52 protein-coding genes (2 of these 52 running past the window's edge) are annotated in these 57,256 nt (G+C 69.0%); 18 read left to right on the plus strand and 34 right to left on the minus strand.

Features of this window, described 5'->3' with window-relative positions; translation table 11 throughout:
- Positions 1-1,055, minus strand: partial view of a glycosyltransferase gene (locus A5659_RS14935; protein ID WP_067182171.1) — the 5' portion only. Its footprint begins 112 nt before the window's first position; only the first 1,055 of its 1,167 coding nucleotides appear in the window; its start codon is at positions 1,053-1,055; its stop codon lies beyond the left edge, outside the window.
- A 50-nt stretch (positions 1,056-1,105) separates the two neighbouring features.
- Between A5659_RS14935 and A5659_RS14940 the strand changes: the two genes are divergently transcribed.
- Entirely contained in the window at positions 1,106-1,537 is a 432-nt protein-coding gene (locus A5659_RS14940; RefSeq protein WP_066860787.1) for a limonene-1,2-epoxide hydrolase, read from the plus strand.
- Positions 1,538-1,553: 16 nt separating this feature from the next.
- Here the strand turns inward: A5659_RS14940 and A5659_RS14945 are convergent, their stop codons facing one another.
- The 4 genes from A5659_RS14945 to pgsA form a co-directional block, all read right to left on the minus strand.
- Positions 1,554-2,363 carry a hypothetical protein gene (locus A5659_RS14945; protein ID WP_066860790.1) on the minus strand — a complete coding sequence of 270 codons (810 nt, stop codon included), beginning with the start codon at positions 2,361-2,363 and terminating at the stop codon, positions 1,554-1,556.
- A 10-nt stretch (positions 2,364-2,373) separates the two neighbouring features.
- Positions 2,374-3,192, minus strand: a complete 819-nt coding sequence (gene pspA, locus A5659_RS14950; protein ID WP_066860793.1) for a phage shock protein PspA — start codon at positions 3,190-3,192, stop codon at positions 2,374-2,376.
- Between the two features lie 124 nt (positions 3,193-3,316).
- Positions 3,317-3,643, minus strand: coding sequence for a transcriptional regulator ClgR (gene clgR, locus A5659_RS14955; RefSeq protein WP_066860796.1), 327 nt, complete (start codon positions 3,641-3,643; stop codon positions 3,317-3,319).
- 108 nt (positions 3,644-3,751) lie between these two features.
- Positions 3,752-4,360, minus strand: a complete 609-nt coding sequence (pgsA, locus tag A5659_RS14960; RefSeq protein ID WP_066860946.1) for a CDP-diacylglycerol--glycerol-3-phosphate 3-phosphatidyltransferase — start codon at positions 4,358-4,360, stop codon at positions 3,752-3,754.
- Between the two features lie 38 nt (positions 4,361-4,398).
- Between pgsA and A5659_RS14965 the strand changes: the two genes are divergently transcribed.
- Positions 4,399-4,932, plus strand: a complete 534-nt coding sequence (locus A5659_RS14965; protein WP_067182100.1) for an amino-acid N-acetyltransferase — start codon at positions 4,399-4,401, stop codon at positions 4,930-4,932.
- Between the two features lie 51 nt (positions 4,933-4,983).
- Here A5659_RS14965 and A5659_RS14970 read toward each other — a convergent pair whose 3' ends face one another.
- Positions 4,984-7,668, minus strand: coding sequence for a DNA translocase FtsK (locus A5659_RS14970; RefSeq protein ID WP_156749228.1), 2,685 nt, complete (start codon positions 7,666-7,668; stop codon positions 4,984-4,986).
- 2 nt (positions 7,669-7,670) lie between these two features.
- Here A5659_RS14970 and A5659_RS14975 point away from each other — a divergent pair, with 2 nt between their 5' ends.
- The 3 genes from A5659_RS14975 to A5659_RS14985 are packed head-to-tail and all read left to right on the plus strand — an operon-like array spanning position 7,671 to position 9,693.
- Positions 7,671-7,985: a putative quinol monooxygenase gene (locus A5659_RS14975; RefSeq protein WP_066860802.1), complete on the plus strand. Its 315-nt coding sequence runs from the start codon at positions 7,671-7,673 to the stop codon at positions 7,983-7,985.
- Positions 7,985-8,815 carry a mycofactocin-coupled SDR family oxidoreductase gene (locus A5659_RS14980; protein ID WP_066879642.1) on the plus strand — a complete coding sequence of 277 codons (831 nt, stop codon included), beginning with the start codon at positions 7,985-7,987 and terminating at the stop codon, positions 8,813-8,815. The genes A5659_RS14975 and A5659_RS14980 overlap by 1 nt, the downstream gene beginning before the upstream one ends.
- A 5-nt stretch (positions 8,816-8,820) precedes the next feature.
- Positions 8,821-9,693 (plus strand): SAM-dependent methyltransferase, encoded by an 873-nt coding sequence (locus A5659_RS14985; protein WP_082976065.1) that lies wholly within the window; start codon positions 8,821-8,823, stop codon positions 9,691-9,693.
- A gap of 90 nt (positions 9,694-9,783) precedes the next feature.
- On the opposite strand, the gene A5659_RS14990 is transcribed toward A5659_RS14985, so the two are convergent.
- The 9 genes from A5659_RS14990 to A5659_RS15030 all read right to left on the minus strand — a co-directional run bounded on the left by A5659_RS14990 (position 9,784) and on the right by A5659_RS15030 (position 19,113).
- Positions 9,784-11,460, minus strand: coding sequence for a ribonuclease J (locus A5659_RS14990; protein ID WP_067023051.1), 1,677 nt, complete (start codon positions 11,458-11,460; stop codon positions 9,784-9,786).
- 19 nt (positions 11,461-11,479) lie between these two features.
- Positions 11,480-12,382 (minus strand): 4-hydroxy-tetrahydrodipicolinate synthase, encoded by a 903-nt coding sequence (dapA, locus tag A5659_RS14995; protein WP_066879648.1) that lies wholly within the window; start codon positions 12,380-12,382, stop codon positions 11,480-11,482.
- A gap of 70 nt (positions 12,383-12,452) precedes the next feature.
- Positions 12,453-13,205 carry an FAD-dependent thymidylate synthase gene (gene thyX / locus A5659_RS15000; RefSeq protein ID WP_066860954.1) on the minus strand — a complete coding sequence of 251 codons (753 nt, stop codon included), beginning with the start codon at positions 13,203-13,205 and terminating at the stop codon, positions 12,453-12,455.
- Positions 13,206-13,210: 5 nt separating this feature from the next.
- Complete coding sequence (locus A5659_RS15005) at positions 13,211-14,302, minus strand: restriction endonuclease subunit S (RefSeq protein ID WP_067182104.1); 1,092 nt, start codon at positions 14,300-14,302, stop codon at positions 13,211-13,213.
- A complete protein-coding gene (locus tag A5659_RS15010) occupies positions 14,299-15,705 on the minus strand; it encodes a type I restriction-modification system subunit M (RefSeq protein ID WP_067182107.1) in 1,407 nt (468 codons plus the stop codon). Before A5659_RS15010 ends, A5659_RS15005 begins: the two co-directional genes overlap by 4 nt.
- On the minus strand, positions 15,705-16,928 hold the full coding sequence (locus A5659_RS15015) for a winged helix-turn-helix domain-containing protein (RefSeq protein ID WP_066879654.1): 1,224 nt from the start codon (positions 16,926-16,928) through the stop codon (positions 15,705-15,707). Before A5659_RS15015 ends, A5659_RS15010 begins: the two co-directional genes overlap by 1 nt.
- Before the next feature lie 55 nt (positions 16,929-16,983).
- Positions 16,984-17,718 (minus strand): cell division protein DivIVA, encoded by a 735-nt coding sequence (locus A5659_RS15020; RefSeq protein WP_066860823.1) that lies wholly within the window; start codon positions 17,716-17,718, stop codon positions 16,984-16,986.
- A gap of 74 nt (positions 17,719-17,792) precedes the next feature.
- Positions 17,793-18,305 carry a dihydrofolate reductase gene (locus A5659_RS15025; RefSeq protein WP_067182111.1) on the minus strand — a complete coding sequence of 171 codons (513 nt, stop codon included), beginning with the start codon at positions 18,303-18,305 and terminating at the stop codon, positions 17,793-17,795.
- Between the two features lie 7 nt (positions 18,306-18,312).
- Complete coding sequence (locus tag A5659_RS15030) at positions 18,313-19,113, minus strand: thymidylate synthase (protein WP_066860829.1); 801 nt, start codon at positions 19,111-19,113, stop codon at positions 18,313-18,315.
- Positions 19,114-19,155: 42 nt separating this feature from the next.
- Between A5659_RS15030 and A5659_RS15035 the strand changes: the two genes are divergently transcribed.
- Positions 19,156-19,905 carry a dienelactone hydrolase family protein gene (locus A5659_RS15035; protein ID WP_066860832.1) on the plus strand — a complete coding sequence of 250 codons (750 nt, stop codon included), beginning with the start codon at positions 19,156-19,158 and terminating at the stop codon, positions 19,903-19,905.
- On the opposite strand, the gene A5659_RS15040 is transcribed toward A5659_RS15035, so the two are convergent.
- From A5659_RS15040 to A5659_RS15055, 4 genes are all read right to left on the minus strand, one after another.
- On the minus strand, positions 19,894-21,111 hold the full coding sequence (locus tag A5659_RS15040; RefSeq protein WP_067182114.1) for a glycosyltransferase: 1,218 nt from the start codon (positions 21,109-21,111) through the stop codon (positions 19,894-19,896). The genes A5659_RS15035 and A5659_RS15040 overlap by 12 nt on opposite strands.
- 158 nt (positions 21,112-21,269) lie before the next feature.
- Complete coding sequence (locus A5659_RS15045; RefSeq protein ID WP_067182118.1) at positions 21,270-22,373, minus strand: acyl-CoA dehydrogenase family protein; 1,104 nt, start codon at positions 22,371-22,373, stop codon at positions 21,270-21,272.
- Positions 22,370-23,569, minus strand: a complete 1,200-nt coding sequence (locus tag A5659_RS15050; protein WP_067023027.1) for an acyl-CoA dehydrogenase family protein — start codon at positions 23,567-23,569, stop codon at positions 22,370-22,372. The genes A5659_RS15045 and A5659_RS15050 overlap by 4 nt, the downstream gene beginning before the upstream one ends.
- Positions 23,566-24,348: an SDR family oxidoreductase gene (locus A5659_RS15055; protein ID WP_067182121.1), complete on the minus strand. Its 783-nt coding sequence runs from the start codon at positions 24,346-24,348 to the stop codon at positions 23,566-23,568. The genes A5659_RS15050 and A5659_RS15055 overlap by 4 nt, the downstream gene beginning before the upstream one ends.
- Before the next feature lie 131 nt (positions 24,349-24,479).
- On the opposite strand from A5659_RS15055, the gene A5659_RS15060 reads away from it, so the two are divergent.
- The gene (locus A5659_RS15060) at positions 24,480-24,809 is read left to right on the plus strand and encodes a PE-PGRS family protein (protein WP_066860851.1); all 330 of its coding nucleotides are present in this window, start codon (positions 24,480-24,482) and stop codon (positions 24,807-24,809) included.
- Positions 24,810-24,821: 12 nt separating this feature from the next.
- Here A5659_RS15060 and A5659_RS15065 read toward each other — a convergent pair whose 3' ends face one another.
- Together A5659_RS15065 and A5659_RS15070 are read right to left on the minus strand one after the other, a co-directional pair.
- The gene (locus A5659_RS15065; RefSeq protein ID WP_067182124.1) at positions 24,822-28,067 is read right to left on the minus strand and encodes a carboxyl transferase domain-containing protein; all 3,246 of its coding nucleotides are present in this window, start codon (positions 28,065-28,067) and stop codon (positions 24,822-24,824) included.
- Positions 28,064-29,596 (minus strand): class I adenylate-forming enzyme family protein, encoded by a 1,533-nt coding sequence (locus A5659_RS15070; RefSeq protein ID WP_197498019.1) that lies wholly within the window; start codon positions 29,594-29,596, stop codon positions 28,064-28,066. Before A5659_RS15070 ends, A5659_RS15065 begins: the two co-directional genes overlap by 4 nt.
- Before the next feature lie 39 nt (positions 29,597-29,635).
- On the opposite strand from A5659_RS15070, the gene A5659_RS15075 reads away from it, so the two are divergent.
- The 8 genes from A5659_RS15075 to A5659_RS15110 all read left to right on the plus strand — a co-directional run bounded on the left by A5659_RS15075 (position 29,636) and on the right by A5659_RS15110 (position 42,331).
- Entirely contained in the window at positions 29,636-30,469 is an 834-nt protein-coding gene (locus A5659_RS15075) for a thioesterase family protein (protein WP_197498020.1), read from the plus strand.
- 253 nt (positions 30,470-30,722) lie between these two features.
- Positions 30,723-35,036: an AAA family ATPase gene (locus tag A5659_RS15080; RefSeq protein ID WP_197498021.1), complete on the plus strand. Its 4,314-nt coding sequence runs from the start codon at positions 30,723-30,725 to the stop codon at positions 35,034-35,036.
- A gap of 100 nt (positions 35,037-35,136) precedes the next feature.
- The gene (locus A5659_RS15085) at positions 35,137-35,901 is read left to right on the plus strand and encodes a hypothetical protein (RefSeq protein ID WP_067182135.1); all 765 of its coding nucleotides are present in this window, start codon (positions 35,137-35,139) and stop codon (positions 35,899-35,901) included.
- Positions 35,870-37,066, plus strand: a complete 1,197-nt coding sequence (locus tag A5659_RS15090; protein WP_066860863.1) for a polyprenyl synthetase family protein — start codon at positions 35,870-35,872, stop codon at positions 37,064-37,066. The genes A5659_RS15085 and A5659_RS15090 overlap by 32 nt, the downstream gene beginning before the upstream one ends.
- A complete protein-coding gene (locus tag A5659_RS15095) occupies positions 37,063-37,521 on the plus strand; it encodes a hypothetical protein (RefSeq protein WP_066860866.1) in 459 nt (152 codons plus the stop codon). Before A5659_RS15090 ends, A5659_RS15095 begins: the two co-directional genes overlap by 4 nt.
- Before the next feature lie 271 nt (positions 37,522-37,792).
- The gene (locus tag A5659_RS15100; RefSeq protein WP_066860872.1) at positions 37,793-38,815 is read left to right on the plus strand and encodes a hypothetical protein; all 1,023 of its coding nucleotides are present in this window, start codon (positions 37,793-37,795) and stop codon (positions 38,813-38,815) included.
- Positions 38,808-39,212 carry an SCP-2 sterol transfer family protein gene (locus A5659_RS15105; RefSeq protein ID WP_066879688.1) on the plus strand — a complete coding sequence of 135 codons (405 nt, stop codon included), beginning with the start codon at positions 38,808-38,810 and terminating at the stop codon, positions 39,210-39,212. The genes A5659_RS15100 and A5659_RS15105 overlap by 8 nt, the downstream gene beginning before the upstream one ends.
- A complete protein-coding gene (locus A5659_RS15110; protein ID WP_067182139.1) occupies positions 39,209-42,331 on the plus strand; it encodes an NAD(P)-binding protein in 3,123 nt (1,040 codons plus the stop codon). The genes A5659_RS15105 and A5659_RS15110 overlap by 4 nt, the downstream gene beginning before the upstream one ends.
- A 17-nt stretch (positions 42,332-42,348) precedes the next feature.
- Here A5659_RS15110 and A5659_RS15115 read toward each other — a convergent pair whose 3' ends face one another.
- The 4 genes from A5659_RS15115 to A5659_RS15130 all read right to left on the minus strand — a co-directional run bounded on the left by A5659_RS15115 (position 42,349) and on the right by A5659_RS15130 (position 44,685).
- A complete protein-coding gene (locus tag A5659_RS15115) occupies positions 42,349-42,750 on the minus strand; it encodes a flavodoxin family protein (protein ID WP_066860964.1) in 402 nt (133 codons plus the stop codon).
- Positions 42,751-42,812: 62 nt separating this feature from the next.
- Complete coding sequence (locus tag A5659_RS15120) at positions 42,813-43,268, minus strand: hypothetical protein (RefSeq protein ID WP_066860881.1); 456 nt, start codon at positions 43,266-43,268, stop codon at positions 42,813-42,815.
- 24 nt (positions 43,269-43,292) lie between these two features.
- A complete protein-coding gene (dapB, locus tag A5659_RS15125) occupies positions 43,293-44,030 on the minus strand; it encodes a 4-hydroxy-tetrahydrodipicolinate reductase (protein WP_067182176.1) in 738 nt (245 codons plus the stop codon).
- Positions 44,031-44,115: 85 nt separating this feature from the next.
- Positions 44,116-44,685, minus strand: a complete 570-nt coding sequence (locus tag A5659_RS15130; RefSeq protein WP_066860970.1) for a hypothetical protein — start codon at positions 44,683-44,685, stop codon at positions 44,116-44,118.
- Between the two features lie 150 nt (positions 44,686-44,835).
- On the opposite strand from A5659_RS15130, the gene A5659_RS15135 reads away from it, so the two are divergent.
- Positions 44,836-46,194: an HNH endonuclease signature motif containing protein gene (locus A5659_RS15135; protein WP_067182143.1), complete on the plus strand. Its 1,359-nt coding sequence runs from the start codon at positions 44,836-44,838 to the stop codon at positions 46,192-46,194.
- Positions 46,195-46,199: 5 nt separating this feature from the next.
- On the opposite strand, the gene A5659_RS15140 is transcribed toward A5659_RS15135, so the two are convergent.
- Positions 46,200-47,282, minus strand: coding sequence for a dihydrodipicolinate reductase (locus A5659_RS15140; RefSeq protein WP_066860887.1), 1,083 nt, complete (start codon positions 47,280-47,282; stop codon positions 46,200-46,202).
- Positions 47,279-48,286 carry a Rieske 2Fe-2S domain-containing protein gene (locus tag A5659_RS15145; protein WP_066860890.1) on the minus strand — a complete coding sequence of 336 codons (1,008 nt, stop codon included), beginning with the start codon at positions 48,284-48,286 and terminating at the stop codon, positions 47,279-47,281. The genes A5659_RS15140 and A5659_RS15145 overlap by 4 nt, the downstream gene beginning before the upstream one ends.
- Before the next feature lie 121 nt (positions 48,287-48,407).
- Between A5659_RS15145 and A5659_RS15150 the strand changes: the two genes are divergently transcribed.
- Positions 48,408-49,058: a TetR/AcrR family transcriptional regulator gene (locus tag A5659_RS15150; protein WP_067182146.1), complete on the plus strand. Its 651-nt coding sequence runs from the start codon at positions 48,408-48,410 to the stop codon at positions 49,056-49,058.
- Between the two features lie 12 nt (positions 49,059-49,070).
- Here A5659_RS15150 and A5659_RS15155 read toward each other — a convergent pair whose 3' ends face one another.
- The 5 genes from A5659_RS15155 to A5659_RS15175 all read right to left on the minus strand — a co-directional run bounded on the left by A5659_RS15155 (position 49,071) and on the right by A5659_RS15175 (position 54,922).
- Positions 49,071-50,159, minus strand: coding sequence for a PDR/VanB family oxidoreductase (locus A5659_RS15155; RefSeq protein WP_067025543.1), 1,089 nt, complete (start codon positions 50,157-50,159; stop codon positions 49,071-49,073).
- A gap of 11 nt (positions 50,160-50,170) precedes the next feature.
- Positions 50,171-51,928, minus strand: a complete 1,758-nt coding sequence (locus tag A5659_RS15160) for an SDR family oxidoreductase (RefSeq protein WP_067025546.1) — start codon at positions 51,926-51,928, stop codon at positions 50,171-50,173.
- Entirely contained in the window at positions 51,928-52,839 is a 912-nt protein-coding gene (locus tag A5659_RS15165) for a metal-dependent hydrolase (RefSeq protein WP_231997840.1), read from the minus strand. The genes A5659_RS15160 and A5659_RS15165 overlap by 1 nt, the downstream gene beginning before the upstream one ends.
- A gap of 133 nt (positions 52,840-52,972) precedes the next feature.
- Positions 52,973-54,436 (minus strand): NAD(P)/FAD-dependent oxidoreductase, encoded by a 1,464-nt coding sequence (locus A5659_RS15170; RefSeq protein WP_067182150.1) that lies wholly within the window; start codon positions 54,434-54,436, stop codon positions 52,973-52,975.
- A gap of 24 nt (positions 54,437-54,460) precedes the next feature.
- Positions 54,461-54,922, minus strand: a complete 462-nt coding sequence (locus A5659_RS15175) for an SRPBCC family protein (RefSeq protein ID WP_066860903.1) — start codon at positions 54,920-54,922, stop codon at positions 54,461-54,463.
- Between the two features lie 90 nt (positions 54,923-55,012).
- On the opposite strand from A5659_RS15175, the gene ald reads away from it, so the two are divergent.
- Complete coding sequence (ald, locus tag A5659_RS15180) at positions 55,013-56,128, plus strand: alanine dehydrogenase (protein ID WP_067182154.1); 1,116 nt, start codon at positions 55,013-55,015, stop codon at positions 56,126-56,128.
- Here ald and A5659_RS15185 read toward each other — a convergent pair.
- Both A5659_RS15185 and A5659_RS15190 read right to left on the minus strand, forming a co-directional pair.
- Positions 56,125-57,150 (minus strand): nitronate monooxygenase, encoded by a 1,026-nt coding sequence (locus A5659_RS15185; protein ID WP_066860909.1) that lies wholly within the window; start codon positions 57,148-57,150, stop codon positions 56,125-56,127. The genes ald and A5659_RS15185 overlap by 4 nt on opposite strands.
- Positions 57,151-57,210: 60 nt before the next feature.
- Positions 57,211-57,256 carry the 3' end of a pitrilysin family protein gene (locus A5659_RS15190; RefSeq protein WP_067182183.1) on the minus strand. The gene runs 1,337 nt beyond the window's last position, so the window shows 46 of its 1,383 coding nt (coding positions 1,338-1,383); its start codon lies off the right edge, out of view; its stop codon occupies positions 57,211-57,213.

Below are 57,256 nucleotides of genomic sequence, written 5' to 3' on the forward strand. Positions count from 1 at the left end.
TCGTTGACCGCGGCCACCAACGCGTCGGCGGTCAGCGGGCGGATCAGCCACGCGCTCCCCTGGCGCAGCACCCGGTTGGCGATCTCCCACTGGTCGCCGCCGCCGGGCACCACCACCAGCGGCACGCCGGCCAGCAGCGTCTTGGCCACCATGCCGTGGCCGCCGCCGCAGATCACCAGGTCGGCGTGCGCGAGCAGCTCGTCCTGACGCCCCAGCCCGGCCGCCGCCCACGGCGGCACCGCGAGCTCCGGTCCGTCCAGCCGCGACACCAGCAGGCGCGAGCCCGCCGGCATCGTCTCCCCCGGCGTCAAGCACTCCAACGCGACTTCGGCCAGGCCTTCCGTCCCGATCAGTGCGGTCGACGGCGCGATGACCACCACCGGCCCGGAGCCGGCCGGAACCTCGAGGACGCGGTCGGTCGGTTCGAAGTGCAACGGCCCGACCAGGACGGCCTCGGCCGGCCAGTCCGGGCGGGGGACCTCCAGCGCGGGCAGCGTCGCGATCAGCCGCCGCAGCGGCCCGGGATCGCGGGCCGGCAGGCCGATCTCGACGCGGGAAGCCGACCGTTGCCGCAGCCCGGCCCGCCAGGACCGCGCCGTCAGCGCGCGCATGGTGGCGTCGCGCAGCCGGCCCCGGATGCCGGTGCCCGGCGCCAGCCCACTGCCTATCGGCGGCAGACCTTTCGACGGCAGGTACAGCGGGTGCGGGTTGAGCTCGATCCACGGGATGCCCAGCAGTTCGGCGGCCACGCCGCCGCCGGCGGTGATGACGTCGGACACCACCAGGTCGGGCGCGAGTTCGCGCAGCGCGGGCACGTTGAGTACCGCCATCCGCGCGGCGCGCCGGTGAATCCTGGCGCCGGCGTCGACGTCGTCGTCGGTGGCGGCCAGCCCGTCCAGCGCGACGGCGTCGATGCCGGCGCCGCGGGCGGCGTCGAGCCATTCGGCGCCGGTGAAGATCGTGGGTTCGTCACCGGCTTCGGCGAAGCGTTGGCACAGCGCAATCGCCGGGAACGAATGCCCGGGATCCGGCCCGGCGACCACGGCGACGCGCATCGTGCTCACCCTGCCATAGCGCCCCGCGGCCACGCGCCTACGCTGACAAGATGACCGAGCTGACTGGGACAACCGTTGCGAACACCCGTACGGTCGAAGGCTTCCTGAACGCGCTGCAGGAGGCGGATTACGACGCCGCGGGCGCCGCGCTGGCCGACGACCTCGTCTACGAGAACGTCGGCCTGCCCACCATCCATGGCCGGGCCAGGGCCATCAAACTGTTTCGCCAGATGGAGGGCCGCGCGGCCTTCGAGGTGAAGATCCACCGCATCGCGGCCGACGGCGGCGCGGTGCTGACCGAACGCACCGACGCGCTGATCTTCGGCCCGCTGCGTCTGCAGTTCTGGGTGTGCGGCGTGTTCGAGGTCCAGAACGGGCGAATCACGTTGTGGCGGGATTACTTTGACTTCTTCGACATGCTCAAGGCCACCGCGCGCGGCCTGGCGGCGCTGTTGGTGCCGTCGCTGAAAGCGACGTTCTGACAACGCTTCTCGGCGACTAGCCGGTTCCCCGCAGCCCGCCGAGTTCGTCGAAGGCCTGCGCCCAACCGAGCAGCCGGTCCGTCGCCCCGGCCAGCTCCGCGCGGTAGTGCTGCGACGCGGCCGATCCGTCGCCGTTCGCCGAGGACACCAATTGCGCTGCCGCGGTGACCATTTCGTTGTATTGGCGAACGCCCGCAGACAGCTGGGCGGTGAACGCGTTGATGGTGGGCACCAGATACGTCCGCGATTCCGCGCTGGCTTCGGCCGCCCGCTCCATCGACACCACCTGCGCGGCGGTGGACGCCATGGCGGCCGAGGTTCTGGTGGCGGCGGCGGTCAGGTCGCGGATCTCGGCGGCCGGCAACATCGCGCCCCGCTCGATCACCGCCACCAGGGAGGAAAATCCACGCTCGGAGGCGCCCAGCGCGTACATCGCCGGGCGCGCCGCCGAACCCGGCGGCGGCAGCCGGCGCACGGTGGTGGCGCGCGGCACCGGCAGCGGCTCGGAGCGTAGCCAGCGATAGCGAAGCAGCAGCAGTGTCGCCGGGATAGCCATGAAAACCGCGACGCCGCCGGTGATTTCGAGCAGCAGCGCGAACCAGCCCCAGGCCGCCAGCAGCATCGTCACCGCCGCCCAGAACACACAGCCCGCGCTGAAGATCAGGCCCCAGCGCAGCGCGCGACGACGGCGCCGCAACTGGCGTGCGCGCGGGTCCGCGGCCGCGCTGAGCTTGCGGGCCACCAGGTCGGACAGGTCGGCGGCGGTGGCCAGTCCGCGGTGCAGGAACGCGCGCCACGGACCGGGCCGCGACGCCTTCACCGCCATGACGCTTCGGCTACTGGCCAAGTGGCTTCTCGGTCACCGAGCCGCCGGCGCTCTCCGCGGGCGCGGGCGTCGTCCCCGCGGCCGGCGTCCCGCCGGTCGGCAGGGCCTCCCCGCGCATCGAGGCGCGAATCTGCTCGAGCCGGGAATGGCCGGCCATCTGCACCCCGGCCTGCTCGACCTCGAGCATCCGGCCCTGCACCGACCCCTGCGCGAGCTCGGCGGCCCCGATCGCGTTGGCGTACCGTCGCTCGATCTTGTCGCGCACCTCGTCGAGGCTGGGCACGTTGCCGGGGGCGGCGAGATCGCTCATCGACTGCAGCGAGGCGCTCACCTGCTCCTGCATCTTGGCCTGCTCGAGCTGGCTGAGCAGCTTGGTGCGCTCGGCGATCTTCTGCTGCAGCACCATGGCGTTCTGCTCGACGGCCTTCTTGGCCTGCGCGGCCGCGCCCAGCGCCTGGTCGTGCAGCGTCTTGAGGTCTTCGACGCTCTGCTCGGCGGTTACCAGCTGGGCGGCGAACGCCTCGGCGGCGTTGTTGTACTCGGTCGCCTTGGCGGCGTCCCCGGCCGCGGTGGCCTGGTCGGCCAGCGTCAACGCCTGACGCACGTTGACCTGCAGCTTCTCCACGTCCGCCAGCTGACGGTTGAGCCGCATCTCCAGCTGCCGCTGGTTGCCGATGACCTGCGCGGCCTGCTGGGTCAGCGCCTGGTGCGTGCGTTGCGCTTCCTCGATGGCCTGCTGGATCTGCACTTTGGGGTCGGCGTGCTCGTCGATCTTGGCGTTGAACAGCGCCGTGAGGTACTTCCACGCCTTGACGAACGGATTGGCCATGAGTTAGCTCCGCCTTCGCTTCTTGAGGATCCCCGGGTGGGCCTGAGGGGCTCTGCGCCTGTCGCTCAATTTAGTGGGTCGGCGCCGATCGCCCCACCCCTTACGCGGGATCGGTGCCCGGCGCTCAGGCCAACGCCAACGAGGCCACCGGTGGGATGACGACCTTGATGCTGGTGCCGCTCGCCCCGTCCGCGGGCGCACCGACGGCCGTGCGCTCCTCGCTGGCCATCCGCTCGCCGGCGTGGATGAGAACCGACGACAACGGTACGTCCAGCGCGTCGCAGATCGCGTTCAGCAGCTCGCTGGAGGGCTCCTTGCGGCCGCGCTCCACCTCGGACAGGTAGCCGAGGCTCACCCGCGCCGAATCGGAGACCTCGCGCAACGTGCGGCCCTGTGTCGTGCGGGCCTCGCGCAGCACGTCGCCGATGACCTCGCGCACTAATGGCGCCATCCCGCCCTCCTTCGTCCGGTCGGCCCTGCGCGGCACGCACTGCTGCGGCAGGTGCTCACTAGGTGAACGCCGAGAGCGGTGGTCTGGTTCCCGGTCGGGGCCGGAGAATCAACCGGGCGTGCGGCGGACTTCCCGCACCGTCGACACGACGTAGTCGATGCCGGTGATCACCGTCAGCACGATCGCCGCGCCCATCACCACCGCCGCGACCACCCGGAACGGCCCCGGGGTTCCCGTCCAGGGCAGCACGAACAAGCCGATGGCCAGCACCTGCACGACGGTCTTGAGTTTGCCGCCCCAGCTGGCCGGGATGACGCCGCGGCGAATCACGGCCAGCCGCAGCACGGTCACCCCGAATTCGCGCGTCAGGATCAGCACCGTGACCCACCACGGCAGCTCCCCGAGCATCGAGAGCCCGATCAGCGCCGAGCCCACCAGCGTCTTGTCGGCGATCGGATCGACGAACGCGCCGAATTCGGTCGCCATGCCGTAGTTGCGGGCCAGCAGGCCGTCCAGCCGATCGGTGATGCAGGCGATCGCGAAGATGACGAAAGCGATTACGCGGAAGCCGCTTTCGCGGCCGTCGCCGGCGAACAGGGCGAGCAGGAAGACCGGCACCAGCACCAGCCGCAACAGGGTCAGCGTATTGGCGAGATTGGCGATGTTTGCGCGGCCCGGCGGTCCGGTTAACGGACCCGTCTGCGGCTGCCCCGACACGGCAACAGAATAACGGTTGACCAGCACAGCCGTCCGAGATGTCGATACTGTTAGCCGTGAGCAGAAGTCCAGAGCGTTATCGGCCGCGGGTTCGGCGCGCGCGAACATCCGATGTTCCGGCCATCAAGCACCTGGTCGACACCTACGCCGGAAAGATCCTGCTCGAGAAGAATTTGGTGACGCTGTACGAGGCCGTGCAGGAGTTCTGGGTGGCCGAGCACGAGGGCCGGGTGGTCGGTTGCGGCGCCCTGCACGTGATGTGGTCCGACCTCGGCGAGATCCGCACCGTCGCGGTGGATCCGGCGATGACCGGCCACGGCATCGGCCACGCGATCGTCGACCGGCTGCTCGAGGTCGCTCGCGAGCTGGCCCTGAAGCGGCTGTTCGTGTTGACGTTCGAAACCGAGTTCTTCGCCCGGCACGGGTTCACCGAGATCGAGGGCACGCCCGTGACCGCCGAGGTGTTCGAGGAGATGTGCCGGTCGTATGACATCGGTGTCGCCGAGTTCCTGGACCTCAGCTACGTCAAGCCCAACATCCTCGGCAACTCCCGGATGCTGCTGGTGCTCTAGCTCGATGGCGGCGACCCGCATCGCCCGGCTGCGCCGCCCTCGCGATCGCCGCTACTCGTCTTCGTCGGATCCGTTGGCATCGCTGCCGCCGCGGATCAGCGCCAGCGTTCCGGCCAGTTCGTCGGGCTTGATCAGCACCTCACGCGCCTTGGAGCCCTCCGACGGCCCGACGATCCCGCGGGTCTCCATCAGGTCCATCAGCCGGCCGGCCTTGGCGAAGCCGACGCGCAGCTTGCGCTGCAGCATCGACGTCGAACCGAACTGGCTGGATACCACCAGCTCGACTGCCTGCAGGAACACGTCCATGTCGTCGCCGATGTCGGGGTCGACGTCGGTGCGTTCGCCGGTGGGCTTGGCGGCGGTGACGCCCTCGGTGTACTCCGGTTCGGCCTGGTCCTTGCAGGCGGTGACGACGGCGTGGATCTCCTCGTCGGTGATGTATGCGCCCTGCAGCCGGATCGGCTTGCCCGCGCCCATCGGCAGGAACAGGCCGTCGCCCATGCCGATCAGCTTTTCCGCGCCGGCCTGGTCCAGGATGACGCGGCTGTCGGTCAGCGACGACGTGGCGAACGCCAGCCGCGACGGCACGTTGGTCTTGATCAGCCCGGTGACCACGTCCACCGACGGCCGCTGGGTGGCCAGCACCAGGTGAATGCCGGCGGCGCGGGCCTTCTGGGTGATCCGCACGATGGCGTCCTCGACGTCGCGGGGGGCGGTCATCATCAGGTCGGCCAGCTCGTCGACGATCGCCACCACATACGGGTAGGGCCGGTACTCGCGCTGACTGCCCAGCGGCGCGGTGATGGCGCCCGAGCGCACCTTCTCGTTGAAGTCGTCGATGTGGCGCACCCGGGAGGCCTGCATGTCCTGGTAGCGCTGCTCCATCTCCTCGACCAGCCACGCCAGCGCGGCCGCCGCCTTCTTGGGCTGGGTGATGATCGGGGTGATCAGGTGCGGAATGCCTTCGTAAGGCGTGAGTTCCACCATCTTCGGGTCGATCAGGATCATCCTGACCTCCTCGGGGGTGGCCCGGGCCAGCAGCGAGATCAGCATCGAGTTGACGAAGCTGGACTTACCGGATCCCGTGGAACCGGCGACCAGCAGGTGCGGCATCTTGGCCAGGTTGGCCGAGATGAAGTCGCCCTCGATGTCCTTGCCCAGCCCGATCACCAGCGGGTGGTGGTCGCGCCGGGTCGACGGCGCGGTGAGCACGTCGGCCAGCCGCACCATCTCTCGGTCGGTGTTGGGCACCTCGATGCCGACCGCGGACTTGCCCGGGATCGGGGCCAGCATGCGCACGCTCTCGGTGGCCACCGCATAGGCGATGTTCTTCTGCAGCGCGGTGATCTTCTCGACCTTCACGCCCGGCCCCAGCTCGACCTCGTAGCGGGTGACGGTCGGCCCGCGGGTGCAGCCGGTGACGGCGGCGTCCACCTTGAACTGGGTCAGCACCTCGGTGATGGCGTCGGCCATGACGTTGTTGGCGGCGCTGCGCTTCTTGGGTGGGTCCCCGGCGACCAGCAGGTTCAGCGAGGGCAGCGTGTAGGGGCCCTCGACGACCCGGTCCAGCTCGACGGTGTCGTGCTTGTCCGCCGACCGCCCGCGCTTGCGGCCCCGCGACGTGGGCTGGACGGCGGGCTCGGGCACGGTGGGAATGTCGTCCTGCAGCGCGGCCTGGGCATCGTCGTCGGGTGACCAGGCCGGCGGCGGCGCCTCGTCGGGGACGGCAGGCGCCTCGTCGTGGTAGTCGTCGCGGTCCGCCGCGGCAGCGTCCTCAAAGTCGTCGAACTCGTCGGCGTAGTCGTACGGCTCGTCGTCGTAGCCCTCGTCGACGAACCGGGTGTGGAACAGGTTGCGCATCACCACGGGCACCTCGCGGATCGTGGTGCCGGTCAGCAGCAGCAGGCCGAACATGAAGCCGATGAACAGCAGCGGCGCCGCGATCCACGGGGTGAGCCCGTCCGAGAGCGGCCCGCCGATGGCGAAGCCGATGAAACCGGCCGCGCGGCGGCGCGCTTCGGGGTCGCCCGGCGAACCGGACCACAGGTGGCGCAACCCGAGCACCGACAGGGCGATCAGGCTGGCGCCCAGGATCAGCCGGGGCCGCACGTCGGGGTTCGGCTCGGTGCGCATCAGCGTCACCGCCACCGCGGCGGTGACGACCGGCAGCGCGAGCACACCCGCGCCGATGAAGGTCCGCAGCGCCGTGTCGACCCACGTCCCGACCGGCCCGGCGGCGTGGAACCACGAACTGGCGGCGACCACCACCGAAAAGCCCAGCAGCAGCAGCGCGATGCCGTCGCGGCGATGCCCCGGGTCGATGTCGTGGGCGCGCCCGATCGACCGGGCCGCGCCGCCCGTTCCCCGCGCGGCCATCATCCAGATGGCGCGCATGGCGCGACCGCAGGTCAGCCCGGCGGAAACCAGCGGGGCCTGGTTACGCCGCCTGGCGGGCTTGCCGGACTTCTTGCGGGGCGCCGCCGGGCGCGCTCCCCGGGACCGGCTGGGCCGCGATGTGGCCTTTGACCTGCTCGTTCGGCTTCCGGAGCGGGCGGCGGTCTTACTGGGCATGCCGGCAAGCGTAGTCGCAACGGCATCATCTACACCACCCGCCACACTGGTAACGGCCCGGCTTGTCCGGCATGGCCCGAATCGGCCCTCACATCGCGTGAGTAGGGTGACATCCGGTTGCGAGAAGTCGTGCTCGTCACCCACCCGGAGCGCCCAGGAGGCCATCAATGCCCGTCGTCGTCGTCGCCACCTTGACCGTCAAACCCGAGTCGGTCGACACCGTTCGCGACATCCTCAAAACCGCGGCCGTGGAGGTGCACGAGGAGCCGGGCTGCCAGCTGTATGCCGTGCACGAATCGGGCGAGACCTTCGTCTTCGTCGAGCAGTGGGCCGACGCCGAGGCGCTCAAGGCGCACAGCACCGCACCGGCGGTCACCAAGATGTTCACCGCGGCCGGCGAGCACCTGGACGGGGCGCCCGACATCAAGATGCTGCAACCGGTCCCGGCGGGCGATCCGGCCAAAGGACAGTTGCGGCCCTGATGGCCAGGTCGTCGGAAGGGCCCCTGACGGGCAAGGTCGCCTTCATCACCGGCGCGGCGCGCGGGCAGGGCCGCGCGCACGCGGTGCGGCTGGCCGCCGACGGCGCGGACATCATCGCCGTCGACCTGTGCGACCAGATCGCCAGCGTGCCCTACGCCCTGGCCACGCCCGAAGACCTGGCGGCCACCGTGAAGCTGGTGGAAGACACCGGCTCCCGGATCGTGGCCTCTCGTGGCGACGTCCGCGACCGCGAATCGCTGTCGGCGGCACTGCAGGCCGGCCTGGACGAGTTCGGCCGGCTGGACATCGTGGTGGCCAACGCCGGCATCGCCCCCATGCAGTCCGGCGACGACGGCTGGCACGACGTCATCAACGTCAACCTGACCGGCGTCTACCACACCATCAAGGTCGCGATACCCACGATGGTCAAGCAGGGCACCGGCGGGTCGATCGTGCTGATCAGCTCGAGCGCGGGGCTGGCCGGGGTCGGCAGCCCCGACGCCGGTTCCGTCGGCTATGCCGCCGCCAAGCACGGGGTGGTCGGGCTGATGCGGGTCTATGCGAATCTGCTTGCTGGACAGATGATTCGGGTCAACTCGATCCATCCGTCCGGGGTCGAGACGCCGATGATCAACAACGAGTTCACCCGCGAGTGGCTGGCGAAGATGGCCGCCGCGACCGACACGCCGGGCGCCATGGGCAACGCCATGCCGGTGGAGGTGCTCGACGTCGAGGACGTCGCCAACGCGGTGGCGTGGCTGGTGTCCGACCAAGCTCGCTACATCACCGGCGTGACCCTGCCCGTCGACGCGGGATTCCTGAACAAGTAGCCGCCATGGCCCGAAACCTGGTTGCGCAGACGGCATTTGGTCCGATGGTGCTGGCCGCCGTCGAGCAGAACGAGGCGCCCGGCCGCCGCCTGGTCGACGACGACTTCGCGGAGCTGTTCTTGCCCGCCCCGCTGCGGTGGCTGGTCGGAGCCACCCGGTTCGCCCCGGTGCGCCGGGCGCTGATCCGCGGCTCGGAGTTCACCGGTCCGGGCTTGTGGGCAAACCTGGCCTGCCGCAAGCGTTTTATCGCCGACAAGCTCAAGGAGTCGCTCGACGACATCAACGCCGTCGTCATCCTCGGCGCGGGCCTGGACACCCGCGCCTACCTGCTGACGCGGCGGGTCCGCATCCCGGTGTTCGAGGTCGATCTGCCGGTGAACGTCGCGCGCAAGTTCAAGACGGTCCGCCGGGTGCTCGGCGAGCTGCCGCTGTCGGTTCGGTTGGTGGCGTTGAACCTCGAGCATGACGACCTGCTCACCGCGCTGGCCGAGCACGGTTATCGCACCGACTACCGGGTGTTCTTCATCTGCGAGGGCGTCACCCAGTACCTCACCGAGGCGACCGTGCGGCGCACCCTGGACGGGCTGCGCGCGACCGCGCCCGGCAGCCGGTTGGTGTTCACCTATGTGCGTAGGGATTTCATCGACGGCACCAACCGGTATGGCACCCGCACCCTGTACCGCACCGTGCGCCAGCGGCGGCAACTGTGGCATTTCGGTCTGCAGCCCGATGAGGTGGCCGCGTTCCTCGGCGAATACGGCTGGCGGCTGGTGGAGCAGGCCGGTCCCGACGAGCTCGTGCAGCGCTACGTCGAGCCCACCGGCCGCAAACTCAAGGCCTCGCAACTGGAGTGGTCGGCCTACGCCGAGAAGATCTGAGTGCAGCGATCCTCCGCGACACTTAAACATCTGCGACGACACGCCGGTCATCACCGCAATGAGTTAAGTTTCGCGGCCCAGACGCCGAGTTCAGACCTCGATGACGGTCGGCACGATCATCGGCTGACGGCGGTAGGTCTCGCCCACCCACTTGCCGACGGTGCGCCGCACGCCCTGAGCGATGCGGCCCGGATCGGTGATGTTCTCGGCCGCAAGCGCTTCCAGTTCGGCCTCGACCCGGCGCACGGCGGGCTCGAGCGCCTTGGGGTCCTCGGAGAATCCGCGCGATTGCAGGTGCGGCGGGGCGACCGGGCGACCGGTGCCGCGGGTGACGATGACGGTCACCGCCACGAAGCCCGACGACAGGATAAGCCGCTCGCCCAGGGTGATGTCGCCGACGTCGCCGTTGATCAGGCCGTCGACGAACATCTTGCCCACCGGCACCGCGCCGGCGATGGAGGCCGTGCCCGCCACCAGGTCGACGCTCACGCCGTTCTCGGCCAGCAGAATCGACTCCTCCGGCACGCCGGTGCGGGCCGCGAGTTTGGAGTTGGCGCGCAGCATGCGCCAGGTTCCGTGCACGGGCATGACGTGGCGCGGCCGAATCCCGTTGTACAGGAACAACAATTCCCCGGCGTAGGCGTGCCCCGAAACATGCACGCGCGCTTGGGCATTGGTCACGACGCGAGCACCGATCTTGGCCAGCTCGTCGATGACGCCGTAGACCGCCTCCTCGTTGCCCGGGATCAGCGACGACGCCAGCACCACCAGGTCACCGGCGGTCAGGGTGATGCTGCGGTGCTCGCCGCGCGACATCCGCGACAACGCCGACATCGGTTCGCCCTGCGTGCCGGTGGTGATCAGCACCACCTTCTCTGGCGGCATCATCTCGGCGGCGCCGATGTCGATCACGTCCGAATCGGCCACCCGCAGGAACCCGAGTTCGCGGGCGATGCCCATGTTGCGCACCATGGACCGGCCGACGAACGAGACCCGCCGGCCCAATGCGACTGCGGCGTCGATGATTTGCTGCACGCGGTCGACGTTGGAGGCAAAGCATGCCACGATGACGCGGCCTTCGGCGCCGCGGATCAGCCGGTGCAGCGTCGGGCCCACTTCGCTTTCCGACGGGCCGACGCCCGGGTGCTCGGCATTGGTGGAATCGCACAGGAACAGGTCCACCCCGGCGTCACCGAGCCGGGACATGCCGGGCAGGTCGGTGGGGCGGCCGTCCAGGGGAAGCTGGTCGAGCTTGATGTCACCGGTGTGGAGGACGGTTCCGGCACCGGTGTGTACGGCGATCGCCAGCGCGTCGGGGATGGAGTGGTTGACGGCGAAGTACTGGCATTTGAACACGCCGTGACTGCTCTTCTGGCCCTCGCCCACCTCGACGAACACCGGCTTGAGGCGGTGCTCGCGGCATTTCGCCGCGACCAGCGCCAGCGTGAACTTCGAACCGACGACCGGGATGTCGGGGCGCAGCTTGAGCAGGAAGGGAATGCCGCCGATGTGGTCCTCGTGGGCGTGGGTGAGCACCAGCGCCTCGATGTCGTCGAGCCGGTCTTCGATGTGGCGCAGATCCGGCAGGATCAGATCGACCCCGGGCTCGTCGTGGGTGGGGAACATCACCCCGCAGTCGATGATCAGCAGCCGGCCCAGGTGCTCGAAAACCGTCATGTTGCGGCCGATTTCGCTGATGCCGCCAAGAGCGGTGACCCGCAACCCTCCCGTGGCCAAGGGGCCTGGCGGGGCGAGGTCTACATCCACTTCTCGGAAACTCCTCGGGTCACCGCAGCACTGACGCCGCACGCATATCGGCGGCCAACGCCTCGAGTTGTTCTGGCGTGGCGGGCATTTGGGGCAACCGCGGATCGCCGACGTCGATGCCCTGCAGGCGCAGGCCGGCCTTGGACATGGTCACCCCGCCCAGCCGGGCCATCGCGTCGCACAGCGGGGCGACGGTGGCGTTGATCTTGCGGGCGGTGGCGATGTCCCCGGAGCTGAAGGCGGACAACATCTCCCGCAGCTGCCCCGCGGCCACGTGCGAGATCACGCTGATGAAGCCGGTCGCACCCATGGCCAGCCACGGCAGGTTCAGCGCGTCGTCGCCGGAGTAGTAGGCCAGTCCGGTCTCGGCGATGATCTGGCCCCCGCTGTGCAGGTCGGCCTTCGCGTCCTTGATCCCGACGATGTTCGGGTGGGCGGCCAGCGCGCGGATGGTGTCGGGCTGGATCGGTATCACCGAGCGCGGCGGGATGTCGTAGAGCAGCACCGGCAGGTCGGTCGCGTCGGCGACGGTGGTGAAGTGGGCGATCAACCCGCTCTGCGGCGGCTTGGAGTAGTACGGCGTGACCACCAGCAGCCCGTGGGCGCCCTCGGCCGCGCAGGCCTTGGCCAGCCGGACGCTGTGGGCGGTGTCGTAGGTGCCGGCGCCGGCGATGACGCGGGCCCGGTCGCCGACGGCGTCCAGCACGACGCGCAGCAGCTCTCGCTTCTCGTCGTCGGTGGTGGTCGGGGACTCGCCGGTGGTGCCGGAGATCACCAGGCCGTCGCAGCCCGCGTCGATCAGGTGATTGGCCAGCTGGGCGGCCGCGGCGGTGTCGACGGAGCCGTCGGGCCGAAACGGTGTGACCATCGCGGTCAGCACGGTTCCCAGCCGCGCTGGGGCGTCGAATCCGGCGGTGCTCACGGTGTTCAGGTTACCTGGCCCCAGCAAGGTATTTAGCACCCGCGTAGACGCGCCGTCGCGCGACTTCGCGTCAGGCTTCGGTCGCCAGCGGGCTGGTCGCGACCTCCGTGCCGTCGGCCAGGGTGGAGATCTCGAAGTCGGCGAACACCGCGGGCGCCACACCCGAGAGCTGGCGCAGGCATTCGATGGCCAGCCGGCGGATTTCCACGTCGGCGTGCTCGCTGGCGCGCATCGCGATGAAGTGGCGCCACGCCCGGTAGTTGCCGGTCACCACGATGCGGGTCTCGGTTGCGTTGGGCAGCACGGCGCGGGCGGCCTGGCGGGCCTGCTTGCGACGCAAGACGGCGCTGGGTTGATCGGCGAACTTGGCTTCCAGTTTGGTCAGCAGCTCGGTGTAGGTGGCACGGCTGGCGTCGGCGGCCGCGGCCAGGATCTGCTGCAGTTCCGGGTCGTCCTGCAGTCCCGGGGGCACGACCACGTGCGAGTCCTTCTCGGGGACGTAGCGCTGCGACAGCTGCGAATACGAGAAGTGCCGATGCCGGATCAGCTCGTGGGTGCACGATCGGGAGATGCCGGTGATGTAGAACGACACGCTCGCGTGCTCGAGCACCGAAAAGTGCCCGACGTCGATGATGTGTTTGATGTAGCCGGCGTTGGTCGCGGTCTTGGGGTTGGGCTTCGACCAGCTCTGGTAGCAGGCCCGGCCGGCGAACTCGACCAGCGCCGGACCGCCGTCGGCGTCGGTGTCCCATGGCACGTCCGGGGGCGCCAAGAAGTCGGTCTTGGCGATCAGTTGCACGCGCAGCGGCGCGATCTCGGCCACGGCGCTCACCTTAGCCGGGCGACGATGCGCGCCACGGAGTGGCGCGAGGAGACCCGCACCTTCCCGCAGACCAGCAACGGCAGCAGCGCATCGCGCAAGGCCGACAACCGCGCGCTCTCGGCGCGCCCGGCGTGACACAGCGCACCCAGATCGCTGATCGTCCGCAACGCCGCCGGGCTCAGCAGGCGCACGTCGGGGACCGACACGTCCAGCAGGTCGCCGGGCCGGATCCGCTGATGGCTGCCCGAGGTCCCCGCGGCCCGCCGCTGCAGCCGCAGTGAGACGTCCGGCTGCCGCAGCGCCGACCACAGCGCCGAGGAATCGCAGCCCTGTGGGCGCAGCACGACGAACTCGGTGCTGGCCACCGCCATGTGCGACGGCAGGCTCGGCACGTTCCAGATCCGCGGGATCCTCGGGTTCAGCTTGGCGAACAACACACACGGCTCCGTCAGGAGCAGCTTGGCGCTGCGCACCGCCGCGGCGTCGACCAGGCGGGGTCTCGCGCCGTCGTCGAACGCCGGAAGGCTGAAGTGGGCGAGGCGCTCGTCGAATTCGCTGACGTGGCAGATCACCGTCGACCGGCTCGCCGAACTGGACAGCCGCACCCGACCCGGCGCCGCTTCGGCGAGGGCGATCATCAGGCGTTCGGCCGCCCCGGTCACCCGGTCGTTGGCGGCGATCTTGTCGTCGAGGGCGCCCAGCACCTCCGCGATCCGACGCCGTTCGCCCGCGGCGACCGTCGGCACCGACACGTCGTTCAGGATCCTCTGGTTGAGCAGGGCCTGCCCCGACCCGGATCGGTGGTCGGCCAGCCGGCAGGTGTGCAGGGCGTAGTACCAATACCGGGTCTCTCGGGGGTCCTTGGCGCGGCACACCAGCGCGTTCTCGGTGACCCAGACATCGGAGTCGCAGTAGCGCAGGCTGCCGCAGTACGACCCGACGCGGCCCAGCACGATCACGGGCCCGCTGGCGTTGTGCTCGGCGGCGTAACCGATCGCGCCGTTGGCCCCATAGATGGGGACCCCTCCGCCGGACGCCCGCCGGGGCGCGCTGCTTCCGCTGCGAAAATCGAGGTGATCGCCCAGGACGGTGTTCACCGCAGCCGCTCCACCTGACGGCGCACCGCTTGGTCCGCGCGCGCCGATTCGTCCAGCGCGGCCAGCAGCTCGCCGGTCAATCGCGCGATCTTGTCGGCGGCCGGCTCGCCGTCATCCGGCACGGCCGGCGCATCCACATAGCGCCCGGGGGTCAGCAGGTAGCCCGCCGCCCTGATGTCGTCCACCGGCACGGACCGACAGAATCCCGGAACATCCTCATACGCAAGGCCTTTGGCGAGGGCCGACGCCGCGCCGGACCACCCGTGGTAGGCATCGGCGATCCGGACGATCTCGTCGCGGGTCAGTGCGCGCTCGGCGCGATCCACCAGCTGGCCCATGCCCCGCGCGTCGACGAACAGCACCTGCCCGGATCGGTGCGCCTTGTCCATGGCGAAGAACCACAGGCACACCGGTATCGCGGTGCTGCGGAACAGTTGCGCGGGCAATGCGACCACACACGACACCAAATCCGCCTCGACGATGCGGGCCCGAATGTCGCCCTCCCCCATGGCGTTCGACGACATCGAACCGTTGGCCATCACCACACCGGCCGTGCCGCCGGGCGCCAGCTTGGACAGGATGTGTTGGATCCAGGCGTAATTCGCGTTGGTGGCGGGCGGAACGCCGAAGCGCCAGCGCGGGTCCTCCTCGTCGCGGGCCCAATCCTTGATGTTGAACGGCGGATTGGCCATCACGTAGTCCATCTGCACGCCGGCGTGCAGGTCGGTGACGAACGTGTCGGCGCACCGGGCGCCCAGATCTGAGCCGTCGATGCCGTGCACGGCGAGGTTCAGTTTCGCCATCCGCCAGGTCTGCTCGACGCTTTCCTGGCCGTAGACGGTGACGTTCGCGGGGTCACCGTCGCGTTCGGCGACGAAGTGCTCGGTCTGCACGAACATCCCGCCCGAGCCGCAGCACGGGTCATACACCCGCCCGCCGGTCGGTTCGAGCACCTCGACGAGCAGCCGCACGACGCTGGGCGGGGTGAAGAATTCGCCGCCCCGCCGCCCTTCCGCGCGCGCGAAATTGCCCAGGAAGTACTCGTAGACCTCGCCCATCAGGTCGCCGGCCCGGCTGTCGCGGTCACCGATCCGGGCGCCGTCGAGCACGGTCACCAGCTCACCGAGGCGACGCCGGTCGAGGTTGCCGTACAGCCGGGGCAGCATCCCGGCCAGCGCCGGTGTCGCCGTCATCACGGCGTCCATCGCCTCATCGGCCAGCCGGCCGATGCCTTCGGAGGTTACGTTGTCCGCCAACACTTTCCAGTGTGAGGCGGAGGCATGCTTCAGGAACACCAGCCCCAGGATCACGTCCTTGTACTGGCCGGCCGACAGGGAGCCGCGCAGCTTCTCGGCCGCCTTCCACAGTGTGGCGTTGAGTTCCCTGGACGTCGACGCCGCCATCAGCCGGCCCGCTTGGCCGCCGCGCGCAGCTCACCGGACAGATCACCGTTCCCGGCGACACTGAACCCGCCCAGGCCCAGCCAGGCCGCCATGGACTGCAGTTCACCGGCCAGCGCCGCGGCGACGCGATCCCTGGGCGCATCCGGTTCCCCGAACGCGCCGAGGACCCGCAGTGTGCCGGCGGCGCGGTCGGCCTTGAGGTCGACGCGCGCCACCAGTCGCCCGTCCATGAGCAGCGGCCACACGTAATAGCCGTACTGCCGCTTGGCGGCCGGCGTGTAAATCTCTATGCGGTAATGGAATTCGAACAGGCGCTCGACGCGCGGACGGAAGAAGATCAGCGGGTCGAACGGACACAGCAGCGCGGTGCCGCGGTCGGTGCGGGGCACCGCGCGGCCCGCCCGCAGATAGGCCGGCGCCGACCAGCCGTCGACGTCGACGGGCTCGAGGTCACCGGTGGCCACCAGCGCGGCGATCGCCGGCTTGACCTGGGCGGCCGACAGCCGGAAGTAGTCGCGGATATCGGCCTCGGTGCCCACGCCCAGCGCGGTGGCGGCCCGCAGCGTGAGCTCGCGGATCGCCTCGTCGTCGTCGACCTCGCGGGCCAGCACGCGGGCCGGCAACACCCGCTCCACCAGGTCGTAGTGGCGGGCGAAGCCCACGCGCGTGGCGGTGGTGAGCACCCCGGCGGAGAACAGGGCCTCGGCCACCCATTTGGTGTCGCTGCGGTTGCCCCACCAGCTTCCTTTGGGCCCACGCGGTCCGGCCTCGAGGTGGGCCTCGATCTGTCCGGCGGTGCTCGGTCCGAGCTCGGCGACGGCGGCGACGATCTTATCGGCGAGTTGCGGGTTGGCCTTGACGATGTGGGTGCCCCAGCGGCCGTGGGAATACTGGCGCATCCGCCAGCGCAACAGCGGCCAGTCCTCGACGGCCATCAGCGCGGCCTCGTGGACCCAGTATTCGGCCAGCAGCCGTGCGGACCGCGGACCCCAGGCGGCGCGGTCGAGCACGTCGCGGTCGTAGGGGCCGAGCCGGCTGAACACCGGGGCGTAATGCGCCCGCACCGCTACCGAGACCGAATCCAGTTGCAGCACTTGGATTCTGGAGATCAGCCGCTTCAGGTGTGCCCGGGTGATCTCACCGCCGGGCCGGGGCTCGGTAAAACCTTGGGCTGCAACGGCTATCCGGCGGGCTTGGTCGGCCGATAGCCTGCGGGTTGGCACGGCGCAGAGAATACCTCTTGGGTGCGACAACCCCGGCAGGCCACGCCAGCGCGACTCAGCCCGCGCGGACCTTGCGGTCCAGCGGTTTCAGCACGGCCTCGTCGCCCGAGTCGTTTTGTTCGGCGTAGGCCGCCTCGAGGGCCTTCGGCACCTCGTCGAGGTCGTGGTAGACGCCCATCAGCTGCTCGAGGATCTTGATGCGCCGCGCCGTCGCCTCGTCCACCGCGCGCTGCGCCTTCTCCCGGTAATGGTCGGCGCCCTTCTTCGCGTCGCCGAGCAGCTGCTCGCACTCGCGTTCGGCCTCCTGGCGCGCCTTCTTGATCGCCGATTCGGTCTCGGCGCGCATCTCGGCCAGTTCCGCGTCGAGCCGCTCCTTGGTCTCCGCGTACTCGGCTTCCAGGGCTTTTTGCTGCGCGGCCATGTCGGCCAGCACCTCGTCGCGCTTTCGTTCCGCGGCTTCGGCCTCGGCCTCGGCCGCCGCGATCACCGCATCCGCTTCGGCGCGCGCCTCGGCCTGCATCTCGGCCACCTCGTCGACCGCGCGGCTCAGCATTTTCGCCATCCGCTGCTGCACCGCGTGGGGCGAGGGCGAGGTATCCGTGAGCACGGCCACCTCTTTGCGCAGCGCGGCCGTCTGATCGGCGGATTCCTGCAGCCGGGCCCGGAGGCTCTCGACGTCGTCAAGCAGCAGTTGCTGCTTGGTGGTCAACATCTCGATGTGGGCATCAACCGCGGCGGTGTCGTAGCCCATGAATTTTCGAGAGAACGTCTTCACGGGTTCGGTTATCACTGCCAATTCCCCCTTCTCTCTTCGAACGCCTGGTTGACCCTGTGCGACCGACCCCCGCGTCCGAGTATGTCAGGTCAGCCCGGGTGCGCGGCGGGCCGCCGGTAGCTGTGGAAGCGATACCGCAGCCCCGAGCGGCTGGCCTGCCACTCCCCCGTCTCACCGACCCAGGTGTCGTCCAGCGTCGGCGCCAGGGCGTCGTCGTCGTCGCGGCGCAAATCGATTTCGATCTCGGTGACCTCGCAGCGGGTGGCGTGCGGCAGCGCCAGCAAATAGATCTGCTCGCCGCCGATGACCCAGGTCCGCGGCTCGCCCTCGGCTTGGGCCAGCGCCGCCTCCAGGGATCCGACCACCTGCGCCCCGTCGGCGACGAAGCCGGTGTCGCGGGATAGCACGACGTTGCGGCGCCCGGGCAGGGGGCGCACCCTCGCCGGTAACGACTCCCACGTCCGCCGGCCCATGATCACCGGGTGACCCATCGTCACCTCTTTGAACCGCAACAGATCTTCCGGCACGTTCCAGGGGATGTCACCACCGCGCCCGATCACGCCGGAGCTCGACTGAGCCCACACCAGGCCCACCTCGGTCATGCGGCGGTCATACGGCGACGGGGGCTTTGATCGCCGGGTGCGGGTCGTAGTTCTGCACGACGACGTCCTCGTAGACGTAGTCGAAGATCGAGTCCCGTTGCGCCAGAACGAGTTCCGGGTAGGGCCGGGGATCGCGGCTCAGCTGCAGGCGCACCTGTTCGACATGGTTGTCGTAGATGTGGCAGTCCCCACCCGTCCACACGAACTCGCCGACGGCCAGGCCGGCCTGGGCGGCCATCATGTGCGTCAGCAGCGCGTAGCTGGCGATGTTGAACGGCACGCCCAAGAACAGGTCGGCGCTGCGCTGGTAGAGCTGGCAGCTCAGCCGCCCGTCGGCCACGTAGAACTGGAAGAACGCGTGACACGGCGGCAGCGCCATCTGCGGGATCTGGCCGACGTTCCACGCCGACACGATGATGCGCCGCGAGTCGGGGTCGGTGCGCAGCAGCTCCAGGGCGGCGCTGATCTGGTCGATGTGCTCGCCCGAAGGCGTCGGCCAGGATCGCCACTGCACGCCGTAGATCGGCCCGAGATCGCCTGTGTCGCTTGCCCATTCGTCCCAGATGGTGACCCCGTGCTGGTGCAGCCAGCCGACGTTGGAGTCGCCGCGCAAAAACCACAGCAGCTCGTAGATCACCGATTTCAGGTGCACCTTTTTGGTGGTGAGCAGCGGGAAGCCGGCCGAGAGGTCATAGCGCAGCTGCTGACCGAACAGGCTGCGGGTCCCGGTGCCGGTGCGGTCGGATTTGGCCGTTCCCTGCTCGAGCACCCGGCGAAGCAGGTCCTCGTAGGGAGTCGGGATCGGCACGCCGTCAGAATACGTCTAGGCCCGCGGAGTAAAACGGGTGCCATGCCGAACATCATCGACGTCGTCACCACACCCGATGGCACCTGCACGGTGCACCTGTTCACCCCCGACGGCCCCGAATCGCAAGTCCCCTGGCCCGGGGTGGTCATGTATCCCGACGCCGGCGGCGTGCGTGACACCTTCGAGCAGATGGCCGCCAAGCTGGCCGGGTTCGGTTACGCCGTGCTGCTGCCGGATGTCTACTATCGCACCCCGGACTGGGCGCCGTTCGACATGGCGACGGTCTTCACCGACAAGAAGGAACGCGGGCGCCTGTTCTCGATGATCGGCAGCGTCACCCCGGACCGGATGGCCGCCGACGCGACCGCGTTCTTCGACTACCTGGCGGCCCGCCCCGAGGTGCTCGGCGAGCGGTTCGGGGTGTGCGGCTACTGCATGGGCGGCCGGACGTCGCTCATGGTGGCCGGCCGGGTGCCCGACCGGGTGGCCGCCGCGGCGTCCTTCCACGGCGGCGGCCTGGTGACCGACACCGAGGACAGCCCACACCTGCTCGCCGACCGGATGACCGCCACGGTGTACGTGGGCGGCGCCCAGAACGACGCGTCGTTCACCGCCGATCACGCCGAGCAACTCGACAAGGCGCTGACGGCGGCCGGCGTCGAGCACACGATCGAGTGGTATTCGGCCGGCCACGGATTCGCGGTCCCGGACAACGGGCCCTATGACGCCGCCGCAGCCGAGCGGCATTGGGACGCGATGACGCAGGTGTTCGCCTCGGCGCTACCGCGTTAGCGCCGCCCGCAGCACGGTCGCGGCCACGGCCGCCCCGTCCGTGCGGATCGTCGCCGCCACGGAGCGCGCCCGCTCGCGGGTCCGCTCGGTCAGCACCGCCTTGAGCGCGGCCGACAGCGACTCGGTGGTCGGGGCCGGACCGTCGTGGGCGGCGCCGATGGCCAGGTCGCGCACCCGGCCCGCCCAGTAGGGCTGATCGGCCCCCTGCGGCACCACCACCTGCGGCGCGCCGGCCCGGGCGGCCGTCGTGGTGGTTCCCGCCCCGCCGTGGTGTACAACGGCGGCGACCCGGGTGAACAGCGCCTGGTGGTTGACGTCGCCGACGCCCAGGCAATCGGCCCCGTCGTCGATCGGGGTCAGCTCCGCCCAGCCGCGGGACACCAGGACGCGGTGGCCCTGCGCGCGGATCGCGTCGATGGCGACCCCGGCGACGTCGTGGGAGGCGCGCATGGGCATGCTGCCGAAGCCCACATAGACCGGCGGCGTTCCCGCGTCCAGGAATGCCACCAGTTCGGCCGGCAGGGGCCGTTCGTCGGGCAGCAGCCACGCGCCGGTCTGGACCACGTCGAGGTCGCTGGGCTGGCGCCAGGGGTCCAGGATCGGGTCCGTCGCCAGCCAGGGCGATTCGGTCAGCGCGTAGTCGCGCAGGTTGTCCAGCGGCGCCAGCCCGATGGCGGTCCGGTGAGCGTTGAGCGTCGCGCCGAACAGCTCCTGCATGTGCCGGCCATCCAGTTGCCACAGCACCCGGTTGTCGACCATGCCCGGGGGGAAGGGCCCGTTCGCGTAGGCGGGCGGCGGGTGGTGCGGCGACGGCAGGATGGTGGGCTGGTAGGTGACATAGACGTAGTGGATGCCCAGCCGTTCGGCCACCGAGCGGGCGGCGGCCGCAGCCGGCGGGAAACCGGCCACCACCAGCGCGTCGCACCCTTCGGCCGCGGCGGCCACGGTGTCGAACTGCACGGCGATCAGCGCATCCAGGTGCCGGCGGAGGTCCTCCTCCGACGGCAGCGCCCCGGTCTTCATCGCCCGCAGCGATTCGCCGAAGGGCAGCAGCGGCACGTCCACCCGGGCCAGCAGCTCGACGAATTCCGCGTCCGGCGGCGCGCTCACCCCCGCGTCCACGCCGAGCGTCCGCAGCTGCAGCGCGAGCGCGGCAAGCGGCTCGACGCCTCCGCGCGAGTCGTACGCCGACAGCAACACCCGCATCGCACCGCTCCCACTTCCACCCGGGTGGTCGCAAAACTCTATCCTCGGCGCGCCGTCCGGCCGCGCAACGAGGGGCCGTTTGCCGTCATTGGCGGGCCCGCAGGTAAGAATCACCGCGAGCCCAGGCACGGCGCGCGCCCGCGCCGCGGGTGGCAACGTCAGAACGCCGGCAGGTCCACCAATTCGGCCAGGCGGGCGCGGTGACGGTATGCGGTGCCGAATGCCAACTGGTCGCTCTTGGCGCGCTTGAGGTACAGGTGTGCGGGATATTCCCAGGTCATGCCGATCCCGCCGTGCAGCTGGATGCACTCCTCGGCGGCATGCACGGCGACGTCGCTGCAGTAGGCCTGGGCGATGGCCGCCGCGGCGTCCGCGTCCTCGCCGTCCCGGACGCAGGTGTCGGCGGCGTAGCGGGCCACTGCCGTCGCCGCGCCGATTTCGAACCACAGGTCCGCCAACCGGTGCTTGATCGCCTGGTAGGAGCCGATCGTGCGGCCGAACTGCCGGCGTTGCCGGCCGTATTCCAGCGTGGTCTCGAAGCACCACTGGGCGACCCCGAGTTGCTCGGACGCCAGCAGCGCAGCCCCGGTCCGGATGGCTTCGATGACGGGCTCGTCGCCCGCGCCGGCGCGCGACGACGGTGTCTCCGAAAAGGACACGGCGGCAAGGGGTCTGGTCATATCCAGCGCGAGCAGCGGGGAAACCCGCAGCCCCGCCGCGCCGCGGGCGACGGTGTGCAGCTCGAGCCCGGCGGGCGCGGCGACCGGGACCACCAGCACGTCGGCGGCGTCGGCGCCGGTCACGCCGGTAACCGATCCGCTCAGGCCGCCCGAGTCGCCGCTGACCAGCGGGACCGGGTCGCCCGGCGCGCTCGACAGCGGCACCACCAGCGCCGCCGTCAGCTCGCCCTGCGCCAGCGCCGACACCGTCTCGGTGTCACCGGCCCGCAGCAGCGCGATGGTGGCGAGCACCGCGCTGGACAAAAACGGCACCGGCGCGACGGCCCGGCCGATCTCCTCCATGACCACCGCGGCCTCGCGGGCGCTCGCGCCGGCGCCGCCCAGCGACTCCGGAACCAGCAGGCCGGCAACGCCCAGCTCGGTGGCCAGCGTGCGCCACACGCCCGAAAAGTTTTGCGGTTCGGCGTTATACAGGCTTGCCACGCCTTCGGGTGGACACCGCTCGGCGAACAGCTGGCGCACGCCGGCCCGCAACGCCTCCTCGGTGTCGGAGTACAGCAGGTCGGTGGTGTGCGCGCTCATCGGGGCAGGTCCTTCCAGGCGACGTCCTTGTCGACGCGGTGTTCGCCCGGCAGGCCCAGGATCCGCTCGGAGATGGTGTTGCGCAGGACTTCTGAGGTGCCGCCCTCGATCGAGTTGCCGCGCGCCCGCAGGTAGCGGTATCCGGGCCCGCGGCCGGTCAGGTCGACCGTCTCGGGCCTGCGCATGGTCCAGTCGTCGTAGTAGAGGCCGGATTCGCCGTGCAGCTCGATCTCGAAGCCCGAAATCGCTTGCGCCAGCTTGGCGAACGCCACCTTCATGCCGGCGCCCTCCGGGCCCGGCTGACCGGTGGCGGCCTGCTGCCGCAGCCGCTCGCCGGCGAGCCGAAGGACCTCCGCCTCCACCCACAACCGCATCAGTTGATCGTGCATGGCGGGGTTGCGCAGCGCCGGCTCGTCGCGCCACGCGGCGGTGACCTTGCCGATGTGGCCGCCCTCCCGCGGCGCCCCGGCACGGGAACCGATCGCCACCCGCTCGTTGTTCAGGGTGGTGGTCGCGACCCGCCAGCCGCCGCCCTCCGGGCCCAGCCGATTCGCGTCGGGCACCCGGACGTCGGTGAGGAACACCTCGTTGAACTCGGCCTCGCCGGTGATCTGGCGCAACGGCCGGATCTCGACGCCGGGCTGCGTCATGTCGCAGAGAAAGTAGGTCAGGCCGGCGTGTTTGGGCACGGCCGGATCGGTGCGGGCCACCAGGATCGCCATCTGCGCGTGTTGCGCCTGCGACGTCCACACCTTCTGGCCGTTGACAATCCAGTCTTGAGGGTTATCCGCGTCCCGCACCGCGCGGGTCGACACCCCGGCAAGGTCGGATCCCGCGCCCGGCTCGCTGAACAGTTGGCAGTAGATCTGCTCGCCGGTGAACAAGGGGCGCAGAAACTTTCGTTTCTGGTCGTCGGTGCCGAACGCGGCGATGGTCGGCGCGGCCATGCCCATCCCGATGTAGTTCTTCGGCGTGCCGCCCACCGGCGCACCGGCGGCGGCCAGCCGGGCATCGACGCGCTCCTGGGCGGTGCGCGGCAGATCCAACCCGCCGAAGCCGCGCGGCAGGTGCACCCAGGCCAGCCCCGCATCGTATTGTGCGCCAAGGAAATCCCGCGGGTCGCTGGTCGCCGGATCGTGCTCGTCGAGCAGTGCCTGAACCCGTGCGTCCAGGTCGGTCGTATCGACGGCGGTCATTGACCGCCGCCCGGCGCGGACTGGAAGCCCTGCGCGGCGCCGAGCAGCAGGCCGCCGTCGATCACCATGGTCTCGCCGGTGATCCAGCTGGCCGCGTCGGACACCAGGAAGGCGACCGCCCCGGCCACGTCGACGGGTTCACCGATGCGCCCCAGCGCGATCGACGAGGCCAGCGGGTCCTCGTGGTCCTTCCACAGCGCCTCGGCGAGCCGGGTGCGCACCACCCCGGGCGCGATGGCGTTGACCCTGACGCGCGGCGAAAGTTCCAGCGCCAGTTGCTTGGTCACATGGATCAGCGCGGCTTTGGTGGCGTTGTACATGCCCATCGCCGGCGATTGATGCAGACCGCCGATGGAGGCGGTGTTGACGATCGCCCCGCCGTGCTCGCCCATCCACGCCTTGACCACGAGCGAAGTCCACAACAGCGGGGCCCACAGGTTGACGTCGAAGATCTTGGTGAAACGGGCGTGATCCTGGTCGATCAGCGGACCGTAGGCCGGGTTGGTTCCGGCGTTGTTGACCAGGATGTCGACGCTGCCGAAGCGCTCCAGCGTGAGCTCCACGCAGCGCCGCGCGGCGTCCTCGTCGACCGCGTGCGCGCCGACGCCGAGGGCCTGCTGGCCCACCTGGGCGGCGGCCTCCTCGGCGGCCTCCTGCTTGCGCGCGGTGAGTACCACATTGGCCCCCGCGGCCGCCAGCTGCAGGGCGATCGAAAGCCCGATTCCACGCGACGCGCCGGTGATGATCGCGGTGCGGCCGGTCAGATCTTGCGAGGTCATGTGGTCAGGCCTTCCGTCGCGGTGACGCCGCCGTGCGGCAGCGGGAACTTCGTGCTGTCGAATTTTATTCGCGATGTTTTGGACACGTGTTGAGGTGGTATGCCAGCCGCATGTTATCGAAATTGACACTCATGAAACCGCTGGTTGTTGCCGGGGCTGTTGCTGCGGCTATCGCCGCCGCCCCCGTGGCCGCGGCTGACGTGTACGTCACCGGATTAGCCGCCAACTCCCCCGCCCCGACCCACGTCACCTTCAAGGACGACCCGGGCGGCGGCGGCTGCGACGCCAACGGAAACTGCGGCTCGGGCGGCCAGTTCAACGGTCCGGGCGGCGGACCTGGTGGCCAGGGCTGCGTCCCGGGCGTCGGCTGCGGCTCCGGCGGGCAGAACGCGGGACCCGGTGGCATTCCGGGCGGGCAGGGATGTCTGCCCGGCGTCGGCTGCGGCTCCGGCCACGCCTGATCGCTCTACCCCTCAGCCTCCCGAGAGCCTGGTGATCCAGGCCCGGGAGGCTGCTGGGTCTATGACGTCGTCCAACTCGAACGTGGTGGCCGCCCGCAGCGCCTTGCCGTGCTCGTAGGCCGCGGCCACCAGGCGGTCGAACAGGTGTTGGCGCTCGGCCGGATCGTCGACCGCCGCCAACTCCTTGCTGAATCCCAGGCGGACGGCGCCTTCCAGACCCATGCCGCCGATCTCGCCGGTCGGCCAGGCGATGGTGAACTGCGGCGCCCGGAATGAACCCCCGGCCATCGCCATCGCGCCGAGTCCATAAGCCTTGCGCAGGATGATCATTCCCAGCGGTACCGTCAGCCGCGCACCCAGGACGAACATCCGGCCGAAGCGGCGGACGGCCGCGTCCTTCTCCGCGTCGGGCCCCACCATGAAGCCCGGTGTGTCGCACAGCGAGATCACCGGCAACCCGAACGATTCGCACAAGGCCAGGAAGTCGCCGGCCTTGTCGGCCGCCTCGGCGTCGATCGCGCCGCCCAGGTGGTGGGTGCTGTTGGCGATCAGCCCGTACGGCACTCCCTCCACGCGAACCAGGGCGGTGACAATCCCCACGCCGTAATCTGCCCGCAGCTCGAGCACCGAGCCAATGTCGACGATCGACTCGATCGCCCGGTGCACATCGTACGCGCGTAACCGGTTCTGCGGCACCACATGCCGGGCCAGCCGCGGATCCGGCGCCGACCAGTCGCTGTGCGCGCCCTGGAAGTACGAGAGGTATTGCTTGGCCAGCGCGACCGCATGGGCTTCGTCGCGGGCCACCAAGCTGACCACGCCGTTGCGGCGCTGCACGCCGATCGGCCCGATCGCCTCCGGCGGATACACGCCCAGTCCGCCGCCCTCAATCATCGCCGGACCGCCCATCCCGATGTTGGCGTCCGGCGTCGCGATGATCACGTCGCACACCCCCGCCAGCGCCGCGTTGCCGGCGAAGCAACGGCCCGAGACGATCGACACCAGCGGCACCTCGCCGCTCAACGCCGCGAGCATCCGGAAGGTCGGCACGTCCAGGCCGGCGGCGCCGCCGACGTCGGTGTCGCCCGGCCGGCCGCCGCCGCCCTCGGCGAATAGCACGACGGGCAAGCGCTTTCGCGCGGCGAGATCGAACACGCGGTCGGTTTTGGCGTGGTTGCGCATGCCCTGCGTGCCGGCCAGCACCGTGTAGTCGTAGGACACCACGACGGCCTGCGCCGCGTCCCGCCCGAACCGGTCCGCGCCGATGGTGGCCAGCCCGGCGACCAGGCCGTCGGCCGGGGTGTTGACGATCAAGTCGGATTCCGAGCGCCGGCTGCGCTGAGCCGCGATCGCCAGCGCACCGTATTCGACGAAGCTGTCGGGATCGACCAGATCGGCGATGTTCTCCCGGGCGGTGCGGCGTCCCCGCTGGTGCCGTTTGGCGACGGCGGCCTCGCGGCCCTCGTCGAGGGTCAAGGCATGCCGGCGCACGACCTCGTCGAGATCGGCTCGCGGGCGATCGAGATCCGTTGTTGCCGAGACGGATTCGCCGTCACCAGCGGCCGCGGTGCGGGTGAAGACCAACAGCGGATCTCCGGTCCCGACCACCTGGCCGGGTGTCACCAGGATCCGGACGGTCCGCAGCGCGTCCGGCGCGACGAGCACGTGCTGCATCTTCATCGCTTCCAGGACAACCAACTGGCTGCCCGCCGCGTATTCGGCGTCCTCGGACGCTACCTCGATGACGGTGCCGGCCAACTGGGCGCGCAGCGCATCCTCGCCGGGATACAGTTCGATCGTCGCCGCCCGGGGTTCTTGCTGGCGTGACAGCGCGGCCTGGGCCAGCTCGGGAAGCTTCTCATCGAGGAAACCGGTGCTCACCCAACCGGATTCGATCCGGTCGTCGGTCAGCAGCTCGCGCAGGAAGGCGACATTCGTGTGAACGCCCTCGATGCTGAATTCGGCCAGGGCGGTGCGGGCCTTGCGCACCGCGGCCCGCCATGATGACCCGTGCCCGGCGGATGACGCGTGCACAAAGACGATGAGTTTGGCCAACAGCGAGTCGTACTGCGGGCTTATCGCCAATCCCGCCCGGCCATAGGTGTCGACGCGCACGCCGGGACCACTGGGCGGGGAGAACACGGTGAGGGTGCCCGCCGAGGGCGCGACGGAGAAGTCGGGCCCGAACGTCTCCATGTTCACCCTGAGCTGGATGGCGATGCCGCGGCGGGCGGCCGGCTCGCCGATGACTTCCAGTCCGTCGGAGGCGATTCCGGAGGGCAACCCCAGCTGGTAGAACGACGCACCCCCGGCGATGGCGAGTTGCAGGGCGACCAGGTCGAGCCCGGTGGTTTCCTCGGTGACGGTGTGCTCGACCTGGATTCGCGGGTTGACCTCCAGAAAGACGAAGTCGTCGCCGGTGACCAGGAATTCGACGGTGGCCAGCCCGCGCAGCGCCACGCGGGCGCACAACCGCACCGCCGCCCGGTGCAGGGCGCGGCGCAGGTCATCCGAAAGGCCTTGGGCGGGGGCGATTTCGACCAGCTTCTGGTAGCGCCGCTGGATGCTGCAGTCGCGGTCGCCGACCGCGTGTGCGTGCGTCTGGTGTCCGGCCGGTGCGGCGACCACCTGCACCTCGATGTGGCGGGCGTCGGCGAGCAGCGCCTCGGCGAACAACGCGGAATCACCGAATCCCAGTTGGGCTTCGGCGGCGCAGCGCTGGTAGGCATCGTCGATCTGATCGGCGCTGTGCACCTTGCGCATTCCACGGCCCCCGCCGCCGGCGAGGGCCTTGATCATGATGCCGCCGCCGTGGGCGGCGAAGAACGCCTTGATGTCCTCGACGCCGCTCGGGCCGTCGGTCGCGGGCAGCACCGGCACCCCGGCGGCAATCGCCGCGCCGCGGGCGGCGGTCTTGTTGCCGAGGACTTCGAGCACCCGGGTATCGGGACCGACAAACGTGTAGCCACCGGCCGCGCAGGCGTTGGCGAATTCGGCGTTCTCGCTGAGGAATCCGTAGCCGGGGTGAATCAGTTCCGCGCCGGCGCTCTTCGCCGCCGCCAGCATGGCGGGCTGGTCCAGATAAGCCCGCGGGCCGGTGCCGGGCAGGCCGATCGCCTCGTCGGCGGCGTGCACGTGCGGGCTCTCGGCGTCGTCTTCGGCATACACCGCGATGGTGCGCATGCCCAATTCGGTTGCGGTGCGTATGATTCGCAGTGCGATCTCGCCGCGGTTGGCGACCAGCAGGCTCGCGTTCATCGCAGCGGCTCGCCCCACTGGACCTGTTCGCGGAGCCTGGCCTTGAGCAGCTTGCCGCCTGCGTTGCGGGGCAGCGCGGTGTCCACCACCGTAACGTATTGCGGCACTTTGTAGTCGGCCAGCTGGCCGCGGCAGTGGTCGAGCACCGCCGGCACGTCGATCTCGTCGCCGCCGCCGAACAGCACCGCTCCCACCTTCTCCCCCATGACCTCGTCGGCAACCCCGAGCACGCAGGCGTCCGCGACATGGGGCGCGGCCAGCAGCACGGCCTCCACCTCGACGCTGGAGACGTTCTCGCCGCCGCGGTTGATGATGTCCTTGAGCCGGTCGACGATGTGCACCCGGCCCGCCTCGTCGACGCGCACCACGTCGCCGGTGTGCAGCCAACCGTCCGCGAAGGTGGTGGCGGTGGCCTCGGGCCGGTTCCAGTAGCCGTTGGTCACGTTGGCGCCGCGCGCCACCAGCTCGCCCACGGCGGGGTCGTCGCCGAACGGGATCACCCCGAGGTCCACCGACGGCACCGCGTACCCGACGGAGTCGGCGTGCTCGACGGCCTCGGCGTCGGGCAGCACGGTCATCAGCGACGCCGTCTCCGTCATGCCGTAGCCGTTGAACACCGTGGCGTGGCCGAACGCGTTCTTCACCGACCGCACCAGCGACGGGGCGATCGGCGCGCCACCGTAGCCCACCCACCGCACGCCCGACGTATCCAGCGCGGAAAAATCCTTGTGGCGCAACAACAGCGAGTAGATCGCCGGGACGGTGACCATGACCGAGATGCGCTCGGCGGTCAGCGTGGCGAGCAGCGTGTCCAGGTTGAGCGCGGGCATGATCACCGACGCTCCGCCGAGCCGGGCCGCGGCCAGAAGCTGGGTGTTGCAACCGGTCACGTGAAACAGCGGCACCGAGATCAGCGTGCGCATCGCGTCGCCGAGGTTCCGCGGCTGTTGCAGACAGCGGATCCCGTTCTCGGTGTTGGTCAAGAACGCCTCGTGCGTGGTCGGCACCCCCTTGGGATGGCCGGTGGTCCCCGAGGTGTAGAACAGCGCGGCGGTGTCGGCGCGGCCCAGTCGCTCGGTGACGTACGGCCGACCGTCGGGCAGCGGCGCGTCGGGCGCCAGATCCACCCGCGCCCCGGAGTCGGACAAAACGAACTCGACCTCCGGGCGCGCCGAGCGCGTATTGACCGCCACCGCAACGCCACCGGCCATCGCGGTGCCCCAGAACGCCAGCGCCCAGTCGATGCCGGCGGGGTAACGCAGCGCGACGCGGTCGCCGGGCTGCAGACCGCCGGCGCGCAGCCCGCCGGCGACGCGCGCCGCGCGGTCCCACAGCTGCCGGTACGTCAGGCGGTCGCCGCCCAGCTCGACCAGGGCTTCGGCGTCCGGGCTGGCGTCGACGTGCTCGGCGAGCATGTCGAGCAGGGTGGCCGGGAGCCCCTCGTAGCGCGGTATGCCGTCGGGGCCGCGGGACACCCCGGCCATCGGGAACGGGTTGGGGCCACGTGGAATTTCAATCACTGGAGGCATGCCCGGTCCTTACTATCCTGCTGCCCTATCGTGATAGCGGTGACGATCCAGGATTCCGCCATCATGCCCGAGGCGTTCTTCACTGTAGACGGCGACTCCTATGTTCCGGGGCCGATGACCCAGGGCCCGTGGGGTGCGGCGATGGGCGGCCAGATCGTCGGCGGGCTGTTGGGTTGGGGCATAGAGCAATCCGGCATCGACCCCGACTTCCAGCCCGCCCGGCTGACCGTCGACCTGATACGGCCGGCGCTGCTGCTGCCGGTACAGATCCGGACCTCGGTCCAGCGGGAAGGCCGGCGAATCAGGCTGGTCGACGCCGCCCTCATGCAGCGCGACGCGACCGTCGCGCGCGCCAGCGCGTTGTTCCTGCGCCGCGGTGAGCATCCCGAAGGCCAGGTGTGGTCGTTTCCGGTCGAGATGCCGCCGCTGCCCAGGGCCCACGACGGCTTTCCGACCGACATGCCGTTCCACATCTGGGGATACGGGGCGACGTTGGAGGGCAGCCCCGGTATCGCCGCCGGCGAGTGGGAGCAGTCCCATGCCCAGAAGTTCGCGTGGGCGCGGGTGTTTCGGCCAATGGTGCATGGCCACGCCCTGACGCCGTTCACCCGCCTGGCGTTCGTCGGTGACATCACCAGCTCGCTCACGCATTGGGGCACAGGCGGATTGCGTTACATCAACGCCGACTACACCGTCACCGCCAGCCGGCTGCCCGACGGTGAATTCGTCGGGCTGGCCGCACAGAGCCACTACGGTACGGCCGGGGTCGCCACCGGCACCGCAACGCTGTTCGACCAACACGGCCCGATCGGCACCAGCTCCGCCCTGGCGGTGGCCCAGCCCGCCGGCGCGTTCAAGCCGACCCACGCCTAGTCGATCATCGTTGCTGTGTGCGCCACTCCATTTGCTGGGAGGCGACTCTGCAAACCTCGGACAGCGCCCGGTATTGGGCTATGCTGCTCTGCACGACCCGCCAAATGGATGCTGCACAGTCCCGCAGCGGGACCGTCACTCCGGTGGGTGGACATTTCCCTTGGAGGGGAACCGCCATGCGCATGGGCTCGGACTCGCGATCCCCTTGCGGCGCCATCCGGCGCACGGCGCTCAGCACGGAGCGCCCCGGGCCGTGACGACGCCGGTACTGGATCTCGACGGCCGGGTGGCCGGCCGACGGCAGGAGCTCGGCGAACTCCGGAACGCGGTGGCGACGGCCGAACGGGTCAGCGGAGGGTGCGTCCTGCTCAGCGGGGTCCCCGGGGTGGGCAAGTCGACGCTCATCCAGGCGTTCGGCGTCGAGATCTCCCGCCGCGACTGCGTATTCGCCTACGGAAGGTGCCGCGACGGCGGCCCGGCTCCGTATTCGGCGCTGGCCGACGCGCTGAGCTCGGTCGTGCGCACCATGGAGGCCACCGGCCCGGCCGAGCGTGACCGTTGGCGAGCCGACCTCGTCAGCGAGATGTCGGGGTTTGCGGGTGTCCTCTCGCCACTCGTGCCTGAATTGGCGCCGGTGCTGGGTGAGCCCTCGACCGACACCGATCTCGACGCGGCGGACGCTCGCCGCCGGTTGCACCGCGCAGCCATCCTGCTGGTCTCGACCACGGCGTCCTACCGGCCGGTGGTGCTGGCGATCGACGACCTGCAGTGGGCGGACCGCGACACGTTGCTGCTGTTGTCCGAACTGCTGACGGTGTCGCTGCGCAACGTCCTGGTGGTCGGCGGGCACCGCGCGGGCGAGTTCGACCCGGACGCCGGGGGCATCAAATCGGACAACCTCACCACCATCGAACTGCAACCGCTGGCCACCGAGGACGTCGAGGAGCTGCTGGCCGACGTGTGCGGCCGGAGCGTGGAGCTGGCCGATGTGGCCGCCGAGTTCCACCATCGGACCGGCGGCAATCCGCTGCAGGTCCGTCAGCTGCTCTACCGCGCGCAACGCGAGGGCGCGCTGACCCCGGTCGGCCCCGGCGGCAACCCGAGCTGGGACCTGCGCGTGCTTACCTCGATCGAGGTTTCCGCCACGGCCGCCGAGTTTCTCGGCCGCTACCTCGACCAACTTCGCCCGATCGACCGCGAGGTGTTGGGTTCGCTGTCGTGCTTCGGCGGCGAGTTCGACCTGGACGACGCCACCGCGGCGGCCGCGCAGCCGCCCGAGGTGGTGGCCCAGGCGCTGTGGTCGTGCCTCGAACTCCGTCTGCTGGAGGCCGTGGACAGCGGCGGCCGGCGGATCGCCAACGCGATCAGCCGCGACGCCCGGTACCGCTTCAGCCATGACCGGGTGACCGAGGCGGCGCGGGTGGCCCTGTCCGACGACGAGATCCGCGCGACACACCTGCGGATCGGTCGGTGGCTGGTCGAGCGGGAGGACGACCGGTTGTTCGAGGCCGCGCGCCATCTCGGCATCGGCGGGCGTGGGCTCGCCGACGACGCCGAGCGCGTTTGTTTCGTCGAGGTGTTGCGGCGGGCGGCACAGAAGGCGAGGGCCCAGGCTTCATTCCCGTTGGCGCTCAACTACTGCCGGGACGCACTGACGCTGCTCGGCGGGCAGCGTTGGACCGCACACTTCGATCTGACCCGGCAGCTGCAGCTCGACGCCGCCGACGCCGCGTTGCTGGTGGGTGACGTGCCCGCGCTGAATGCGCTACTCGACGAGGCCGAGGAGATCCTGCGCGACCCGCCGGACCGCGCGCGCATCGCTTACCTGCGGCTCAAAGGGCGCGTCGCGCAGAACCGTCTGCAGGAGGCGCTCGAGATCGGGCTGCAAGCGCTCGCCGAGTTCGGCGAACGGGTGCCGACCGACGCGGGCACGCCGCGCATGGCCAACGCGGTCGTCCGGATGAGGTTGACAATGCGCGGGTGGAGCAATGAACGGCTGCTTCAGCTGCCGCACTGCGATGACCAACGGGTCATCGCACTGCACCGGATTCTTGCCGAGCTATGCAACATGGCGGTCCGGGTCCGGCCCAACCTTCTGCCCTTGCTCGTGCGAAAGCAGCTCGATCTCACGCTGGCCCACGGCCACACGCCGTCTTCGCCGCTGGTCATTGCCGGTTACGGGATCGTCCGGGTGCTGCTCGGTGACCACGCGGGCGGCCAGCGCTTCGGCGAGGTAGCCATGCTGCTCGCCCAGCGGCCGGAATTCCGCGAGGCCCGGCCGCAGACGGTGTTCATGCACCTGGACTACATCCACCATTGGCGCCACCCCCTCCGCGAGGGCTTAGCCGAGCTTCGCGACGCCGTCGAGGAGGCGCTCGACCAAGGCGACCAGGAAAACGCCGGGCTTCTGGTCGCGGTCCTGCTCTCCCAGTCATTCTGGGCCGGTCGTCCCCTCCCTGAGATCGACGCCCTCGCCAGCTCCCTGATCCCACACATCCGTTCCCAGCCGGTTGCCGGCGCGCTTTGCCAGGCCGTGCAGCAGCTTTGCCTCAATCTGATGGGCCGCGGCGCCGATCCCTTCCTCCTCGCCGGCGAGAGCGGCTACGACGAGCGGGAAGTGCTGCCGGCGGCCCGCAGCGAGGGCGACGAGGTAGCCCTGGGTGCGGCCGCGACCATGAAGCAGGGCCTGCACTTCTGGTGTGGCGACTATGAGGGCACAGTCGCCGCGACGCCGGAGGCAATCGAGCACATCGGTGGGATGGCCGGCACTGCGATCTCAGAACTCATCTACCTGGTGGGCGCGCTAAGCATGATTCGACAGGCGCCGCGGGACCGCTCGACGGCCCACTTCGTGCGCCAGACTCTGGCATCGCACCGCAAGTGGGCGGCGAGCGCGCCGGAGAACTACGCGGCGTCGCACGCGCTGCTCCAGGGAGCCTGGGCCCGGGCGCGCGGGCAACACGCCAAGGCGGAGCGCTACTTGCATCAGGCGATTGAACTCGCCGAGGAAAGCCAGCTGCCGATGATCAGCGCTTACGCCCACGAGGAGGCCGCGGCGCTGTATGGCGACACGGGGCGGGCGCGGCTTCGGGACCACATGCTGGGATCGGCGTACCAGCGCTGGCTGACTTTGGGTTTCGCGGTGCGCACCGACTGGCTGGCGCGCGAGCACCCCTGGCTGCTCAGGCGCGACCTCGTCCAGAAAGGCTCGGCGGGGATCGACCCTGTCGGCGCGCATCAGCTACTGCGCGCGCTGTCGGGAGCGCGAACTTCGGATGCCTTGGCCAACATCATTTTGGGCTCGGTCGCCGACACGACTGGTGCGGGCCGCGTCCTGCTCCTCACCGGCGACGCGGAGAACTTGGCCGTCCGGGCCATCCACGATCACGGCGAGATTTCGATCGTGGACGGGCCATGGACCGAGGTGTCTTATGACAGGAACATCGTGCGCCGCGTGCTGGACGGCGGCTCTCCGGCCATCGTCGCGGCCGACCGTCAGGCACGGACCCCGCCCGTCCTCATCGTTCCGATCACCTTGCACGACACAACAATCGGCGTGATTTACGCCGAGCGGGACGCACCGGACGGCAACTTTGTCGCCGAGCACCAGGAGGCGGTCGCCTTCTTGTGCGCCCAGGCCGCCGCGCCGCTGTGGAACTTCCAGCTCGAGGCCCGACTGCGGGCCGCCGACGAGTACCGACAGTCCCTCATGGACGCACAGTCGAGATTCGTGCCCAACGAGCTGCTGCGCATCCTCGACATCGACGACCTTCGCCGCGTCCGCAACGGCTACCGGGTCGAGCGCGAGATGACGGTGCTCATCAGCGACATCCGGGGCTACACCACCATGATCGAGGACATGAACGTCGGTGAGGCGAGCAACCTGGCGATGGGTTTTCTGCGTGCCGTCGAGCTCCCGATCATCGGCTATAACGGCATGATTCAAGACGTCCGCGGGGACGAGATCGTCGCTGTCTTCGAATCCGAGCCCGACGCCGTTCGGGCAGGACTGGCGATGCTGCGCTCCTTGCGCGCGCACAACGAAGAGCGAAAAGCGGCCGGATCCGAAGAACTACGGGCCGGAATCGGCATCAACACCGGGATGGTCGGAGTCGGGCTGGTCGGCGGGGTGAACCGCATGGTGCTCACCATCATCGGCGACGCGGTGAACCTGGCCGCGCGCATCGAGAGCACCAACAAGCGCTACGGCTCCGCCTTGCTCATCTCCGATCACACGTACCAGCGCCTCGGGGCGTCCGAGCGGTTCAACGTCCGCCGCATGGAGCGCGTCATGGTGGTCAACCGACGTCGACCGGTGACGATTTACGAAGTGTACGACGAGGATTCGGCTCCACTTCGCGCCGCGAAACGCGCGGCGCAGCCCGCGTTCGACGAGGCCTTCGCACTGTTCGACGCGGGCGACGTCGACGGGGCGCGCGCCGCCTTCGAACGATGCCGCGCGCTGCTGCCCGACGACCCCGTCGCTCCGCTGCATCTGGCGCACTGCGACGCGATGGCGCGCGGTGAAATGACCCCTGGTCAAGAGGTCGCACTCCTGAACAAGTAGCGCAGTACCCCACTTTCGATACTTTGCTGAAGCGATTGCGTGATGTGTGGTATTTGTCACATGATTTGTACCGACAGCCGGGGGCGGTCAAGGAGCGGCCATGTACCTGAGTGCAGAGCGGTTGGCCCTTGCCAACCAAGCAGTCAAAGAGACGTTCGGGCAGTGCAGCGTTGCCTGGCAGGCCATCCCGCACTGGGACACCGGCGACCCTGGTCAGATCACTGTCCCCGACGGCATCGTGGCAACCCCGAACCTCATAACCGTGACGACCAAGTCCAGAACTTTGGAGCTGACACTTGCGGAGACGATTGCGCCGACACCCGATGCGCTGCTCACCGGAGTGATGAAGACGACGAAGGACCTCGCGAAGGACCTCGACGACGACGTCCTTCCGAACCTTTACACGAATGCCGGCAACTCCATCACGACAGGCTTCACTCCTCAGCCCCTGATGGACGCGCTCATCGATGCCCGCGCGGACGTCGAAACCACAGGATATCGCGCACCGTCCTGCCTGGTGACCAACACCGCAGGGCTGAAGAGGCTCAACCACCTTGCCGGGGGGTACTCGATCCTTCAACAGCTGCTCACCGCGGGGAACATCAACGCCCTGCACCGGACCATACCGCTCAACGCTCCGGATAACGACCCTCGGTTGCTCTTGATCGGCCGTCGGCGGCGGATCCCCCAAGGCGCGGCACCGGAGGCGTCACCCGGTGAGGAGCCGGTGGACGTTGCCGTCAGTCTCCTGCCCAGCCTGGAGGTCGACGGCGAAAACGGCGGGGGGAAAATCCAATTCACCGTGCGGATCCGCTACGCACCAAGGATCACCGATGCCACCGGCCTCGTCGCTGTCCACAACTGACGGCAGTATCACTCCAGTAGCACCGCATGCGCTCGACGATTATCTCGCCCTCTGCAAGGACGCCTGCGACAGCGAGATCGAGCGGCTCTACGGTCCGGGTGAGCGGGGCTCCAACGGCCTCTACGACCTGATCCTCGACTACCCGCTGCGCGGCGGAAAGGCGCTTCGGCCGGCGCTGAGCATCGCGATGTGCCTTGGGCTCGGCGGCCACCTCGAGGCGATCCTCCCGACCGCCGCGACCCTCGAGCTGTACCACAACGCGTTTCTCATCCACGACGACATCGAGGACGAATCCTGGTGGCGGCGAGGCAAGCCCACGCTGCACATCGACCATGGCGTGCCGATCGCCGTCAACGTCGGCGACGCCATGCTCTCGCTGTCGCTACAACCGCTACTGGACAACGTCGAGCGGGTAGGGCTCGGACCCGCCCTGCGCATCCTGCGGGCCGTCGCCAAGATGACCCGGCTGACCGTCGACGGGCAGGCGCTGGAGCTCGAGTGGGTCCGGTCCAACACGTGGCGGCTCCAGGATGCCGACTACCTCAAGATGGTGGAACTCAAGACGAGCTGGTACTCCTTCATCACGCCGCTACACGCCGGCGCGATCGCCGCTGGCGCCGGAGCAGAGCGGTTGCCTCCGTTGGAATCCCTCGGCCGCCACCTGGGAGCGGCCTTCCAGATCACCGACGACCTGCTGAACTTGCGGGCGGACCCGCAGGAGTACGGGAAGGAGATCGGCGGCGACCTCTGGGAGGGCAAGCGGACCCTGATGCTGCTGCACACCTTGCGAAGTGCCGAACCGCAGGACCAGGTTCGGGCGGTGGCGATTCTGGCCAAGCGCCGACCGAGCGCCGACGGCGAGTTGGGGCTGACCAACCTGCTCGATCGCCTCACCGCCCGCGGTGAACTGTCCCAGTCGGGTCGGGCGGAGATCGAGGCCCGGCTGCAGGGGCATCATCCGTCGGAGCCCAAGGCCCTCAAGGACATTCAATGGCTCTATGAATTGATGCACCGCGTGGGCTCGCTCGAGCATGCCCGCGACGTCGCCGCCGGGCATGCCCAGAAGGCTGCCGTGGCGCTCGCGAAGCTCGACTGGTTGCCGCACAGTCGTCATCGAGACATGCTGGCCGACCTGGTGGACTACGTACACGGGCGGACCCGATGAACCCCGAAGCCACGCTCGGCATGCTGGCGGAACTCGAGCGGATCCGCGAGCTCACTCTTGACCTCATCGAACAACAAGCCCCGCAGTTGCAGCCGCCCCCGCCGGACGAAGCCGCCGAGATGCAGCGCAGGGTGTTCGACCTACTCCTGGGGGCGCGCCGAGCGGTCCTCGGCAATCCCGCGGCCGCCCGACGGCTGCACGACCTCCTCGTCGCCGAGGGCCGCCGTTACGCAAGCACACCCCGCGGGGCACGGCTACGCGACGCGTTGGCCGCCTCGGAAGCGGTGGAGAACCTACGGCGCGTCTGGGAGATGGTGAGCCTCAACGTTCTCGGCGGTCCCGCCGCGCCCGATGCCGTTCCCGACGCCTGGGTGGATCTGATGGCAGACGCCGTCGTCGGGCGTGGCCTCGACGATTCGATTCTGAATCGCCTGCGGCCCGAGGGGTTTGCATGACGCTCACCGATCCTCGCGAAGCTCTCGCAGACCAAAGCGATTTCATCGGCTATCTGGTCGGCCTTGCCGGCGTCGCTCGGGTGGTGCACAGCCTGGCCACAGACGGCGAAGGCCGAGCCGGGCACCCCCGCGCCCCAGACGACTTCGTGCACCTTCTGCTCGGGTTTGCGAGCCTCGGAGCGACGATCGAGGGATTCGCTAATTCGGCTGTCGCACAGCAGAATCCGAGTGCCGCGCCACCACCCCCGGACCCGAGTACGCGGTGGCTCCGATGAGCGCGCTCCTGGCCCGCAGCGACTTCCTCCGCGCCCCGGTGCTGGCCACCGCCCGGCCCGCGGGTTTCAAGGAGTGGCAGCACTTCGTGATTCACGGGCTGGACGTGCGGGTTTTGATCAACTTCAGCCTCAACAATGAACTGCTCGCCGGAGACGAAGTCCGGCTCGCACCACGCGTCATCATCATCGCTCACGACGAGACATGGACCGGCGCCATCGAGCGGTTCGACGGGCGCGCTCTGAACGTCTCGGCCGATCTGGGTGAACTGACCATCGGCGGTAACCGAATGACTATCGTGCCCGACGGCTATCGCGTGGCAATCGATTTGCCTGACAACGGTATTCGGGGCGAACTGCACTTCATCTCGGCGAGCCGGCCATTCGTGGTCCGCAACGAACCGGCGGGTGAAGGCCGCGTCAGCTGGCTCTTCGTACCGAGGCTGCGCGCCGACGGATGGCTGCGCATCGGCGGACGAGAACACCGTTTTGAGGACGACCTCGCCTATCACGACCACAACTGGGGTCGGTTCCGGTGGGGCGACGACTTTGGTTGGACGTGGGGCACCATTTTGCCGGCCAGACCCGGAGACCCGTGGTCGATGGTATCCGTGCATATCACCGACGGGAGGCGGCAGCGCTCTCTGTCCCGATCGCTCTACGTGTGGCACCACGACGAGCCCGCCGCGATATTTCGCCACGCGGCGGTGCAGGCGCGCACCCACGGCCTGCTCGACCGCGCGGCCGATTGCGTCTTGCCGCCCCCGATGCGGCTGCTACTGGACGGCGAGGTGCCGGGGGTGCCGGAACGGATCGAGATCACCGCCACGCGGGCTGGCGACAAGGTGCACGCCGAGTTCCGCTCGCGTTCTTATACCCGCCTGGCCCAACCGAGCGAGGTACACCTCGACCGATCGACTGTGCTCTGCGAAGCCGACGGCGCCGTTCGGGCGAGCGGCACAGTGAATGGCGAAGACTTCGACTTCGTCGGTACCGGAGTATTCGAGTTCCTCCATGGCTGAACGGGTTTCGTCGCTACTGCGGCGTTCAGTCGAGCACCTCGAGGACGAGGTGCCCGACAGTTACCGGGCGCTGGTCGCAGAGCTCGGCCCGATGGTGGTCGAGCTCGACGTCGACGGTGAGGTGTTTTCCCTGCGTGGTGGTGATCGACTTCAGGTGTTCGACGGTGCGGCGCAGACTCCATCCGTCCGGATCATCACCTCGCGCGCCGCCATCCTTGACGTGCTGGATGCCCGGGTGGCGCTCGGGGCGGCCGTGGAGGCGGGCGCGGTGAGCGTGTGGGGTTCGCTCGATGACGTCCAGCGGGCCCACGACTCGCTGCTGGCGTACGTCCATGCGGCGGTGCGGGCGCCCTCGCAGCCCGGCGTGCTGTCCGAACTCCGTTCGGGGGCAGCATGACTGAGAGCATCTGCACCCCGGGATCGGGCGAACCTCGTCCCACTGTGGCGGTCCTCGGGGCGGGCATCGCCGGGCTCACCGCGGCGCACGAGCTCGCCGAGCGCGGCTTCGTCGTCACGGTGTACGAGGGCCGACCCGACGAACGGAATGGACTGGGAGCCCAGCCGGCCGGAACATACCCGCCCGTCAAGATTGGCGGCCTCGCCGCGTCTCAGTACTCGACGGTGGGCCCGCAAGGCGGAAGCCAAGCCCAGCTGCGTCCCTTCCCAGGCCGGCGGGGCCAGCCGCGTCCTCCCGGCCGAGCGGTTGCGGGTGAACACGGCTTCCGCTTCTTCCCCGCGTACTACTTACACACCTGGGACATGTTCCAGCGCATTCCGGTCTACCAATACAGCGGTACGGCCGGCTGGACGCCGACTTCCCGCACCGTGTACGACAACGTCCGGCGGGTGATCACCCAGGGCATGACGGTTGGCGGCAAGCCCTCCCTCGTCTTTCCCCGCGAACTCCCCCGCAGTCCTGCCGAGTTTCTCGGCATCCTCAGCCAGATCGCCGGATTGGGCTTCACCGCCGAAGATCTCGCAATCTTCCAGAGCCGGATACTCCGCTATCTGGCCACCAGCCCCTTGCGACGCGCCATCGAATTGCAGAACCTCTCCGCCTACGACTTCTTCGTCGGGTACGACAGCTCGACCGGGACCAAGCAATTCTCCTATTCGCCGAGTTTCGACGCGCTCTTGCGCGAGATGCCAAGGGTCCTAGCCGCTTTCGACTCGCGTTGGGGGGACGCACGGACCAACATCACCACTTATCTTCAGCTGTACCTGAACATGGACCGCCACGACGATAAGGCCGACGGGGTACTCAACGGTCCCACCACCGAGGTGTGGTTCGACAACTGGTACCACCACCTCGTCGCGCTTGGCGTACGTTTCGTGCGCGGTGTGGCGAGTCGCCTCGATTCTTTCGCCTTCGACCCGAGCCAGCCGCCCCATCTCCGACCTCGCGTGCAGATCACGTTCGCCGACGGTACGCGGGTGACTCCGGACTACACCGTCGTCGCCGTCGATGCCCCCGCAGCCGAATCCATCACCGCGCCGCTGCGCGCGGCGGGCACAGGCGGCACCGTAGGTAGGCTCGACGGATTTACTACGTCTGCACCCCCACCCGACGGTCCGCTGCAACCCGCCTCGGCACGGGTCCCGCGGCGACGGAATCCCTACAACATGGACGAGCTCGGACGAGTGCCCTGGGATCGGTTCCAAACGCTGTGCGGCATCCAGTATTACTTCGACACGGAATTCCAGCTGCTCCGAGGACACATGCTCTACGCCGGCACGGAGTGGGCGCTCTCGTCGATCAATCAGCATGGATTCTGGGAGAAGGAACCGATTCTGGACCGCGACGGCCACGTTTCGGTGCTGTCCGTCGACGTCGGGGACTTCAATACCCTCTCCCGGCACCTGGGCAAGGCGGCCCGCGACTGCGCTCCTGATGAACTCGCCGCGGAAGTGTGGCGCCAGATCGTTGCCGCCCTCACGAGCAACAACGAATCCCTTGCGGCGGAGGCGATGCCGTGGCCCGCGTGGTACGCGCTGGATCGCGGCCTGAAAATGGCCGCCGGACCCGGTCAGGGCCAGGGTCGCGTGGTTCAAAACGAGACGCCGTACCTCGTTCCCATCATCGGCGACTGGGACAATCGGCCCGGCAGCGACCCGTGGAACCCGCACGGATCGTCTTGGAGTAGCGCACCGCCCGAGGACTGGTGGCTCGAAGACCTGGAGCTGCGGAACGTCTGGCAAGCCCGCCACGGCGGCTATCAGGTACACAACAATTCGGTGGTCTTCGGGGGCACTTGGAACAAGACCTTTACCCGGATGACCTCAATGGAGGCCGCGTGCGAGTCGGGACGTCACGCCGTCAACGCCATCCTCGACCACTACGTCTGGGTGGCATCGGGTGGTCGCGATCGCCGGGAGAAGACCACGCTCGCTTGGGAGTTTCCCTTCGGCTTCCTCGATCAAGGTCTGTCGAGCCCGATTCGATTCCCGACCCCAGCCGGTGACTATTGCTACGTGTTCGACTGCGAAAATCGTGAGCCGGCCGACACGCGCCTGCTACGCAACATCGATTCGAAGTTCTGCGAGCAGTCACTGCCGCATCCACTGGACATCCCGGCCGCGCTTTCGTTCGGTGCCCCTCCGTCCCCTATTCCCACCTTCACGGGAGGTCAGAAAATGTTCACGCCCACAGCCGATTCCAACCAGCAGTTGCTCAACTACCTCCAGGCTTGGCGACAGATTCTCGACCAGTGGACGGCCATGGCAGCCGCGTCACCATTTCCGAACGCCCCGAACGTGTTTCCCACCGCGCCGCCGGGAGGTCAGTTCGCGCCGCCGTTCGCGCCCTTCATGCCGTTGATGCCGACCGCGCCGTTCATGCCGCCGGCGCCGTCCGCCGCTGCGACGTCACCAGCGCCACCCGCGCCGGCCGACTATGCCCAGCAACTGTTCAGCTATCTTCAGGCGTGGCGGCAATACCTCGAGCAGGCGGCGGGCACAATGGCACCGTCAACGCAGCCATCGAACACCGGGCAGCCGACCGGCGTTCCCCACGGCGGCGGCAACGCCGGCACCAAGCGCCCGCCGGATACGCCGATTCCGCCCATAAGCGATACCGGCAGCAAGAGCGGTCCACAGGACGGCGACGGCAACGGCTCGTCTTCAACCTGGCCTCCGCCGATGCAGAGATTAGCGCCCGACAGCTACACCCTGAGCCAAATCAGCGGCGTCGGATCCGAACTGGCGGGGACCCCCATCGGCGGTGGGACAGAAACGTCGCAGCTGATTCCGCCCGATGTAGATTGGGCTACCCAGTACGAACCAATTGAACTCCCCCGCGAGCTAATCCAGAGGTTGGACGCGACCGCCTCATCGGCACGGCCCAGAGCCTCGCAGGTCTTATCGGAAACCCCCGAGCCACAGGCCGGTTCGGCATTTCTCAGGACGATGCACAGCGTGGAGCCCTCCGCGTCGCCCCAGGTCGCCCCGAGGTCGCTGTTCTCCACTCCGGGCGCTTCGACAAGCTTCCGGGAACACGGTGAGACACCCTCGCCCTGACCGGTTTTAGACGGCACTCACTCCATCAACTGTGCGGCGACGGTCGCGCCGAGCTCCCAGCACGCCTGCAGCTCATCCTTGGTCGGCTTGCCCGAAACCACCACGGTCGCCGCGGCTTTGGACCAACCCAGCCCGGTGGTGATGGTGTCGACGGCACGCTCGGCGCCCTCGGTGCCCTCGTTGCCGTGCAGGTAGAGCCCGAACGGTCGCCCGCGCGTGGAGTCGAGCAATTGGTAATAGGCGCAGTCGAACGCGTGCTTGAGGGCGCCCGAGATGTATCCGAGGTTCGCGGGCGTGCCCAGCAGGTAACCGTCGGCGGCCAGCATCTCGGCCGGCGACACCGTCAGCGCCGGGCGCCGCAGCACGTCCACGCCCTCGATGTCGGGGTCGGTGGCCCCGGAAACCACCGCCTCGAACATCTCGTGGGTATGCGGTGACGGCGTGTGGTGCACGATCAGCAGCGTCTTGCGCGGTGTTTCGTTCACTGGCGGCCCTGCAGCTCGACCGCAGTCCTCATCGCCTCGCGCGCGCGGCGGCGGTCGCCGGCGTAGTCGTACGCGCGGGCCAGCCGATACCAGCGCCGCCAGTCCTCGGGGTGGTCCTGCACTTCGGTGCGCACCGCGGCGAACAGTTCGTCGGCCGCGTCGCGCTGGATGCGGCCCGACGGCCGGCGCGGCAGCGCGCTGGTGTCCAGTTCCATTCCGTCGGCGGCGATCAGCCGGGCCAGCTTCTGGTGCGCGAATCCGGCGCGCAGGGTGGCGATCATCGCCCAGAGCCCGATCACCGGCAGGATCAACACCGCCAGTCCGAGGCCGACGGCCGCGGCCCGCCCGGAGCCGATCATCGCGAAGGCGACGCGCCCCAACAGCACGAAGTACACCAACAGCGCGACGCACATGAAGGCGACGAGCAATTGGGTGCGCAGCGCTTTGGTCATGGCAGAGGTCATGGCAGATTCAGGTCATTGCAGATCGAGCAGGGCCTCGAGACCCACCGTGAGGCCCGGGTGTTCCTTGATCCGCCGCACGGCCAGCAGCACACCGGGCACGAACGAGGTCCGGTCAATGCTGTCGTGCCGGATGCTCAGCGTCTCCCCCTCGGTGCCGAACAGGATCTCCTGATGGGCGACCAGCCCGGCCAGCCGCACCGAGTGCACCGGGATGCCGTCGACGTCCGCGCCACGCGCGCCCGGCAGGCTGGTGCTGGTGGCATCGGGGTTGGGCGGCAAGTCTTTTCGCGACTCGGCGATCAGTTTCGCGGTGCGCGTCGCGGTTCCCGACGGGGCGTCGGCCTTGTGCGGGTGATGCAGCTCGATCACCTCTGCCGAGTCGAAGAAGGGCGCCGCCTGCTTGGCGAAGTGCATCGACAGCACCGCCCCGATCGCGAAGTTCGGCGCGATCAGCACCGACGTGCCCGGGCTGTCGGCGAGCCAATCCTGCACCCGCTGCAGCCGCTCGGCGGTGAAGCCCGTGGTCCCCACGACGGCATGAATTCCGTTGTCTATGACGAACTTCAGATTGTCCATCACCACGTCGGGGTGGGTGAAGTCGATGACGACCTCGGTGTTGCCCCCGGTCAGCAGGCTCATCGGATCACCGGCGTCCACCTCCGCGGACAAGCTCAGATCCTCGGCGGCCTGCACGCCCGCCACCATCGCCGACCCGACCTTGCCCTTGGCTCCCAGCACTCCTACCCGCATGGCCTTCACCCTAGACCGGGACGTTTTCTGCGCCGCGGTGTGCGTCGAGTTGTTGCGTGGCGACTCGACCGTACGTTTCGCGCGATCAGGTGTGGACGATGAAGCCCGCTTCGGTGTAGGGCGCGGGCTGCTCGGGATCGTTGATCGTGAGGTACAGCTCGCCGGCCGTCGGCATCGCGAAGCCGACAAATCCGTGCGCGGTCTGCCCGTCGTGTAGGCCGCCCGTGACCAGCGGGGGCATCTTGTCGAGCCTGCGGAAGTCGACCGCAAGCGTTGACGGCTGGGGCGCGTCGTCGGGATGGGTCCATGGCTGATTGCCGCCGCCGTATCCGGCGAACATGTAGTGCTGGTCGAGCTTGAAGAACCGGTGGGACGTCGCGGTGATAGTCAGTTCCACCACGTTGCATGCGGAGCCAGGCGTCGGACTCGCGAAATGCGAGGTGCATCCCGGCGGGAACCACGTCGCGCTGTTGACGGTGATGTCGGCGGTCGCGCCGCTGGCCGCCTGCACATGCACGGGCACGCCCATCTGACCGATCGGGAACGGTGCACTGTCTGGCGTGGAGTCGGCCGAACCGGTGGCAGATGAGCATGCGGCGATGGCGGCGATGGCCGTGGCGACCGCGGCTGGCGCAATGACGAATCTCGCGCGCACCACGGGTGGTTACCCGCAGCGCCGTCGCGAAAAACGCTCCGACGCCCACGCGCAATCCGAGTCCGGGGCGCGCTGTGCACAGTTCGAGGTTCATCCACAACCGCGGCGCGATCCGCCTCCCTCGTCGCGCCGCGCCCGTAGCATTCGAACATGCATTCGATCGAGGTCCCCGCTGAGGTGGCCGCCGCGCTGGATGCCCAGGATGCCGCCGATGCGGCGATCCGCGGCCTGGACTTCGACGCGCTGAGCCCCGCAGTCCGGCTGCGCGTGCTCGAACGGATGGAGGCCTCGCGCCGGCGACAGATCGCGGTGAGCCACGACCTGATCGCCGGTTTGGCGGCGGCGGATTCCGCCGACATCGGCGGCCCGGTGCACAAAGTGGTCGCCGACCGGCTGCGGATCAGCTATGCCGAGGCGTGCCGTCGGCTCCGCGACGCCACCGAGCTGTCTCCGCGCTTGACCCTCACCGGCGCGGAGCTGCCGCCACAATTGCCGGCTACGGCCGTGGCGTGGCGCGACGGGCTGCTCGACGGTCAGCACCTGCGCGTGATCCAGACGTTCGCCCGGGATCTCCCGGACTCGGTCCCCGCTGCCACGGTGGACGACGCCGAGCGATTCCTGGCCGATCAGGCCCGTCGGCTGCGCCCCGATCAGTTGCAGAAGCTCGCACACCAGTGCGCCCTGCGGATCAACCCGGATGGAACGTTCTCCGACGCCGACCGTGCACGCCAGCGCGGGTTCAGCTGGTGCGGCCAACGACCCGATGGGATGAGCATCGGGAAGCTGGTCGCCTCACCCGAGCTGCGCGCCAACCTCGACGCATGGCTGTCCAGGTTTGCGGCTCCGGGGATGTGCATCCCCGACGACGAAACGCCTTGCGTTACAGGCCAACCCGATGATGAGCGCGCCCGCCGCGACATGCGCAGTCCCGCCCAGCGCCAACACGACGCACTCAACGCCCTGGTGCGAGGCCAGCTGGGCGATCCGAAACTGGGTCAGCACAACGGATTGCCGGTGACCGTCATCGTGTCGACCACCCTGCAGGAACTGACGGCGGGGGTGGGGCGCGCGGTGACCGGCGGCGGAACGCTGCTACCGATGCGCGATGTGATCCGGATGGCCCGCCACGCCTACCACTACCTCGCCGTATTCGACGAGCACTCGAGCCGCCCACTGTATCTCGGCCGGTCGCGGCGCATTGCCACACCGGATCAGCGCATCGTCTTGTACGCGCACGACCGCGGCTGCAGTTACCCCGGCTGCGACGCCCCCGGCTATTGGTGCGAGGTGCATCATTGCGCTGAGTGGGCGGCCGGCGGCACGACGGACGCGAACAACCTCACTTTCGCCTGCGCGCCGCATCACAAGCTGGCCGGAAGAGGCTGGCGGACAAGCAAAACGCCACGAGGCCGCACCCAGTGGATCCCGCCGCCGCAGCTGGACCGCGGCGCGCGCACCAACGACTTTCACCATCCCGAACGCCTCTTCGACGACGGTGCGTCGCCGTGACGGGCCTACTTCTTGAACCGCCCGGCGAATCCGCGCAGCGGCAGGTCGGCGCTGGTGATCAGTCCCGGCGGTGCCGCCACCACCGACTTGATCGAGGCCAGCGCGGGCATGCCGGTGACGGTCATCCCGATCGAGGCGAAGTTGTCCGGGTTGGACAGGTCGACGCCGGGCTTGGGGAAGATCATGTGCTTGTTGTAGATGCACGGATCGCCCTTGATCTGAGTGATGTAGCAGCCCTTGATGTTCCAGCTCGGGTCGGTGTGCGGGGTCATCTGCCATTCCAGGTGCGTCTCGACCCGCGGCACGCCGTCGACCATGCCCTGGTACTTGATGTAGTTACCACCCAGCGAACCCTTGGGCAGCGTGTACCAGCCCAGGTCGACGTCCTTGGTGCACGCGCCGAGCTCGTAGCTGAACTTGACCTCGTCGAGCGTCAGGTCGAAACAGTCGGCCATCATGTACACGCTGTCGGCGAAGACGCGGGTGTACTTCTCGAGCTTCGACGGAATTTCGGGGTCGTCGACCGGCTGGCCGTAACCCACCTCGATCCAGGTGTCCTTGGAGTGGTGGCATGACACATCGACGGACTCGATGGTGGTCACGTTCTCGATGTCGGCGACGTCTGCCGAGCACACCACGCCCAGGATCTGGTTCAGCCCGGGGTTCATCCCGGTCCCGTAAAAGGTTGCGCCGCCCTTCTCGGCGGCCTCCGCCAACAGCTGGGTCACCGGCTTGCCCGAGGGATGCGGGTGATTCTTGTCGCGATGCCAGCCGGTGATCCAGTCGGCTGTGGTGACGATGTTGATGCCGGCCTCGAGCACCTTGACGTAGAGGTCCTCGTCCGGGAACACCCCGTGGAACGTCAGCACGTCCGGCTTGGCGGCGATGATCTCCTCGACCGTCCCGGTGAAGGCCACCCCGTTGGGCGCCAAGCCGGCGAACTCGCCGGTGTCCTTACCGACCTTCTCCGGCGAATAGCAGTGCACGCCAATGAGTTCGATGTCGGGCTGGGTGGCGATCCGCTTGATCATCTCGGTGCCGACGTTGCCGCTTCCAACCTGAAAGACGCGAACCGGTGCTGTACTCATTGCCTTGAGCCTTCCTGCGTTGCGAACGCCTCGGGATAGAACTGCTTGGCCCACTTGCGGATTGCGGTGAAGCCCTCGTACTCGTCGGTGGCCAGCGCGGGTGGGTCCGAATACCGCTGGTGCCGCCAGATCTCGATGTCCTGCTCGAACTGGCGGATGACCTCGCGCCCGAATTCGTCCGCCTTGGTGGCGGCGCGGTCCGGGTCCTTGTGCGGTGTGTGGCCGATGTAGACCATGAAGCGCACATCGGAGGTGAACTCGTCGATCGGCGTGATCGCCGAAATGGTGCGGTTGTCGATCATGCCCCAGCTCTTGGTCACCGCGATGCCCAGACCGCCGTTGATGGCTTGCACGCCGCTGTTGACGTCCTCGATCTTCTGCCCGTCGTCGCCCTCGAACGTGATGGTGAAGTCGACGTAGGACACCGGCTCGGCGAAGTCGTGGCGGGTGAACACCGGCACGATCGGGGTGTTGTGCACGAACTTGAAGTGCGCGAAGTCCACCCCGTTCTCCAGCACGTATTGCGGGTGCAGTTCCAGGCTTTCGCGATAGAGCCGCTGCTGCGGGTAGTAGTCGTCCGCGCTGCTGCCGTCGCCGAACGCGGTGAACACGTCCGGCACGTCGAAGTAGGGTTCGCGGCGCTCCAGGTCGTGCCAGATGTACACCGACGCGTTGCGCTCCACCACCGGGTAGGTCCGAATGCGGCGGCCGCGGTTGGGCCGGTCCTGGTACGGGATGCAGACGTTGCGACCCTCGGCGCTCCACTGCCAACCGTGGAACGGGCACTGCAGCACTTCGCCGACGACCTTGCCGCCATACCCCAGGTGCGCGCCCAGGTGCTCGCAGTAGGCGTTCATCACCGTGAGCTCGCCGGATGCGGCGCGCCAGGCCACCATCTCCTGGTCGAAGTACTTCATTGTGTGCACGTCGCCGACGCCGATCTCGTCGGACCAGGCGACCTGGAACCAGCCGGTCGGTTTCATCGACAACGGTGGCTTAGCCATCGAGCCCTGCCATGTGAACTGCCCTCCCTCGCGTACGAATGATAAGCCGCCCGTCCCCAAAATCAAAGTACCCTCTATGAAACTCTTCGTCGGACCCGGTCGCAATGGATAAGATCGGCGAATGACCCCTCAGAACAGCGCGGCCGGCGTCGCGGGCCGGCGCCCGAATCGGCGGGGCCATGCGACTCGCGAAAGCATGCTCGAGGCCGCGCTGCGCTCGCTGGCCTCCGGTGAACCCGGCTCGGTGTCGGCCAACCGCATCGCCAAGGACATCGGCGCGACCTGGGGCGCGGTGCAGTACCAGTTCGGCGACACCGACGGGTTCTGGGCCGCGGTGCTGCACCGCACCGCCGAACGGCGTGCCGCGACGTTCTCCACGCTGTCGACACCGGTCTCGCCGGACGCCCCGCTGCGCGAGCGTGTCGGCGCCATCATCGAAACCCTCTACCGCGGCCTGGCCTCGCCGGATTCACGCGCGATCGAGAACCTGCGGGCCGCGCTGCCGCGTGATCCCGACGAGCTCGAGCGGCTTTACCCGCGCACGGCCGCCGAGCTGTTCTCCTGGGGCAAGAGCTGGCTGGAAACCTGCCAGCACGCTTTCGCCGATTTGGCCGTCGATCCGGATCGGGTCCGCGAGGTCGCCGCCCTGATCCCCGGCGCGATGCGCGGGCTGGTGTCGGAACGTCAGCTGGGTTCCTACGCCGACCTCGACATGGCGCGCCGGGGGCTGATCAACGCGCTGGCCGCCTACCTCGAACAGTCCCGGCCGTAAGGCAGCGCCGCCTCAGGCGTCGATGACGATTCGCTCGCCGTCGGCCCGCGAGACGCACACCAGCATGCCGCCCTGCATTTCTTTCGAGCCCGTCGCGGCACGGCCGCGGTGATCCACTTGTCCGGCAAGCACTTTGACCCTGCAGGTCCCGCAGAATCCCTGTCGGCACGAGTAGGGCGTGGTCGGATCCCGATCCAGCATGACATCGAGCGCCGTCCGATTCGCCGGCACCGCGAGCACCTGCCGTGATCGCGCAAGCTCCAATTCGAACGGGGCCCCGTCGACGACGGGTGCCGGACTGAACCGCTCGTAATGCAGTGGGGCACCGGCATGTTCGTTGCGGGCGATCCGGACGGCCTCCAGCATGGCGCTGGGCCCGCACACGTAGACGGCGGTCGCCGGTCCCGCTCCGGCCAGCAGCTCCACCACGGTGGCGAAGCGGCCGCGCTCGTCGTCGGCCCACACCGTCACGCGATCCGGCGCCTGCGACACGACCTCGTCGAGCAGCGGCATGTACTCGCGGCTGCGGCCGGAATAGACTGCGCGCCAATCGATGCCGCGCTGCGCGGCCACCCGGATCATCGGCAGGATGGGCGTCACCCCGATGCCACCGATGACGAACAACACCTCGCGCTCGGCGGTGCCGAGGTAGAACGCATTGCGCGGCCCTTCGAACTCGCATGTGTCGCCCACGTCGAAGGACTCGTGCATCTCGATGGATCCGCCTCCGCCGTCGGCGATGCGGCGCACGGCGATCCGGTAATCGGTGCGGCGGCCGGGAGGACCGCACAACGAGTACTGCCGGCGCCGGCCCGAGGGCAGCAGAATGTCGATGTGTCCGCCGGGCGTCCAAGACGGAAGCAACCCCCCGTCGGGGTCGGCCAGGGTCAGCGCGACGACGTCCGGCGCGGCGAGTTCGCGCTTGGTCACCACCGCAGTCATCTTGCGCTGCACGGGCCGCACCCGCGACGGCGACCACCGGGACACCGAGGCGAACCCTTCGAACACCGCACGCACGCCCCACAACAGCGACCCGAAGCGGTCGTGCTCGCGCCGCCCGTACAGGTCGGCGGGCCTGCTGGCCCAAATGCTTTCCGGCACCGAAACAGTCCCTACTTCTGCCGGATGTCCAAGCGCGCGAACAATCGGATAGCTCCGGGGCTGATGCGCCGCATCGCGTAGCCGATGCGTGACTCCGCGGCGATCGGCAACACAGCCGGACCCGTCTTGACGGCCTTGACGATCGCCTTAGCGGTCGCCTCGGGGGTGAAGTTGCGGCGTCGGTAGGCGGCGTCGGCCTTGCCCCGCGCCCGCTCCTGCTGGTCGGCGGTCATCCCGGCGTAGATGGTGTTCTTGGCGATGTTGGTGTTGACGAATCCCGGGCACACCGCGGTGACGCCGATCCCCTCGTCGGCGAAGTCGGCGCGCAACGATTCGCTGAGCGCCAGCACGGCCGCCTTGGTGGTGCTGTAGGCGACCATGGATTTCGACGGCAGGAACGCCGCCGCCGATGCCACGTTGATGATCGTTCCGCCCTCGCCACGCTCGACCATCTGCGCCCCGAACGCCCGGCTGCCCGAGATGACGCCGCGGACGTTGACGCCCATGATGTCTTCCCAATTCGCCGAGCTCGTCTCCAGGAACCGGCCCGCCATGCCGATCCCGGCGTTGTTCACCAGGATGTCGACCACGCCGTGTTCGTTGCGCACCTGCGCGGCAAGGGCGTTCATGGCGGCCTCGTCGCTGACGTCGACCTGGTATACCGGAGCGTCGGCGCACGCGGCGCGCACCGCGTCGGCGGTCTCGTTGGCCGCGGCCAGATCACGATCGACGAGCACGATCTTGCGGGCACCGTGGCGGGCCAGCTCCACCGCCGTGGCCCGGCCGATCCCGGCACCGGCGCCGGTGACCAGGGCCAGTTTGCCGCGCACCTCGCGCCGCTCGCCACGCACCTCGGTCGCACCGGCGCCGGTCGCGCCGGCGACGCTGCGGTCGACCCACTCGGTCGTCAGCCGGGCGATGACGTCAGGGCGTGACGTCACCACCCAGTGCCCACCCTCGATCTCGACCACCCTGCCGCCCTTGGGGATTGCGCCGGTGAACCGCTGCAGCGCGGGGGTCACGAAGACGTCCCGGCGCGGAACCAACGTCTGGACCGCGACGGAGGTCTCGGGGAGCGGGCGGCCGGGCGTCAGCATCGGCGCCGGCATGTTCTGCCGGTACAGATTGAGCCCGTGCACATAATCGGCGATCGAACGCCTGGTGTCGTGGCGCTGGCTGAGCGTGCTCGACCGGCCGATGCTCTCAAGAGCCTCAACGACTTTCACGCCGACCCGGGAGCGAAAGGACAGCTCCGGCACGCCCGGGCACAAAAAGAAAGCGATGTAGCCCGACGAGATCAGTTGCCGGATGACGCGGGCCGCCGCGCGCGGGGTGCGCGCCGAGCGCAGGAACGCGCCGGCATAGTTCAGGTGCGGGCCCGAGATCGAGGTGAAGGAAGCGACTTTGCCCATCACCGAGGCGTCGGTGACGGCCGCCCATGCTTGGATCGACCCCCAGTCGTGGGCCAGCAGGTGCACCGGCCCGACGCCGAGGCTGTCGATCACCGCACTGATGTCGCAGACCAGTTGCGCGAAGAGGTATCCGGATCTCTTTGCGGGACGGGCGGATTCGCCGGCCCCGCGCACGTCGTAGGCCACGACGTTGTAGGGCTTGCCGGCCAGCTCGTGCGCCACGCCGTCCCAGACATGGTGGTTATCGGGAAATCCGTGGATCGCCAGGATGGTCGGCCGCGCCGGGTCGATGTCGGTGTACCGGTGCACGGCCAGCGTGACGCCGTCGCTGGCAGTGATGGTCGAGGTGACAGTCATCAGTGCGAGGCGCGCGCGGCGGGTGAGACGGCCAGGTAGTCGACGGCGAGCCCCAGCCCGCCGAGCTGCGAGGGGTGGAAGCCGGGCCGGTAGTAGTTGCCGATGGCGCGGACGAACCGCAGCGGGCCAGGCACCAGGCCGCGGCGCGCGGCGGAGAAGTAGTCGCGCCAGCGCGGCTTGGTGCGCGGCGGCAGCTGGGGATCAAGCGAGTACATGAACCGCACGCCGCGAATCCACAGCAGCAGCATGGCGGGCGTCACGACCAGTTGGGCGCGCACCTGCCGCCAATAGCCGGCCTTTAGGTGCTTCATGGTGTCGAAGGCCACCGCCTTGTGTTCGACCTCTTCGGCGCCGTGCCAGCGCAGCATGTCGAGCATCACCGGATCGGTGCCGATCTGGTCGTGAGCCGGCGAGTCGAGGATCCACTCCCCCAGGATGGCGGTGTAATGCTCGATGGCCGACACGAGCGAAACCTGCTCGAGCAGCCAGCTCTGCCGGCGGCGCTCGCACCAGTGCGGCCGGGGCCCCAGCAGCTTGTCGAACAGCCACTTGATCTGGCCGGTGTAGGGCGTCAGGTCGATGTCGCGCGCGGCGAAGTGGGCGAGCACCTTCGCGTGCGCCTGCGAATGCACGGCCTCCTGGCCGATGAAGCCCTGCACATCCAGCCGCAGCTGGTCGTCCTTGATCAGCGGCAGCGTCTGCTTGAACACCTCGACGAAGAACTCTTCGCCGGCCGGCAGCAGCAGGTGCAGCACGTTGAGGACGTGGGTGGCGAACGGCTCACCCGGCACGTAGTGGAACGGCAGCTGCGACCAGTCGAAGTCGACATCGCGCGCCTCGAGCACCAGTCGCTCGTGGTCCAGCGACGCGTCGTGCGGACCCGCTGCCTGGTCGTCGACGGTCAGCATCATGCCCCCTACCTCGGCGTTTAGCCCTCGACCACGGTCTTGCAGTGGGCGCCGCCCGCCTTGCGGCGCGTCCCAAGTATAGGGACGCGACCCAGATATGCGAAACCGCCGGTACTGGGTTCTTTGGCGCGGTTCCTCAGCGGGCCGCGGCGTGCCGGCGCAGGTCGTACTGGCCGGGTTCGGGGTTCGCCAGCATCCGGCGGTGTTCGGCCGGCGTGAGGGGCCACACCTCGGGCACGCCGTCGTTGTTGAGGTACCAGCTGTTGCAGCCGGTGGTCCACACGGTGTCCGGCATCGCGGCGCGCAGCGTCGCGTTGAACCGCTCGGTCGCCGCGGCCGTCGGCTCCACCGTGTCGAATTCACGGCGGCGCCAGCGCTCGATCCAGCCCACGATGTGGTCGGCCTGCGATTCGGCCACCGTCGTCAGCGCCAGGTTCCCCACCGGGCTGTGCGGCCCCAGCATCATGAAGAAGTTGGGGAAGCCGGACAGCGCCACGGTCTGGTAGGCCCGCGGCCCGTCGCGCCAGACGTCGTCGGCGCGGATGCCGTCACGCCCGATCAGCTCCATCGGCCGGAAGAACGCGTGGGTGTCGAATCCGGTGGCGAGCACGATGACGTCCACCTCATGGAGGACCCCGTCGGCGGTGACGATGCCGCGCTCTTCGACATGGTCGATGCCCGCCGTCACCAGCTCGACGTCGTCGCGCTGCATCGCCCGGTAGAAGCCGTTCGACATCACCAGTCGTTTGCAGGCCGGCGTGTAGTCGGGGGTCAGGGCCCGCCGCAACTCGGGATCGCGAATTTCCCAGAGGCTGGCGCGGCACAGCGCCGCCATGATCTTGCGGCGTAGGCCCGGCTTGGTCAGTCCGACCGCGAAGTAGTCGTAGCCCAGGCTGTAGATGCGGTACGCCAACCCGTCGAGCCACGGCATCTTGCGCCGGGTGATCCCGGTGAAGCCGCTGTAGCGCGGGTTGGCCAGCCGCAGCACCCATTGCGCCGTGCGCTGGAACAGCGTGACCTGGCCGGCCACCCCGGCCAGCCCGCACACCAGCTGCACGCCCGTCGACCCGTTGCCGACCACCGCGACCCGGCGCCCACGCACGTCGACGCCGTGATCCCAGCGCGCCGAGTGAAACACATTGCCGCCGAAGGCATCCAAGCCCGGAATCGTTGGCAGTCGCGGGTGATGCAGCACGCCGGTCGCCGAGATCAAGAAGTCGACCTTGAATTCCTCCCCCGCAGCGGTGCGCACCACCCACCGGCCGTCGTCGAAACGGGCGTGGACGATCTCGGTGCCGAACCGAATCCGCCTCCGCAACCCGTAACGGTCGGCGATGTCACGGAAATAGGCCTGGATTTCGCCGCCGGGCGAGAACAGGTGCGACCAGTCGGGGTTGCGGGCAAAGCTGTATTGGTAGATGCGCGAGGGGATGTCGCAGACCAGCCCCGGATAGGTGTTATCCCGCCAGGTGCCGCCCACCTCGTCGGCCTTCTCATAAACGGTCACATCGCTGATACCGTTGCGCAGCAAGGTGATTGCGACGCACAGTCCGGACATGCCCGCTCCGATGACGGCTACGGCGGGGTCGCGTCGCGTCATCGAAACACTCCGGTGGTTCGTGGGCTAGTCGGTTTCGGCGCGCTGCTTGAGGCGCTGCAGCGTGAGCCGGATGTGCTCGGTGTTGGCGGTCACCCGATCGCTGACGCCGGTGGCCTTGCCGGCGACCTTGCGGAACCACCCAGGCCTGCGGTCCCAGGTGCTTTCGGTGACCTCACATCCGCCGTCGGCCGCGACGATGTCGTATTGCCAGCGGGCGACCGGAAAGATGGTGTGGCTCACGTCGAATGCGAAGCGGCGGCCCGGTTCGGCGTCGGTGACCGTGCACTTGGTGCTCCAGCGCCGGCTGCCGCTGCGGTTGTGGCCGACGAACACCGCGCCCGGCCGCACCGCGTCGCCTTTGCGCCATTCCATCGCCACCGCTTCCTCGGCCAGCTCGGCCAGCGTGGGCAGGTCGGTGATGAGCCGGTACACCTCGTCGGGCCGGGCCCCGATCCGCACGGTGGCCGTCACGCACGGGTCACTCATTCGCCGATCATATCCAGCAAACACCCAGCTTTTGCGCCGCTTACGAACTTTCTTCACACTTGACGGTGAACCGGCAACCGAGGGGCGATCATGCGAGTCGGCGTACCGACCGAGACCAAGACCAACGAGTTTCGGGTGGCCATCACCCCCGCCGGTGTCGCCGAGCTGACCCGCCGCGGCCATGACGTGCTGGTGCAGGCCGGCGCCGGGGAGGGGTCGGCGATCTCCGATGCCGAGTTCAAGGCCGCCGGGGCCGAACTGGCGGACACGGCCGAGCAGGTCTGGGGCGATGCCGATCTGCTGCTCAAGGTCAAAGAGCCGGTACCGACCGAGTATGACCTGTTGCGGCGCAATCAGATCCTGTTCACCTACCTGCATCTGGCCGCGTCGCGGGCGTGCACCGAGGCGCTGTTGGCATCCGGGACGACGTCGATCGCCTACGAGACGGTCCAAGCCGCCGACGGCACGCTGCCGTTGCTGGCCCCGATGAGCGAGGTCGCCGGCCGGCTGTCGGCTCAGGTGGGCGCCTATCACCTGATGCGGACCCACGGCGGGCGCGGGGTACTGATGGGCGGCGTGCCGGGCGTCAAACCCGCCGACGTCGTGGTCGTCGGCGCGGGGACCGCCGGCTATAACGCCGCGCGGGTCGCCGGCGGGATGGGTGCGGCGGTCACGGTTCTCGACGTCAACATCAACAAGCTGCGGCTGCTCGATGCGGAGTTCGGCGGCCAGGTCCGCACCCGCTACTCGTCGGCCTACGATTTGGAGGGCACCGTCAAGCGCGCCGACCTGGTCATCGGCGCCGTGCTACTGCCCGGCGCCAAGGCGCCCAAGCTGATCTCGAATTCCGTTGTCTCGCAGATGAAATCGGGCGCAGTGCTGGTCGACATCTCGATCGACCAGGGCGGCTGCTTCGAGGACTCCCGGCCGACCACGCACGATGATCCCACCTTCGCGGTGCACGACACGGTTTTCTACTGCGTGGCCAACATGCCCAGCGCGGTGCCCAAGACCTCGACGGTAGCGCTGACCAACGCGACCATGCCCTACGTGCTGGCGCTCGCCGACCGGGGCTGGCAGGCCGCATGCCGATCGGATCATGCTCTGGCCAAAGGCCTTTCGACGCACGACGGCGCCTTGCTGTCCGGGCAGGTGGCCACCGACCTCGGCCTGCCGTTCACCGACCCGGCCGGCGTTCTGGGCTAACTGGTGGCCGCGAGGCGGGCGATGATGTCCGCGGCGGGGCCGGCGCACGCGTGCTTGAACGAGGTCCCCGCCCACAGCGCCATCCCGTTGGGGTCTTCCATGGCGGCGGCCGCTTCCCGGATCGGTGAGGTCATCTGGTTGACCTCGGGGTAGCCCAGCGGCGCCACGTGATCGAGCATCCGGGTGAAGTCGTTCTCCAGCCCGCGCGCGTAGCGGCCCGAAAACGCCCGCGTGACAACGGTCGTCGCGAACAGCGGGTTCTTCAGGGCGACGCGGTGCGCCGCGTTGGTGCCCGCCTCGTCGGCCAGCAGCAACGCGGTGCCGACCTGGGCCGCCACCGCTCCCCTGCGCAGCGCCGCCCCGACCTCGTCGGCGGTGCCCAGCCCGCCCGCGGCGACGATCGGGACGTCGTGGGCGTGCCGGATGCGATCGATGAGCTGGTGCAGCGACTCGTTCGCCGGTTCCATGTCGGGGGCGAACGTGCCGCGGTGCCCGCCCGCGGCGGGACCCTGGACCACCAGGCTGTCCGCCCCGGCCGCGACGGCCACTCCCGCTTCGTAGGCCGATGTCACGGTGACCATCACCAGCAGGCCCAGCGCGCCGAGCCGCCGGATCACATCGGGCGGCGGCACACCGAAGGTGAACGACACCAGCTCGGGCCGGACGTCGGCCACCACCTCGAGCTTCTGCTCCCACTCGTCGTCGTCGCCGTGCTGCGGGTGACCCACCTCCACCTGGTAATGCTCGGCGATTTCTTCGAGTTCGGCCGCGTAGTAGTGCAGGGCCACCCAATCGGCGACGCTGGGCTGGGGCACAAACAGGTTCACCCCGAGCGGGCCGGTGGTGGCCTTGCGCGCCGCGGCGATGTCGTCGGCGAACTGCTCGGCGCTGCGGTGCCCGCCGGGGACGAAACCGAGCCCACCCGCATTGGACACCGCCGCGGCCAACGCGGGAGTGCCGGGCCCGCCGGCCATGGGGGCGCCCACGATGGGCACCATGATGTCCCAGAAGCCCAGTACCATTCGGCTAGTCCGTCGACGGCGAGCGCCGGCACGGCGCGAGTGAGGAGGCGGACATTTGAGCTAGCCTACCATCGCCCGAAGTTGTTGGGGCAGTGACCGTTTGGCG

The sequence above is a fragment of the Mycobacterium sp. 1165196.3 genome, from assembly GCF_001673415.1.
Lineage (GTDB): Bacteria > Actinomycetota > Actinomycetes > Mycobacteriales > Mycobacteriaceae > Mycobacterium > Mycobacterium europaeum_A.

Bases quoted from the DNA above. Each gene is read 5' to 3' on its own strand.
- A5659_RS14940 (WP_066860787.1), top strand. From the start codon at position 1,106: ATGACCGAGCTGACTGGGACAACCGTTGCGAACACCCGTACGGTCGAA.
- A5659_RS14945 (WP_066860790.1), bottom strand. From the start codon at position 2,363: ATGGCGGTGAAGGCGTCGCGGCCCGGTCCGTGGCGCGCGTTCCTGCAC.
- pspA (WP_066860793.1), bottom strand. From the start codon at position 3,192: ATGGCCAATCCGTTCGTCAAGGCGTGGAAGTACCTCACGGCGCTGTTC.
- clgR (WP_066860796.1), bottom strand. From the start codon at position 3,643: ATGGCGCCATTAGTGCGCGAGGTCATCGGCGACGTGCTGCGCGAGGCC.
- A5659_RS14965 (WP_067182100.1), top strand. From the start codon at position 4,399: ATGTCGATACTGTTAGCCGTGAGCAGAAGTCCAGAGCGTTATCGGCCG.
- A5659_RS14970 (WP_156749228.1), bottom strand. From the start codon at position 7,668: ATGGCCTCCTGGGCGCTCCGGGTGGGTGACGAGCACGACTTCTCGCAA.
- A5659_RS14975 (WP_066860802.1), top strand. From the start codon at position 7,671: ATGCCCGTCGTCGTCGTCGCCACCTTGACCGTCAAACCCGAGTCGGTC.
- A5659_RS14980 (WP_066879642.1), top strand. From the start codon at position 7,985: ATGGCCAGGTCGTCGGAAGGGCCCCTGACGGGCAAGGTCGCCTTCATC.
- A5659_RS14985 (WP_082976065.1), top strand. From the start codon at position 8,821: ATGGCCCGAAACCTGGTTGCGCAGACGGCATTTGGTCCGATGGTGCTG.
- A5659_RS15010 (WP_067182107.1), bottom strand. From the start codon at position 15,705: ATGGCGGCGTCGACGTCCAGGGAACTCAACGCCACACTGTGGAAGGCG.
- A5659_RS15025 (WP_067182111.1), bottom strand. From the start codon at position 18,305: ATGACCGAGGTGGGCCTGGTGTGGGCTCAGTCGAGCTCCGGCGTGATC.
- A5659_RS15035 (WP_066860832.1), top strand. From the start codon at position 19,156: ATGCCGAACATCATCGACGTCGTCACCACACCCGATGGCACCTGCACG.
- A5659_RS15040 (WP_067182114.1), bottom strand. From the start codon at position 21,111: ATGCGGGTGTTGCTGTCGGCGTACGACTCGCGCGGAGGCGTCGAGCCG.
- A5659_RS15045 (WP_067182118.1), bottom strand. From the start codon at position 22,373: ATGAGCGCGCACACCACCGACCTGCTGTACTCCGACACCGAGGAGGCG.
- A5659_RS15050 (WP_067023027.1), bottom strand. From the start codon at position 23,569: ATGACCGCCGTCGATACGACCGACCTGGACGCACGGGTTCAGGCACTG.
- A5659_RS15055 (WP_067182121.1), bottom strand. From the start codon at position 24,348: ATGACCTCGCAAGATCTGACCGGCCGCACCGCGATCATCACCGGCGCG.
- A5659_RS15060 (WP_066860851.1), top strand. From the start codon at position 24,480: ATGAAACCGCTGGTTGTTGCCGGGGCTGTTGCTGCGGCTATCGCCGCC.
- A5659_RS15065 (WP_067182124.1), bottom strand. From the start codon at position 28,067: ATGAACGCGAGCCTGCTGGTCGCCAACCGCGGCGAGATCGCACTGCGA.
- A5659_RS15070 (WP_197498019.1), bottom strand. From the start codon at position 29,596: ATGCCTCCAGTGATTGAAATTCCACGTGGCCCCAACCCGTTCCCGATG.
- A5659_RS15085 (WP_067182135.1), top strand. From the start codon at position 35,137: ATGTACCTGAGTGCAGAGCGGTTGGCCCTTGCCAACCAAGCAGTCAAA.
- A5659_RS15090 (WP_066860863.1), top strand. From the start codon at position 35,870: ATGCCACCGGCCTCGTCGCTGTCCACAACTGACGGCAGTATCACTCCA.
- A5659_RS15095 (WP_066860866.1), top strand. From the start codon at position 37,063: ATGAACCCCGAAGCCACGCTCGGCATGCTGGCGGAACTCGAGCGGATC.
- A5659_RS15100 (WP_066860872.1), top strand. From the start codon at position 37,793: ATGAGCGCGCTCCTGGCCCGCAGCGACTTCCTCCGCGCCCCGGTGCTG.
- A5659_RS15105 (WP_066879688.1), top strand. From the start codon at position 38,808: ATGGCTGAACGGGTTTCGTCGCTACTGCGGCGTTCAGTCGAGCACCTC.
- A5659_RS15110 (WP_067182139.1), top strand. From the start codon at position 39,209: ATGACTGAGAGCATCTGCACCCCGGGATCGGGCGAACCTCGTCCCACT.
- A5659_RS15115 (WP_066860964.1), bottom strand. From the start codon at position 42,750: ATGTTCGAGGCGGTGGTTTCCGGGGCCACCGACCCCGACATCGAGGGC.
- A5659_RS15120 (WP_066860881.1), bottom strand. From the start codon at position 43,268: ATGACCAAAGCGCTGCGCACCCAATTGCTCGTCGCCTTCATGTGCGTC.
- dapB (WP_067182176.1), bottom strand. From the start codon at position 44,030: ATGCGGGTAGGAGTGCTGGGAGCCAAGGGCAAGGTCGGGTCGGCGATG.
- A5659_RS15135 (WP_067182143.1), top strand. From the start codon at position 44,836: ATGCATTCGATCGAGGTCCCCGCTGAGGTGGCCGCCGCGCTGGATGCC.
- A5659_RS15140 (WP_066860887.1), bottom strand. From the start codon at position 47,282: ATGAGTACAGCACCGGTTCGCGTCTTTCAGGTTGGAAGCGGCAACGTC.
- A5659_RS15145 (WP_066860890.1), bottom strand. From the start codon at position 48,286: ATGGCTAAGCCACCGTTGTCGATGAAACCGACCGGCTGGTTCCAGGTC.
- A5659_RS15150 (WP_067182146.1), top strand. From the start codon at position 48,408: ATGACCCCTCAGAACAGCGCGGCCGGCGTCGCGGGCCGGCGCCCGAAT.
- A5659_RS15160 (WP_067025546.1), bottom strand. From the start codon at position 51,928: ATGACTGTCACCTCGACCATCACTGCCAGCGACGGCGTCACGCTGGCC.
- A5659_RS15165 (WP_231997840.1), bottom strand. From the start codon at position 52,839: ATGATGCTGACCGTCGACGACCAGGCAGCGGGTCCGCACGACGCGTCG.
- A5659_RS15170 (WP_067182150.1), bottom strand. From the start codon at position 54,436: ATGACGCGACGCGACCCCGCCGTAGCCGTCATCGGAGCGGGCATGTCC.
- A5659_RS15175 (WP_066860903.1), bottom strand. From the start codon at position 54,922: ATGAGTGACCCGTGCGTGACGGCCACCGTGCGGATCGGGGCCCGGCCC.
- ald (WP_067182154.1), top strand. From the start codon at position 55,013: ATGCGAGTCGGCGTACCGACCGAGACCAAGACCAACGAGTTTCGGGTG.
- A5659_RS15185 (WP_066860909.1), bottom strand. From the start codon at position 57,150: ATGGTACTGGGCTTCTGGGACATCATGGTGCCCATCGTGGGCGCCCCC.